This window comes from Streptomyces sp. NPDC004721 (genome assembly GCF_053601495.1).
This window is the reverse complement of the sequence record NZ_JBSGBZ010000032.1, coordinates 1-56,223: the sequence shown is the minus strand read 5'-3', so window position 1 is coordinate 56,223 and position 56,223 is coordinate 1. Positions and strand designations below refer to the sequence as shown.

The following is a 56,223-nucleotide window of genomic DNA, read 5'->3' as shown; positions in this document are numbered from 1 at the left end:
GGTCGCGCCGGCCCGCCGGGACCCCGGGCCCGGTGTCGCGCACCCGGAGCACGGCGGTACGTGTCTCCGCGCGCAGTTCGACCTCCACGCGCGCGTGGGGGGTCGCCGCGACGGCGTCGAGCGCGTTGTCGACCAGGTTGCCGACGATCGTCACCAGCCCCCTTGGGTCGACGACCCGGTCCGGCAGGTGCGTGAGGTCCGACAGCCACAGCGCGACCCCGCGCTCGGCCGCGACGGTCGCCTTACCGACCAGCAGGGCGGCGAGCAGCGGGTCCTGGATCTTCTCGGTGACCTGCTCGGCGGTGGCCCGGTGGTCGCCGACCACCTCTCCGACGAACTCCACGGCGTCGTCGTACATCTCCAGCTCCAGCAGCCCGAGCAGCGTGTGCATGCGGTTGGCGTGCTCGTGGTCCTGGGCGCGCAGGGCGTCGATCAGGCCGCGTGTCGAGTCCAGCTCCCGGCCCAGCTCCTCCAGTTCGGTGCGGTCGCGCAGGGTGGCGACGGCACCCCCGTCGTCGGTCGGCATCCGGTTGGCGACCAGGACACGCTGCCCGCGCACGGTGAGCAGGTCCGTGCCCGTCACCCGCCCGGCCAGGACGTCGGTCGTACGGCCCTCCCCGAGCGCCTCGTCGAGCGACCGGCCGACCGCCTCGTCGCCGAGGCCGAGCAGCCGCTGTGCCTCGTCGTTGAGCAGCCGGATCCGCCCGACGCGGTCCAGGGCCACGACCCCTTCCCGGATGCCGTGCAGCATGGCCTCGCGCTCGGCGAGCAGCGCCGCGATGTCCGAGAAGGCCAGGTCCCTCGTCTGCCGCTGGACCCGCCGGGAGATCAGCCACGCGGCCAGCGCGCCCGCGGCCAGGGCGCCGCCGGCGTAGGCGAACAGACCAGGGATGGCGTCGATCAGCTTGGCCCGCACGCTGTCGTAGGCGATGCCGACCGACACCGCCCCCACGATGCGGTGGTCCGCGTCGTACAGGGGCACCTTGCCGCGTGCCGAGCGCCCCAGCGTGCCGGTGTCGATCTCCATGACCTTCCGGCCGGCCAGGGCCGTCTTGGGAGACGTCGACACGTGCTGGCCGACCTCCTCCGGATCCGTGTGCGACCAGCGCGTGCCCCGCGTGTCCATCACCACGACGTACTCGGCGCCGGTCGCCTTCCGGATCCGTTCCGCCTCCCGCTGCACGGGACCGTCGACGCTCGGGGCGGTGTGCTGGAGGTCCCGTGCGATCTGCTGGTTCTCGGCGGTGGTCTCGGCGATGGCGAGCGCCCGGCGCATCGCCTGCTCGTCCAGTTGGTGGCCCAGCGGCGCGAGGAACAGGCCGGTCGCGAGCACGGCGACTCCCGCGGCGATCGCCAGCTGCATCAACAACACCTGCGAGAAGACGCGTCGTGGCAGGCCCAGCCGCCGGCGGCGCGCGGGAGGAGAGACGCTCATGACCATGACAGTACGTCGGGGCGCGGGTGCTGCTCCCGGGGTGTGGCGCGGATCTCCTGCCGTGCGCCTCAGTGGCCGGCCCCCGGACGGTCAGCCGTTCAGCCGTTCAGCCGTTCAGCCGTTCAGCCGTCAGCCGTCAGCCGTCAGCCGCGCGGTCGCCAGTTCGCGGACGGCGACCACCTCCATGCGCGTCGGCCCGCCCAGCAGCGACGCACCGCAGCTCTCCGGGTGCGGCGGCAGAGCGGCCTCCTGGCTCACGGTCACGTGCCAGCGGCGTCCGTCGGCATGGGCGACGGTGACCTCCCAGCACGGCGCCGGGCCGTCGGTGGGCACGTCGTCGGTGCGCACGACGCTCAGCGCGTCCGGCCGGTACTCTCCCGCCGTCTCCCTCACCGCCAGTTCCGCGGCCTGTCCCGGCCGTTCCCAGGCCGTGCGGCCCCGGCAGCCGTCGAGGACCACCCGGCCCTCGCCCACACCGTGCAGGACCTCCTTGACGGCGTGGGCCTCGGCCCGGCCATAGGCGTATCCGAACGGCAGCACGAGCAGCGTCGGCGAGAAGCGGTGACCGCCCAGGTGCGTGACCTCCCAGACGCCCTGAACCCCGGAGGCGGCGAGTTCGGCCGCGAGGGGGCGGCCGAGCAGGGCGCAGCACTGGTCCCGCTTGCCGTTGGTGCACACCAGTGCGAGCGGATCGCCTGTGTGGGGCCCGCCCTGGAGCGCGGCGTCGAAGGTGTGGTGGTCACCCCTGCCCAGGGCGGCGAAGTCGATGCCCAGCAGGCGCTCCGGGTCGGCGGTCATGGCGCTGCGCAGCCATACGTTTCCCGGGACAGTGTGTGCCGCGTACACATGCCGTACGGACTGGGTGCGGCGGTCGGCGTGCCGCCCCGGACGGCGGATGAGCGCGATCCGGACGCCGGTGCCCCGCGCCGCGCGCTCCAGCGCACGCCCGAGCGCGGGGTCCAGGTGGCTCGAAGTGAGTGCCTTGGCACCCCAGGGACCGGGCTGTTCAAGCAGCAGCCATGTCGTCGCCGTGGCCGCGGTGGCGGCCATCGGCTCGTCGAGCTGCCGGGAGGCGGTCGAGCACGTACTCACACAGGTGAGCCTAACCTGACTCGCGCCGGATCCACTTCAGGCCGCCGGGGTGATCTCCTCCGGAAGTCGCCGCAACGGCGGATCCGGCAGTCGTGATGCGCACGGCTCGTATCCTTGGTCGGCATTCCATCCTCGTGCGTGCGCCGGGCCGTGAGCCGGTGCACGCGTCGGCGTGAGAGAGGTCGAACGGTGAGTCAGCCGAGCCGGAACCCGAGTCCGAGTCGCAGCGCGGCGCAGATCCCGGTCGTGGTGCTCGCCGGATTCCTCGGCTCGGGGAAGACCACGCTCCTCAACCATCTGCTGCACCGCGGCGGCGGCAGCCGCATCGGCGCGATCGTCAACGACTTCGGGGCCGTCGAGATCGACGCCATGGCGGTCGCGGGAGCCCTCGGGGACTCCACCGTCTCCCTCGGCAACGGGTGCCTGTGCTGCGCGGTCGACGCCAGTGAACTCGACGTGTACCTCGACCGGTTGACGAGCCCGGCCGCCGGTATCGACGTCGTCGTCATCGAGGCCAGCGGACTCGCCGAGCCCCAGGAACTCGTCCGCATGGTGCTGGCGAGCGAGAACCCCAGGGTCGTCTACGGCGGGCTCGTCGAGGTCGTCGACGCCGCCGAGTTCGGCGACACCCGCGCGAGGCATCCCGAGATCGACCGGCATCTGGCGCTCGCCGACCTCGTCGTGGTCAACAAGACCGACCGGGCCGCGGACGGCGAGAAGGTGCTCGGAATCGTACGGTCCCTGGTCGACGGGGCCGCCGTCGTCCCGGCCTCGTACGGCAGGGTGGACCCCGAGTTCCTCTTCGACTGCCGGCCGAGCGAGGAGCGGGTCGGGCAGCTCTCCTTCGACGACCTGCACATGCCCGACGCGGAGGACGCCCACGACCACCACGCCGGGCATCTGCACGCCGGCTACGACAGCCTCTCCTTCGTCTCCGACGTGCCGCTCGCCCCCCGTCGGCTGATGCGGTTCCTGGACAGCCGCCCCGACGGGCTCTACCGGATCAAGGGATACGTCGGCTTCGGCCCGTACGATGCGCGCAACCGCTACGCCGTGCACGCCGTCGGGCGCTTCCTGCGCTTCTACCCCGAGCCCTGGCCGGACGGCGAGCCCCGCCTCACCCAGCTCGTGCTCATCGGTTCCGGCATCGACGCGGGAGCCCTCGGCAAGGAACTGGAGGCGTGCAAGCAGGACGCCCCACACGCCGACGAGCACGGCATGTGGGGCGTCCTGCGCTACGTACGGGACCCCGAGGGGCACGACCCCGAGGACCCGGACCTTCCGGACCCGGCGGACCCGAGCCTGGCGGACCCGGGACCGGACCCCGCGGAAGTGTCGGCCTAGACGGGCCCGGCGACCACCGCCACCGTCTTCGGCAGCGACACGCCCGAGCCGTCGCGGCGCGGGTCGACCTCCGGGAGTTCGGCCGGGCTGCCGTTCTTCTGGGCGGCCAGGACCGGGGTGGGACCCGCCCAGGCGAAGGCCAGGCAGTCCTCGCCCTTCAGGAACCGCTGGCAGCGCACGCCGCCGGTGGCGCGGCCCTTGCGCGGGTACTGGTCGAACGGCGTGACCTTGCCCGTCGTCTGCACGGAGTCGTCCAGCGTGCCGCGCGAGCCGGCCACGGTGAAGACGATCGCGTCAGCGGCCGGATCGACGGCCGTGAACGAGATGACCTTGGCGCCCTCGGTGAGCTTGATGCCGGCCATACCGCCGGCCGCGCGGCCCTGCGGGCGGACCTGGGAGGCCTGGTAGCGCAGGAGCTGGGCGTCGTCCGTGATGAAGACCAGGTCCTCCTCACCGGTGCGCAGCTCGACCGCGCCCACGATCCGGTCACCCTCCTTGAGCGTGACGACCTCCAACTCCTCCTTGTTGGAGGGGTAGTCGGGGACGACCCGCTTGACGACACCCTGTTCGGTGCCGAGCGCCAGGCCCGGCGACGACTCGTCCAGCGTGGTCAGGCAGACCACGGTCTCGTCGTCCTCCAGGGTGACGAACTCCGCCAGCGGCGCGCCGCCGGCGAGGTTCGGCGCCGACGTCGTCTCCGGCAACTGCGGCAGGTCGACGACGTTCACGCGGAGCAGGCGGCCCGCCGACGTCACCACGCCCACCTCGCCCCGGGCGGTCGCCGGGACCGCCGAGACGATCACGTCGTGCTTCTGCCGCTTGCCGTCCCCGCGCGCGAACGGGTCGCCGTTCGCCGTGCGGGCCATCAGGCCGGTCGAGGACAGCAGGACGCGGCACGGGTCGTCCGCCACCTGCAACGGCACCACGGCGGCCGGGGAGTCGCTCGCCTCCAGCAGCATCGTGCGCCGCGGAGTGCCGAACTTCTTGGCGACCGCGGCCAGTTCGGCCGAGACCAGCTTGCGCAGCTCCGCGTCGGACTCCAGGATCCGGGTCAGCTCCTCGATCTCCGCGACGAGCTTGTCCTTCTCCGCCTCCAGCTCGATGCGGTCGTACTTGGTCAGACGGCGCAGCGGGGTGTCCAGGATGTACTGGGTCTGGACCTCGCTCAGCGAGAAGCGCCGCATCAGGCGCTCCTTGGCCTGCGCGGAGTTCTCGCTGGAGCGGATCAGACGGATGACCTCGTCGATGTCCACCAGCGCGGTGAGCAGGCCCTCCACCAGGTGCAGCCGGTCGCGCCGCTTGCGCCGGCGGTACTCGCTGCGGCGCCGTACGACCTCGAAGCGGTGGTCGAGGTAGACCTCCAGCAGCTCCTTCAGGCCGAGCGTGAGCGGCTGGCCGTCGACCAGGGCGACGTTGTTGATGCCGAAGGACTCCTCCATCGGCGTCAGCTTGTAGAGCTGCTCCAGGACGGCCTCCGGCACGAAGCCGTTCTTGATCTCGATGACCAGGCGCAGTCCGTGCTCGCGGTCGGTGAGGTCCTTGACGTCGGCGATCCCCTGGACCTTCTTCGAACCGACCAGGTCCTTGATCTTGGCGATGACCTTCTCCGGGCCCACGGAGAAGGGCAGCTCGGTGACGACCAGCCCCTTGCGGCGCGCCGTCACGGTCTCCACCGAGACCGTCGCGCGGATCTTGAAGGTGCCGCGGCCGGTCTCGTAGGCGTCCCTGATCCCGGACAGGCCGACGATCCGGCCGCCGGTCGGCAGGTCCGGGCCCGGGACGTGCCGCATCAGGGCGTCCAGGTCGGCGTTGGGGTGGCGGATCAGGTGGCGGGCGGCCGCGATGACCTCGTTGAGGTTGTGCGGGGGCATGTTCGTGGCCATGCCGACGGCGATGCCCGAGGAGCCGTTCACCAGCAGGTTCGGGAAGGCGGCCGGCAGGGCCACCGGCTCCTGCTCCTGGCCGTCGTAGTTGGGGGCGAAGTCGACGGTGTCCTCGTCGATGGACTCCGTCATCAGACCCGTGGCCTCGGCCATCCGGCACTCGGTGTACCGCATGGCGGCCGGCGGGTCGTCGTTGCCCAGCGAGCCGAAGTTGCCGTGGCCGTCGACGAGCGGGACACGCATCGAGAAGGGCTGGGTCAGACGCACCAGGGCGTCGTAGATCGACGCGTCGCCGTGCGGGTGCAGCTTGCCCATGACCTCGCCGACGACGCGCGCGCACTTCACGTAGCCGCGGTCGGGGCGAATCCCCATCTCGTTCATCTGGTAGACGATGCGGCGGTGCACCGGCTTGAGTCCGTCCCGGGCGTCCGGCAGGGCGCGGGAGTAGATGACCGAGTACGCGTACTCGAGGAAGGAGCCCTGCATCTCGTCGACGACGTCGATGTCGAGGATCCTCTCCTCGTACGCGTCGTCGGGCGGCGGGGTCTTCGTGCTGCGGCGGGCCATCGCTGCCGGCTCCTTGCTGAAGCGTGACGGGATCTGACGCGGACCATTGTGGACCGCGCGACCGACAACGCGGACCACGCCCCGTCCCCACAGGGCCGTTCCGTGATCCCGTCCCGCCTCCGGGGCGTCTCCCGCCGTCGGCTGCCGCGCCTTTTCCATCCCGTGGCCCTTGAGGGCGGTGGTGCTTCTGTGGCGCGTGTGAAGCCCCTTCGCGTCCCTTCCCGCCCCGCCGCCGTGGCGCGTGGCTTTGTCTCGCTCTCGGCGTACGGGTCGTGGGAACTTCGCCAGGGGTCCGCACGCTTGCATACAGTGGCAGGACCGGCAGGAAAAGGGCGGTTCGCAGACCGCCACCGCGATCGAAGGGACGTACATGCCCATGGGTCACACGGCCGCAGCCGAGGCAGACTCCGGCGGCCTGACAGCGACCGAGCACCGCCTGGCCAACGGCCTGCGCGTGGTGCTCTCCGAGGACCACCTGACCCCGGTCGCGGCGGTGTGCCTCTGGTACGACGTCGGCTCGCGCCACGAGGTCAAGGGACGTACCGGCCTGGCTCACCTTTTCGAGCACCTGATGTTCCAGGGCTCCGCCCAGGTCAAGGGCAACGGCCACTTCGAGCTGGTGCAGGGCGCGGGCGGCTCGCTCAACGGCACCACCAGCTTCGAGCGCACCAACTACTTCGAGACCATGCCCGCCCACCAGCTGGAGCTCGCCCTCTGGCTGGAGGCCGACCGCATGGGCTCCCTGCTCGCGGCGCTGGACGACGAGTCCATGGAGAACCAGCGGGACGTCGTCAAGAACGAGCGCCGCCAGCGCTACGACAACGTCCCCTACGGCACCGCCTTCGAGCGGCTGACCGCCCTCGCCTACCCGGAGGGCCACCCGTACCACCACACGCCGATCGGGTCGATGGCGGACCTGGACGCGGCCACCCTGGAGGACGCGCGCTCGTTCTTCCGCACGTACTACGCGCCCAACAACGCCGTTCTGTCGGTCGTCGGTGACATCGACCCGCAGCAGACGCTCGCCTGGATCGAGAAGTACTTCGGCTCCATCACGTCCCACGACGGCAAGCCCGAGCCCCGCGACGGCTCCCTGCCGGAGGTCATGGGCGAGCAGTTGCGCGAGGTCGTCGAGGAGGAGGTCCCGGCCCGCGCCCTGATGGCCGCCTACCGGCTCCCGCACGACGGCACGCGCGCGTGCGACGCGGCCGACCTGGCGCTCACCATCCTCGGCGGCGGCGAGTCCTCCCGGCTCTACAACCGGCTGGTGCGCCGCGACCGTACGGCCGTCGCGGCCGGCTTCGGACTGCTGCGGCTGGCCGGCGCGCCCTCCTTGGGCTGGCTGGACGTGAAGACCTCCGGCGACGTCGAGGTTCCCGTCATCGAGTCGGCCATCGACGAGGAGCTCGCCCGGTTCGCCGAACAGGGCCCCACGGCCGAGGAGATGGAGCGCGCCCAGGCCCAACTGGAGCGCGAGTGGCTGGACCGCCTCGGCACGGTCGCCGGCCGCGCCGACGAACTGTGCCGCTACGCCGTCCTGTTCGGGGACCCGCAGCTCGCCCTGACCGCCGTCAAGCGGGTCCTGGAGGTGACGCCCGAGGAGGTCCAGGAGGCCGCCAAGTCCCGCCTGCGCCCCGACAACCGCGCGGTGCTCGTCTACGAGCCGACCGCCGCCGACGCGCAGGACGACGCCCAGGGCGCGGACGCCGCGGCCACCGACGAGACCGAGGAGGCGGCGAAGTGACCGAGCTCGCCACGATGGAGTTCCACCCCCAGCCCCGGGCCGGCGCGGCCAAGCCGTGGGCGTTCCCCGCGCCCGAGCGCGGGACGCTGGACAACGGCCTGACGGTGCTGCGCTGTCACCGCCCCGGCCAGCAGGTCGTCGCCGTCGAGGTGCTGCTGGACGCGCCCCTGGACGCGGAGCCGGCCGACCTGGACGGCGTCGCCACGATCATGGCGCGGGCCTTCTCCGAGGGCACCGACAAGCACTCCGCCGAGGAGTTCGCCGCCGAGCTGGAGCGCGCGGGCGCCACCCTCGACTCGCACGCCGACCACCCCGGCGTACGGCTGAGCCTGGAGGTCCCGGCCTCCCGCCTGGCCAAGGGGCTCGGCCTGCTGTCCGACGCCCTCAGGGCGCCCGCGTTCGCCGAATCCGAGGTCGAGCGCCTGGTGCGCAACCGGCTCGACGAGATCCCGCACGAGCTGGCCAACCCGGCCCGCCGCGCCGCCAAGGAGCTGTCCAAGGAGCTCTTCCCGGCCGGCTCGCGCATGTCCCGTCCGCGCCAGGGCACCGAGGACACGGTCGGCGCGATCGACTCGGCGGCCGTCCGCTCGTTCTACGACCGGCACGTGCGTCCGGCGACGGCCACCGCTGTGGTCGTCGGCGACCTCACCGGCGTCGACCTCGACGAGCTGCTGGGCCGGACCTTGGGCGCCTGGACCGGCTCGCCCGCCAAGCCGCGGCCCGTGCCGCCGGTGACCGCCGACGACACCGGCCGCGTGGTCATCGTGGACCGGCCCGGCGCCGTGCAGACACAGCTGCTCATCGGCCGGATCGGCCCGGACCGGCACGACCGCGTGTGGCCCGCCCAGGTGCTCGGCACCTACTGTCTCGGCGGCACCCTCACCTCCCGCCTGGACCGCGTCCTGCGCGAGGAGAAGGGCTACACCTACGGGGTGCGGGCGTTCGGCCAGGTGCTGCGGTCGGCCCCCGACGGGTCGGGCGCCGCGATGCTCGCCATCAGCGGCTCGGTCGACACCCCGAACACCGGCCCGGCCCTGGACGACCTGTTCACGGTGCTGCGCAAGCTCGCCGCCGAGGGCCTCACCGACGCCGAGCGGGACGTCGCCGTGCAGAACCTCGTCGGCGTGGCGCCGCTGAAGTACGAGACGGCCGCCGCCGTGGCGGGCACGCTCGCCGACCAGGTCGAGCAGCACCTGCCCGACGACTACCAGGCGACGCTCTATCAACAGCTCGCCGCGACCGGCACGGTGGAGGCGACCGCGGCCGTCGTCAACGCGTTCCCGGTGGACCGGCTGGTGACGGTCCTCGTCGGTGACGCGGCGCAGATCAAGGAGCCCGTCGAGGCCCTGGGCGTCGGCCGGGTCATCGTCGTCGCGGCCGAGTAGAGGTACCCCCCTCGCCGCCGCACGCGCGGCGAACGGCACACGCGCACGTGGGGCCCTGGTGCGAAACGCCACCAGGGCCCCACGATGTCCGAATTGAGGGGGAGGTTGCCTGTCTGCCCTGTGGTATGCGCTACAAAACATCTGATCCGTTTGGGAATTGAAAGCGGCCCCGTTTAGCGTCGGTCCGTCTGTTCGTCGGGCAGTGCGCCGCGTCCGCGGCACCGGACAGCCATCGCCGAGTCCCCGTACGGCGCGAGCCAGGGGAGCCGGGGACCCACCGTCCCTGGGGTGAATCGGACACCCGCGCGCGCCGCGAGGGGGCCGTAGGAGACCTTCCTGCTCCGAACCCGTCAGCTAACCCGGTAGGCGAGAGGGAAGGAAAGGACCCACGTCTCCATGGCGTTCACCCGCGCCGCCGGGAAGCACCGCCGGCCGAGCCGGATGCACCGCACCACCGCTCGCGCGGCGGGCGTCGCGGCCCTGGCCACCACCGGCGTCATCGGCACCCTCGCCGCCCCGGCCCTCGCCGCGGAGGATCCCGCCGCCGAGGACACCGGCCTCACTCCGGTCGTCACCATCGGCGACAGCGTCGCCGAGAAGATCGACGCCCAGGCCCTCGCCCAGCACAGGGCCGCCGCGCGCAAGCAGGCCGAGGAGGCCGCGCGCAAGAAGGCCGCGGAGCGGGCCGCGAAGGAGCGCGAGGCCAAGGCGCGCGCCGCCCGCGAGGCCGAGCGCAAGCGTCTCAACGCCTTCGTGACGCCGATCCTCGGCTCCTACATATCGACCGGCTACCGCACCGGCGGCTCCCTGTGGTCCTCCGGCACCCACACCGGCATCGACTTCCACGCCGCGAGCGGCACCACCGTCCACGCGGTCGGCATCGGCACCGTCGTCGAGACCGGCTGGGGCGGGGCGTACGGCAACCAGGTCGTGATCAGGATGGCCGACGGCATGTACACCCAGTACGGGCACCTGTCGTCCATCGGGGTCTCGGTGGGCCAGCAGGTCGTCCCGGGCCAGCAGATCGGCCTGTCCGGCGCGACCGGCAACGTGACCGGACCGCACCTGCACTTCGAGGCTCGTACGTCCCCGGACTACGGCTCCGACGTCGACCCCGTGGCCTACCTCCGCCGGCACGGCCTCAACATCTGACCTCCCGCGCCGGCACACCGCCCGGCGCGTCACGCGACACTCCCGAAGCCCCGGCTCCCGAGCCGGGGCTTCCGGTGTTCCCCGCCGTGTTCCCTTCCGGTGTTCCGGTGTTCCGGTGTTCCGGGGGCACGCCGGGCACGCCGAAGCCGTGCCACCCCGTCCGGGCGGCACGGCTTCGGCGCAGGAGCGGTCCTGCCGGTCAGACGGTCTCGGGAAGCTCCCCGAGCCCCTCGGCGACCAGCTTGGCCAGCCGGTCCAGCGCGGCGTCCGCGCCGTCGGCGTCGGAGGCCAGGACGACCTCCTCGCCGCCCTCGGCGCCGAGGCCGAGCACGGCCAGCATGGAGGCCGCGTTGACGGGCGTCCCGTCGGCCTTGGCGATCGTCACGGGGATGCCTGAGGCCGTGGCGGCCCGGACGAAGATGGAGGCGGGGCGGGCGTGGAGGCCCTCGGCCCAGCCGACGTTGACGCGGCGCTCAGCCATGTGTTGCTGCCCTTCGGGTGATCAGGGTTGTCTAGACCAGTTTTCCACACGTGAAGCGAGCCCGGAGCGGGGGTGCGCGCCGCCCCGAGTGGCGTCGGACCGCGGCCTCGGTCCGACGTGTGTCCTCCACAGACTGCCTCGCGCCGCTGTCGGACGCGAGCCGTACGCTGGGGCCCATGCAGACCTCGCCGGACCGGCACGAGTACCCCGCCCACTGGGAGGCCGACGTGGTGCTGCGCGACGGCGGCACCGCACGGATCCGCCCCATCACCGCCGATGACGCCGGCCGTCTGGTCAGCTTCTACGAACAGGTGTCGGACGAGTCCAAGTATTACCGCTTCTTCGCGCCCTACCCGCGCCTGTCCGCGAAGGACGTCCACCGCTTCACGCACCACGACTTCGTGGACCGGGTGGGACTCGCGGCCACGGTCGGCGGCGAGTTCATCGCCACCGTACGCTACGACCGCATCGGCGCGGACGGCATGCCCGCCTCGGCGCCCTCCGACGAGGCCGAGGTCGCCTTCCTGGTGCAGGACGCCCACCAGGGACGCGGGGTCGCCTCCGCGCTCCTGGAGCACATCGCGGCCGTCGCCCGCGAGCGCGGCATCCGGCGCTTCACCGCCGAGGTGCTTCCGGCCAACACCAAGATGATCAAGGTGTTCACGGACGCCGGGTACGTCCAGAAGCGCAGCTTCGAGGACGGCGTCGTACACCTGGAGTTCGACATCGAGCCGACCGACCGCTCGCTGGCCGTGCAGCGCGCACGGGAGCAGCGGGCCGAGGGGCGGTCGGTACGGCGGCTCCTGGTGCCCGGCTCGGTCGCCGTCATCGGCGTGGGCCGCACGCGCGGCGGCGTGGGCCGCAGCATCCTCGACAACATCCACGACGCCGGGTTCACGGGCCGGCTCCACGCCGTGAACCGGGCCTTCGGCGAGGACTGCCGGGAGATCGACGGGGTGCCCGCCCACCGCTCGGTGCGGGACATCGACGGGCCCGTGGACCTCGCCGTCGTCGCCGTGCCGGCCGAGCGCGTCCCGGACGCCGTCACCGAGTGCGGCGAGCACGGGGTGCAGGGGCTCGTCGTGATCTCCGCGGGCTACGCGGAGAGCGGCCCCGAGGGACGCGAGCGGCAGCGCGCCCTCGTGCGGCAGGCGCGCACGTACGGCATGCGGATCATCGGGCCCAACACCTTCGGGATCATCAACACCTCGCCGGACGTCCGGCTGAACGCCTCCCTCGCCCCCGAGCTGCCCCGGCCCGGCCGTATCGGGCTGTTCGCCCAGTCCGGGGCCATCGGGATCGCGCTGCTGTCCCGGCTGCACCGGCGCGGCGGCGGGGTCACCGGGGTCACGGGCGTGTCGACCTTCGTGTCGGCCGGCAACAGGGCGGACGTCTCCGGCAACGACGTCATGCAGTTCTGGTACGACGACCCCGACACCGACGTCGCCCTGATGTACCTGGAGTCCATCGGCAACCCGCGCAAGTTCACCCGCCTGGCCCGGCGTACGGCGGCGGTGAAGCCGCTGGTCGTGGTGCAGGGCGCGGGCTCCGCCCCGCAGGGGCACGCGGTGCGGGCGACGCGGCTGCCGCACGCGACGGTGTCCGCGCTGCTGCGGCAGGCCGGCGTGATCCGGGTGGACACCATCACCGAACTGGTCGACACCGGCCTGCTGCTCGCCCGGCAGCCGCTGCCGCCGGGCCCGCGGGTGGCGATCCTCGGCAACTCCGAGTCGCTGGGAGTGCTGACCTACGACCGCTGCCTCGCGGAGGGGCTGCGCCCCCAGCCGCCGCGGGACCTGACGACGGCGGCGTCGGCGGAGGACTTCCGGGTCGCGCTGTCCCGGGCGCTCGCCGACGAGACCGCCGACGCGGTGGTCGTCACCCTGATACCGGCGCTGGGGGAGGGGGCCGCCGAGGACTCGGCCCTGGCCGAGGCGCTGCGCTCGGCCGCGCAGGAGGTCCCCGGCAAGCCGGTCCTGGTCGTGCACGTCGAGTTCGGCGGCCTGGCGGAAGCCCTCTCCGCCGCCACCAGCACGGCCCCGCCACCCGGCCCGGGCCCCCACCCGGGAGCGACCCCCCTCCTGCCGCCTCCCACGACGCCCCGGCCTGCCTCGGCATCCGCGGCGGGTCCGGGGCACCAGGAGGGCCGGGCATCCCTGGCAGCCCCGAATCCCGAGACCGGCACAGGTCCAAAGGCATGCACGTCAGGACCTCGGCGAGGTCCGGGCCAGGCTTCCGCCACGGGCTCGCAGCTCCGCCCCGGCTCCCGGTGGCCGTCCCCTGCCGTGCCCGACAGGGCCGCGGCCGGGGACGCAGGTCCGGCGGGTGTGACAGCGGGCGGTGCCGGGCTCGGGCCGGCCCCCACCGGGCCGCGGCTGATCACCGCCTATCCCGCTGCCGAGCGTGCGGTGCGGGCCCTTGCCGAGGCGGTCCGGTACGGCCAGTGGCGACGGGAGGCCGTGGAGCCGGGGAAGGTGCCGGAGTACGAGGACATCGACGAGAAGGGTGCCGCCGCCTTCATCGGCGGACTGCTCGAGCGCGGGCAGGGCCTCACGCTCGGTACGGAGGAGACCTGCGAGCTGCTGGGCCGGTACGGCATCCACGTGCGCCGGGCCCTGCCCGCGCCCACCCCCGACGCCGCCGCGGAGGCCGCCCGCGCCCTTGGCTACCCCGTCGCCCTGAAGGCCACCGCCCCGCACCTGCGGCACCGCGCCGACCTCGGCGGCGTACGCCTCGACCTCACCGACGAGGATCAACTCCGCCGGGCCTACGCCGAGTTGACCGACCTTTTCGGCAAGCCCGAGGAGCTGCGGCCGGTGGTGCAGGCGATGGCACCCCGAGGGGTCGACACCGTCGTGCGCGCGGTCATCGACCCGGCGGCCGGCGCGGTGCTCTCCTTCGGGCTCGCCGGGGTCGCCTCCCAGCTGCTCGGCGACATGGCGCACCGGCTGATCCCGGTCACCGACCGCGAGGCCACCTCCCTGATCCGCTCCATCCGCACGGCACCCCTGCTCTTCGGCTGGCGCGGCTCGGCCCCGGTCGACGCCCCCGCGTTGCAGGAGCTGCTGCTGCGCGTGTCACGGCTGGTCCACGACCACCCGGAGGTCGTCGCCGTCACCCTGGAGCCGGTCGTCGTCGCCCCGCGCGGGCTGAGCGTCCTCGACGCCACCGTGCGCCTGGCACCCCCGCCCGCCCGCGACGACCTCGGCCCGCGCACGCTCCCGGTGTACTGAATCGGCCACCAGGGCCCCTCCGGGCTCGGAACCGGTGCGCGCCCTACCAGGGCCGTATGGGCTTCGTTCCCGTGCGTCGTCCGTCCCCGTCGAGCAGGTGCCCCATCCGCTTGACCGTCCGCAGTCCGACGATCCGGTCGACGACCGTGAGGGAGGGAAGCCGGGCGCACATCGCCGCTTCGCGGCGCTGGATGTCGCCGATGTCGCGCAGCCAGAACGTGGCGAGGATGTTCGTGGAACCGGTGACGGCGGCGACCAGACGGCACTCGGGCAGCGTGGCCAGCGTTCGGTGAAGGGTGTTCAGGTCACGGGCGGGAGCCTGGCCGCGGAAGGTGACGGACACGGGCAGTCCCGTCAGGTGCGGGGCCATGTCGCAGCGGAAGAGGATCACCCCGGAGTCGGTGAGGCGGTGCACCCTGCGGCGAACTGTCGCGGCGCTGGTGCCGGCGCGCTCGGCGAGCGCGGCGAGTCCCAGACGTCCGTCGCTGACCAGGGCATCGAGGAGAGCACGGTCGATGCGGTCTGGTTCGACGGAGGAACCCGCCTCGCGGACACCGGCACCGGGAAGGCCGAGGGCGCTCAGTTGCGCGGTGTCGAGGGAGTGCAGCCGCCAACGGCTGCCCTCCGTGTAGAGCGAGGTGGCGAAGAGGCACTCCACGGCGGTCACCTCGGGGAGCCCGGCCAGGCGCTCCGTGAGGGAGTGTGTCAGCGAGGCCAGGTCCGGGACCAGGACGTCCAGCAGGAGATCCGCGGTGCCGGGTGCGGTGAGTTCGACGGTGACGACCTCCTCGAAAGCGGACACCTGTTCGGCGAGCTGTTGCCGTGCGCCTGGACGGCAGCGCAGCAGTACGAACGCGGTGCAAAGGGTGCGGGAGAACACACGGCCCGGCGCCGCGTACACCCAGGCGAGCCCCTCCGCGGTCAGCCGCTCCCAACGCCGCGCGAGCGTGCTCGCGGTCACCCCCAACAGGGGTGCCAGTTCCGACCAGGACGCCCGGGGCTGCAACTGCAGTGCATGAACGAGAGCGAGGTCCAGCTCGCTCGGAATGCTCGTTTCCAGCATCGGGCACGTCCTCCTCGCACGATTTCCACGAAGTTCCGGGTCGGTTCGACCGGCGCCCGCACAGTAGCGCCCACGTCGGGTTCCAGCCACCAGAAGAGGTGAGACAACGGTGACCAGAGGCATCGACTCCGGCCGCGGACTGCTCGCGACCATGACGGTGATCGTGGTGTGCAGTGGCGTGGTGCAGGGGTATCTGACCCCGCTCCTGCCGAAAGTCGGCCATCACGTCGGCATCGGCAGCGTCGGTCAGAACAACCTCTACCTTCTGTCCCAGGTCGCGTTCGCGGTGATGACGCCACTGCTGTCGCGACTGGGAGACATCCACGGGCACCGCAGGCTCCTGCGCGTCTGTGTGGGCATGGTGGCCGGCGGTTCCCTGCTGATAGCGGTGTGGCCGACGACCGTGACCCTCGCCGTCGGCATGGCCCTGCAAGGAGCCGTCGTCGGCTTCTTTCCGCTGCTCGCGGGAATTCTGCGGTCCCGCGCACCGGAGCACGGACGGGTCGGAATGTCGGTCCTGGTCGGCGCGTTGCTCATCTCGATCGGCCTCGGCGGCCTCGTCGCGGGCGCGCTCAGCGAGGGACACGCCGTCGCCGGCCTGTGGACGGCCGTGCCCCTCGGCGCACTCGCGGTGACCGCCGCCCTGGTCCTGCCGGACAGCACCGCTCCGCGCGGCGGGGACTTCAACTTCCGGGCGGCGACGCTGCTCACCCTGGGCCTGGTGGCACTCGTCCTCGTGCTGGCCCAGGGCGAGACCTGGGGCTGGATGTCGTCCGAATCCCTGGTCACCGCCGTCCTCGCGGTACTCCTGCTGGTGGTCTGGGTGTTGGTCGAGCGACGGTCCACGCATCCTCTGGTCAACGTGCGGCTCCTGCGCGATCCGCGCCTGGCGGTGGTCAGCGCCCACACCTTCTGCGCCGCCTTCGGCACCATCGGGTTCCTGGGCGCGAACGCCGTGTTCCTCGGGACCGATCCGGACGGGACGGGTTACGGCATGGGCCTGGGATCCCAGGCCATCGCGTTCGTCTCCCTCGCCATGGTCGTCGCCGGATGCTTCGGGTCCACGGCGACCCCGCGACTGGCACGGCGTGTCGGCGACCGCGCGGTGCTCGGCGCGGTGGGCGTCATCGGTGCGGCGGGCTTCCTCTCCATGATCGTCTTCCACGGTTCCCTGTCCCAGTACCTCGTCGGCGCTCTTGTCGTCGGTCTGGCCACCGGCATGTTCGAGTCGATCACGCGCACCCTGGCGGCGGAGGTCGTCGCCGAGGCCGAGACCGCGCTCTCCGTCGGCCTCAATGAGCTGGCACTCTCCCTGGGCGCGGCCATCGGAGCGGCCGTGATCGGCGCGCTGTTCGCCGGCCACCAACTGGCCGGCGGCCACATCGCGCTCACGGGCTACGTGTGGTCCTGGGGGGTGTGCGCCGGTGTCGCCCTGCTGGGCGCGGTGCTGGGCCTGGCCTTCCGTGGTGTGCCCGCCACCGGGATCGGGCGAGTGGGTCAGCCCCTGGCACAGAGCGGAGAGCCGGCATGACGCGAGCGCAGCAGGGAGCGCACCGGCACGAGGTACGGGAACAGGCGCTGGCCGGGGCCGCCGAAGCTGTCCGCGGCCGGCGGGAACGCCTCGTCGCCCTGAGTCACAGCCTGCACGACGAGCCGGAGACGGCTCTGCGGGAGCACAAGTCGGCCGCCAAGGTCGCCGGCCTCCTCGCCGAAGCCGGCTTCACCGTCACCCAGGGTGCCGCCGACCTGCCCACCGCGGTGGTCGCCACCCACGGAACCGGCGACCTGGTCGTGGCCCTGTGCGCGGAGTACGACGCGCTGCCGGGCATCGGACACGCCTGCGGTCACAACGTGAACGGGGCCGCCGCGGTCGGCGCCGCGCTCGGCCTCGCGGCCGTCGCGGATCAGCTCGGCATCACGGTGAAGCTCGTCGGCACGCCGGCGGAGGAAGACATCGGCGGCAAGGTGCTGCTCCTCGAGGCCGGAGTGTTCGACGACGTGGCGGCGGCCATGATGGTGCACGCGGCGGCGCAGGACACCGTCGGTGCCTCGTCGCTGGCCGTCGGCGCCTGGGACGTCACCTACCGGGGGAGGCCCTCCCACGCGGCTCTGGCCCCCTGGGAGGGAGTCAACGCGCTCGACGCGATGACGCTCGCGCACACGGCGATCGGCCTGCTGCGCCAGCAACTCCCGCCCGGCACCCTGGTGCACGGCGTCGTCTCCGAGGCCGGGCAGGCCGTGAACGTGATTCCGGCACTCGCCCGGGCCCGCTACGAGCTGCGGGCTCCCACGTCGGAGCAGCTCGCGTACGCCCGGCGCCGGGTCGGGTCCTGCTTCGAGGCAGGCGCCCTCGCCACGGGCGCGGAACTCGAAATCGTCCCACACGGCCACGATTTCGCCGATCTGCGACAGGACGCTTTCATGACGGAGTCCTACGTGCGGGCGGTCAGGGAGCTGGGCCGCACACCGGTGCCGCGGCACGGTGAACTGATGGCCTCGACCGACATGGGGAACATCTCCCACCTGGTGCCGACGATCCACCCGACCATCGGATACGACACCGGGGGCGCGAAACAGCACACGGCCGAGTTCGCCGGGTACGGCAAGAGCCGAGGTGCCGACCGGGCCGTCATCGACGGGGCGACGGCCCTGGCACACGTGGGGGTGGAACTGGCCACCGACGTCGTGCAGCGACGCCGGCTTCTGGACGGGGTCGCTGACCGCAGCCTGCGCCCGGGAGGTTCGGCTGCCGCTCGGCCGCCCTGCTGAAAGGCGTTCGTATCACTCTCGACGCGGGCCTGCCGGCCGCGTGGCCGGCAGGCCCCCGCATGTCCCCGCCCGGTGCGGCACCTGCGTGACGGCCCTGCTGTTCGAAAGGACCGGGTTGCCCTTGACTGGCCCGGAGCGGTGCCTCGCAGTCGGCGCGCCCCCGTAGGATGGACGGCATGGCCAAGACCAGTACGACGACCCAGGGGCTGCGTTCGGCGATCGAACGCAGCGGTTACTACCCGGCTCTCGTGGCCGAGGCGGTGGAGGCCGCCGTGGGCGGTGAGCCCATCCGGTCGTACCTGGTCCACCAGGAGACCACGTTCGACCAGAACGAGGTGCGGCGGCACGTGACGGTGCTCGTCCTCACCGGCAACCGCTTCATCGTCAGCCACACCGACGAGCAGGCCGCCGACAGCACCTCCCCGACGCCGTACGCCACCACGTCCACGGAGTCGGTGAAGCTCGACCGGATCTCGTCGGTCGTGGTCAGCCGCGTGGTCGCCAACCCGGAGCAGTACACGCCGGGCACGCTGCCGCGGGAGGTCGTGCTGACCATCGGCTGGGGCGCCGTGTCCCGGATCGACCTGGAGCCCGCCGCCTGCGGCGACCCCAACTGCGAGGCCGACCACGGCTACACCGGCAACTCGACGGCGGACGACCTCAGCCTGCGCGTCAGCGAGGCCGGCGACGGCCCCGAGACGGTGCGGCAGGCCCTCGCGTTCGCGCAGTCCATCTCCGAGGCCACCGCGGACCCGACCCGCTGATGACCCGCCCCTTCTCCCCCGACGACGCCACCGCCTGGGGCCACCCGGAGCCGCTGGCCGTCGAGTCCGCACCCGTCCCCGAGTACGGAACCGGCTCGCTCGCCGACCTGCTGCCCACACTGGCCGCCGGCATGGGCGTACCCCGGATGACGGCCGCGATCGGCGAGCTGGCCCCCGCCGACCGCGCGTGCGTCTTCCTGATCGACGGCCTCGGCTGGGAGCAGCTGAAGGCGCACCCCGCGGACGCGCCCTACCTGACCTCCCTGCTCGGCAGCTCGCGCGGCGGCACCGGCCGCCCGATCACCGCCGGGTACCCGGCGACCACGGCGACCTCGCTCGCCTCCGTCGGCACCGGCCTGCCCCCGGGCGCGCACGGCCTGCCCGGCTACACCGTGCGCAACCCGGCCACCGGCGCGCTGATGAACCAGCTGCGCTGGCAGCCGTACAGCGATCCGCGCGCCTGGCAGCCCCACCCCACGGTCTTCCAGCTCGCCCAGCAGGCGGGCGTGCACGCCGCCCAGGTGTCCTCCCCGGCCTTCCAGAACACCCCGCTGACCAAGGTCGCCCTCAGCGGCGGCACGTTCGTGGGGCGGCTGACCGGCGAGGAGCGCATGGACGTCGCGGCCGAGCAGCTCGCCGCCGCCGACCGGGCCCTCGTCTACACGTACTACTCCGAACTCGACGGCGCCGGCCACCGCTACGGCGTCGACTCCGACACCTGGCGCGGACAGCTGATGCACGTCGACCGGCTCGTCCAGCGCCTGGCCGAGCAGCTCCCGCCGCACAGCGCGCTCTACGTCACCGCCGACCACGGCATGGTCGACGTCCCGTTCGACGAGCAGCACCGCATCGACTTCGACGAGGACTGGGAGCTGCGCGCCGGCGTCGCCCTGCTCGGCGGCGAGGGACGCGCGCGGCACGTGTACGCGGTGCCGGGCGCCGAGGACGACGTGCTTACCTGCTGGCGCGAGGTGCTCGGCGAGCAGTTCTGGGTCGCCTCCCGGGAGGAGGCCCTCGCGGCGGGCTGGTTCGGGCCGCGCGTCGACGACCGGGTGTACGCCCGGATCGGCGACGTGGTCGCCGCCGCCCGCGACGACGTCCTGCTCGTCGCCTCCGAGCAGGAGCCGAAGGAGTCGTTGATGGTCGGCAACCACGGTTCGATGACCCCTGCCGAGCAGCTGGTCCCCCTGCTGGAAGTACGCTCCTGAGGCCCCTTCCCGCCCTGCTCGCTGTACACCACCGTCCTCCTCACTCGCCGAAAGGTGCCCAACTGCTCATGCCCGAGCTGGTGTTCTTCTCCGGAACCATGGACTGCGGGAAGTCGACACTGGCTCTCCAGATCGAGCACAATCGCTCCGCGCGCGGACTGACGGGCATGATCTTCACCCGTGACGACCGGGCCGGGCACGGCAAGCTGTCCTCGCGCCTCGGCCTGGTGACGGACGCGGTGGAGGTCGAGGACGACGTGGACCTGTACGCCTACCTCGTCGACCACCTCTCGCAGGGCCGGCGCGCGGACTACGTGATCGCGGACGAGGCGCAGTTCCTCGCGCCCGAGCAGATCGACCAACTCGCCCGCGTGGTCGACGACCTGGAGATGGACGTCTTCGCCTTCGGCATCACGACGGACTTCCGCTCCAAGCTGTTCCCCGGCTCCCAGCGCCTGGTCGAACTGGCCGACCGCGTCGAGGTCCTCCAGGTCGAGGCCCTGTGCTGGTGCGGCGCCCGCGCCACCCACAACGCCCGCACGGTGGGCGGCGTCATGGTGGTCGAGGGCGCCCAGGTCGTCGTCGGCGACGTGACCCGGTCCGCGGACGAGATCGGCTACGAGGTGCTGTGCCGCCGGCACCACCGCCGCCGCATGACGGCCGCCTCCGCCCGCGCGGCGGCGCTGTCCCCGGACGTGCTGCCTGTGACCGCCGACTGACCGAGCACCTACACCTGCGTCAGAGCGTCAAACGCGCCGCTCCGACGAGGCCGGCCCGACAAACCCCGCCCACGCTTCACGCGAGACCGCAAGGATGGGTCCGGCGGCGGCCTTGGAGTCATGGACGTGCACAACTGTCGTCCTGGGTGCGACCTCTACACAATCGCCGCCCTCGGCTCCGCTGTAGCTGCTCTTGAACCAGGCGAGGCCGGAGACGATGGTCGAGGACTCGGCGTTGTTCATAGCTCTCCCAGCAACCCTTCGATGAACTCCAGCGACTCTCGCGGACTGAGAGCCTGAGATCGGATAATCCCATAACGGGCGGCGGTGAGAGCCTCTCGCACCCGCAGCGTCTTCATGGTCTGCCCGAACGCGACAACGACACCCCGCCCGGACGCCCTGTCGTCGTTCTCCCAGCTGCCATCGAGACTTACGACCGCCCCCGCGCTGCCGTTACCACGCTCTCCGGGAACTGCCTCGGCCCCAGCACGATTGGATCACGCAGGCCATCGCTGCCGACGAGATCTGGCAACTGACCCCTCACCAGCGCTACTGGCGCCTCTCCGACGGCCACCTCACCCACCGCGACGAAGCGTGAACCGAGTCCGGACGGAAGCGCGCATCGCGGCACCGCCGCCGTATGGCCGCTGCCGAGGCCCGCGCCGCGGCGCTGTCACCGGATGTCCTGCCGATATCACTCTTCTGAGCGACACCTGCCGTCAACACGGCTTGCCGGAATCAACGCGAACTCTGGATCAGGGCGAACCGGGCCCCCTCGGGATCCGTCACGGTGGCCACGCGGCCGTGGGCGGTGTCCCGCGCGGGGGTGAGGACCCGGCCGCCCAGGGCGACGAGGCGGTCGGCCGCCTCGCCGGTGTCGGCGACCTCGAAGTACGTCGTCCAGTGCGGACCCCGGTCGCGGGGCAGGGCCCGGCCGACCCCGTGCACTCCGGCGACCGGACGGCCGTCGAGGCGCAGGGTCACCCGGTCGACACCGGCGGAGCCGTTCGGCTTCCGCTCGTAGCCGAACAGCCTGGTGTAGAAGCCGGCGACGCCCGCGGTCTCGTAGGTCAGCAGCTCGTGCCACACCGGTGTGCCGGGCAGCCCGGCGACCTCCGCGCCCGGGTGCGCCCGGGACTGCAACAGGCCGAATACCGCGCCCGACGGATCCGAGCCGATCACCAGCCGCCCGGCGCCGCCCGTGTCCAGTGGACCCACCCCGATCGTGCCGCCGCACAGCCGTACCGTTTCCGCCGTCAGGTCCACGTCGGCGGAGGCGAGATACGGCGTCCACGCCACGGGCAGCTGCCGGCCGGGCGGCAGTTGTCCGATGCCGCCCACCTCGCGGCCGTTCAGCAGGGCCCGCACGCAGGGGCCGAGCCGGCTGGGGCCGGGCTGGAACTCCCAGCCGAAGAGCTCCGCGTAGAAGGCCTGGGCGGCGGCCATCCCGTGCACCATCAGGCTCACCCGGCACGGTGTGCCGGGCCTGTGCCGTGCGGGCGCCCGGCCGTTCGGGACGCCAGGCTCCGGTGCCTCGGTCATCGTCACCTTCCCCTCGGCCCCTGCGACGGCCGCCTCGATTCCGTTCTCCGGACCCCGAGCCGACGCTCCGCCATCCGTGCCGGGCGCGGGCGCGCCCCGAAGCGCCCGCGAGGCCGGGTCCCGTCCGGAGGGTGCCCGGTGTGCGGTGTCCCGCCCGTTTCGCCGCGCTTACCGATGGATGTCGATCGGCTGTACAGCATGTGGCCGATCCCGTACGCATCGTGATCGGACCTGTCCGGCCGAGCAGAGTAGCCCGACCTGGACGCTGTGGCCACCCCGTGCGCAAGGATGGTGGCCATGAACGCCATCATCTCCGCATCCGATCTCGCGAGCGCCCTCGCGGAGCCCCGGCCGCCGGTGCTGCTCGACGTCCGCTGGCAGCTCAGCCTGGCCACGGCGGCCGGCGCGGCGCCCTTCGACGGGCGCGCCGCCCACGCGGCCGGGCACATCCCCGGCGCCGTCTTCGCCGACCTGGACCGCGAACTGGCCTCGGCGCCGGGCGGAAACGGCCGCCATCCCCTGCCGGACATGGAGGTGTTCGGCTCCGCGATGCGCCGTGCCGGGGTGGCCGCGGACCGGCCGGTCGTCGTCTACGACGGCGGGCAGGGCTGGGCGGCGGCCCGCGCGTGGTGGCTGCTGCGCTGGACCGGGCATCCCGACGTGCGGGTCCTGGACGGCGGCCTCGCGGCCTGGGAGGGCTCCCTGGAGACCGCCGTGACCGAACCGGCCGAGGGCGACTTCGTACCGAAGCCCGGCGCGCTGCCGCTACTCGACGCCGACGGGGCCGCGGCGCTGGCGCGGTCCGGAGTGCTGTTCGACGCGCGCGCGGGGGAGCGGTACCGGGGCGAAGTGGAGCCGATCGACCCGGTGGGCGGCCACATCCCGGGCGCGGTGTCCGCGCCGACCACGGAGAACGCGGGTCCGGACGGGAGGTTCCTGCCGGCCGCGGAACTCAGGGCACGGTTCGCGGCGTTGGGCGCGGACGACGGACGCGAGGTCGGCGTCTACTGCGGCTCCGGCGTCTCCGCCGCGCATGAGGTGCTGGCGCTGGCCGTCGCCGGGATCCCGGCTGCCCTGTACGTCGGCTCGTGGTCGGAGTGGTCCTCGGACCCGTCCCGGCCGGTCGCGGTGGGGCCCGATCCTCAGTGACCGGGCGTCAGCCAGCAGTCCCGCACAGGGGGTGACGGCCGGTCAGCCGGTACGGCCACAAGGAACGTGCACGAAGAAGGGCCGCACCCGGCGGGCGCGGCCCTTCAACCTCGTACGGCCTTGCTACTCCTGCTTCTTGCGGCGCGTGCCGAACACGATCTCGTCCCAGCTCGGCACGGCGGCCCGGCGGCCGGGCCGGACCCCGTCCGCCTCGGCCTGGCGGTCGGTGGCGCCGGTGAGGCGATCGCGGTGGCTGGTGACGGAGCGCGGCATGAGGACGTCCGCGTAGGCGGACCCGGCCGAGGCCGCGGGGGCCGGGGGCTCCTCGGCCACCAGGTCCTCCTCGGGCTCCTCCACGGGTTCCGGCGCGCGCTCGGGCACCACCAGGTCGCCGCGGAAGCTCGGCACCGCCTCCAGCAGGCTGGTCAGCGTGTCGCGCTCGCCCACGCTCTCCTCGGCGGGCTCGGGCGCCTGGCCCGGCAGCGCCGGACGGTCGCGGTCCCGGTCGAAGGAACGCTCGCGCGGCAGACGCGCGATGCGCGGCACGAACGGAAAGCTGGGTTCCGGGGCGCCGAGGTCGTCGGACTCCCCGATCAGCGCGCGGGCCTCGTCGTCGACGGCCTGCACCAGGCGCCGCGGCGGGTCGTAGGTCCAGCTCGCCGAGTGCGGTTCGCCCGCGACCCGGTAGACCAGCAGGACCTCCCAGGTGCCGTCGTCGCGGCGCCAGGAGTCCCACTGGGCGGTGTCCTTCTCGGCGCCGCGCAGCAGCAGCCGCTCCTGGACGGTCTCGCCGAGCAGCGGACCGGAGTTCTCACCGGGCCGGCGGACGGGAGTCTTGCGGGCGCGCTCGGCCATGAAGGCGCGCTCGGCGAGCACGGGGCCCTCGAAGCGCCGTACCCGGTCGACGGGGATGCCGGCGAGCTGGGCGACCTCTTCCGCGGTCGCGCCCGCTCGTATCCGGGCCTGGATGTCGCGGGGGCGGAGATGGCTCTCCACCTCGATCTCGATCTGGCCGAGGCGGGGACGGTCGCCGCGCACGGCGGCGCGGAGCCGTTCGTCGATCGGAAGCGTGTACTCCGTGCTGTCCGCAGCCTTCAGCACCAGCCGTGTGCCGTCATTGGAGACGGCCACGACACGCAGTTCGGGCATGGGGACCTCCCGGGTGGTGCCTGCCGACGTCACGTGCGTCGCTGCTTCCGCTAGTCGAGTGTGGCCTGCCCGGGTGCAGCCTGCCACAACCTTGCCGAGTTGCCCGGCGTGTCGGGCGCGGGCCCTGGAACGCCGTTATGGCACGGTTACCTGTTTACAACGCTAAGTGACCAACTCCGTCACCCCGTGCAACCAGCCCCCTCCCGGCGGTCCAGCAAGGTCCGGACACCCCGAAGGGAGGCCGGGCCCAGGGATCACAACGGTACTCCATTCGGGCCACGTGCGTGGATTGGCGCGCCGCCCAACTTCTCGCCAGAGGTGGTACTCGGCCGCCCTCGACCGCTTTTTCGATCACGCCCGTGGCGAACTTCACTTATTCACCGCAAACGGAACTAACGGTTTCGTCTGTACGTCCCTTTCTCGTGCAGTCGGCCGATCTGCAGACGAAAGATGCGGCCGTGTCCGACAGAGGCAGGCAAGGTCCGGTAATGAGCGAAAGGTCCGATGGTGGTGGTGAGCCGAGTGCCGGGGAGGGGGTGAAGAGGAGGCGGATCGAGCTGAGCGTGGCTCAGGTCGCGGGCAGCGCCGTGGCGGCGGTGGTGGCCGCGAAGCTCGCCTCGTACTTCGGCGTCTACGGCACGATCCTCGGGGCCGGTGTCGTCAGCGTCCTGGCCACCTGCGGCGGCTCGGTCTTCCAGCACTTCCTCCGGCGTACCGGCGAACAGCTGCGCGGGGTGGCCGCCTCCCCGGGACCGGTACCGGGACCGTCCCCGGCGACCGCTCCCGCCGGGCGGACCGCGCCGCCGGTGGGCGAGTTCACCGAGGGGACCGTCTACCGGGCCCGGATCAAGAGCTGGAAGCGGCCCGTGCTCGCCGCCACCCTCGTCTTCGGGGTCACCATGGCCGGAATCACCGCCTACGAACTGGTGTCGGGCGACAGCTTCAGCGGCGGCAGGGGCACGACGGTCGGCTACGCCGTGACCGGCCACCGCACCCCGTCCGTGACGTCCGACGGGCCGGCCCCCACCTCCTCGCCTACGCGGACGCCCGGGACCGGGACCCGGGAAGGGGCACGGCCGGGCGATGCCGCCTCCGGCAGCCCCGACCGGGGCACCGGGGTGAGCCCGGCGCCCACACCCGAGGCCACGGGGAACGGCGGGAACAGCGGCGGCACCGGGGACACCGGGAGCGCGGGCACCGACGGCACGGGGGCGGGCAACCCGTCCGACGCCGGCACTACCGCCCCGGCACCCGGCGCGAGCGCTACGGCCCCAGCACCCTCCGCAAGTAGTCGTTCTGGAACAGCCGCTGGGGATCCAGCCGGTCCCGCAACGCCGTGAACTCCCCGAAGCGCGGGTAGGCCGCGGTGAGTTGGCCGGCGTCCCTGGTGTGGATCTTGCCCCAGTGCGGCCGGCCCTCGTGCGCGGTGAAGATGTTCTCCGCGGCCGTGAAGTACCGCTGGTAGGGGGTGCCCCGGAACATGTGGACCGCGATGTACGCGCTGTCCCGGCCCGAGGCGGTGGACAGGGTGATGTCGTCGGCGGGCGCGGTGCGCACCTCCACCGGGAAGCTCACCCGCAGTCCGGAGCGGTCGACCATCGCCTTCAGCTCGCGCAGGGCGTCGGCCAGGGCCTCGCGCGGCACCGCGTACTCCATCTCCAGGAAGCGCACCCGGCGCGGTGAGGTGAAGACCTTGTAGGGGATGTCGGTGTACGTCCGCGCGGACAGCGCGCGGCTGGAGATCCCGGCGATCGACGGGATGGTGGCGGGCACCGCGCGGCCGACCCAGTTGGCCACCTGGAAGAAGCCGTTGGAGAGGAACTCGTCCTCGAACCAGCCCGCCAGCCGCCCCACCGGCTGCTCCGGTCCGGCGCTGCGGTTGTTGCGCTTGGTGTTGGTACTGCCGGTGTGCGGGAACCAGTAGAACTCGAAGTGCTCGTTCTCCGCCCAGAGTTGGTCGAACTCCGCGAGCACCCGGTCCAGGCTCATCGGTTCCTCGCGGGCGGTGAGCAGGAAGATCGGCTCCACCGCGAAGGTGAGGGCCGTGACGATCCCCAGCGCGCCCAGGCCGATACGGGCGGCCGCGAAGACGTCCGGATTCTCCTGCGCGGAGCAGGGGAGTACCGAGCCGTCCGCCGTGACCAGCTCCAGCCCCCTGATCTGGGCGGCGATCGAGGCCGACTCGCGGCCCGTGCCATGGGTGCCGGTGCTGGTCGCCCCGGACACCGTCTGCTCCATGATGTCGCCCATGTTGGTGAGCGAGAGGCCCTCACGCGCGAGAGCGGCGTTGAGCCGCTTGAGCGGAGTGCCGGCCTCGACGGTGACCGTCATGGCCTCGCGGTCGATCTCGCGTATGCCGGTCAGCAACTGGGGGCGGATCATGACGCCGTCCGTCGCGGCGATGCTCGTGAAGGAGTGACCGGTGCCGACGGCCTTCACCCTCAGCCCGTCCTCGGCGGCCCTCCGTACGGCGGCGGCGACGTCCTCCACCGTCGCCGGCGTGACCTCCCGCCCGGGGCGCGCGCCGACATTGCCGCCCCAGTTACGCCACGTGCCGTTCTTCGCGCTCGTCGTGCTGCTCAACGAAGCCTCCCCGCCGCGTAGCCGGCCTGCTGAGCCGGCGGTACCCGAGGAAACCGACCGCGACCGCGACGGCCCCGGACACCGCCGGAACCCCGTACCCGGCCCGCGCCCCGGCCGCGTCGATCACCCAGCCGGCCACCGAGGAGCCCAGTGCCACCCCGACCGCGAGCCCGGTGCTCACCCAGGTCATGCCCTCGGTCAGGTGCGAGCGTGGTACGTGCTCTTCGACGAGGGCCATCGTCGTGATCATCGTGGGAGCGACGGACAGGCCCGCAACGAACAGCGCCACGGCCAGAAACGGCAAGTTTCCGACCAGTAGGAGGGGGATCATACTCACGGCCATCGTGCAGATGCCCAGCAGCCAGCGCCGGGCGGGCGGTCCCGCGAAGCGCAGCAGGCCGAACACGACGCCCGCCGCGCAGGAGCCCGCCGCGTACACGGCGAGCACGACGCTCGCGGCGCCCTTGTGTCCCTGCTGGTCGGCGAAGGCGACGGTGACCACGTCGATCGCCCCGAAGATCGTCCCGGTCGCCACGAACGTCAACACCAGCACCTGGAGCCCGCGCGCACGCAGGGCCGAACCGCCGCCGCCGTGCTCGCGCGGGTGCGGAGCGGGCTCGGTCGCGCGCTGCGCGGTCAGCCAGAACACGCCCGCCGCCAGGAAGCAGGCGGCCAGCAGCGGTCCCGCCTCCGGGAACCAGACGGTGGACAGCCCGATGGAGACGATCGGCCCGAAGATGAAGCAGGCCTCGTCCACCACCGACTCGAACGAGTAGGCGGTGTGCAGCTGCGGCGTCCCCCGGTACAGGGCCGCCCAGCGCGCGCGGACCATCGCGCCCAGACTGGGCACGGAGCCGATCCCGGCCGCGCAGACGAACAGCACCCAGTCCGGCCACCGGAAGTGCGCCGCGCACAGCAGGACCGCCGAGGCGGTCAGCGCGACGAGCGTCGCGGGGCGCAGCACCCGGCGCTGCCCGTGCCGGTCGACCAGCCGGGAGATCTGCGGGCCCAGGACGGCGGCGGCCAGCGCGATGGTGGCCGACAGCGCGCCCGCGAGCCCGTAGCGCCCGGTCAGCTGCGAGATCATCGTGACCACGCCGATGCCCATCATCGACAGCGGCATCCGGCCGAGGAACCCCGCGGCGGAGAAACCCTTGGAGCCTGGAGCGGCGAACAGGGCACGGTACGGGCTGGGCACAGGGTCTCCGCGGATCCGGTAAGGCGTGAAGGAAGCTGATACAGCTTACGGACCGGACGACTCCTGCGCACCACCCCCCTACGGGCTCCCGCGCACCTCGCTCACGGGCCGGGAGCCCTTACGGGCCGGGAGCCCTTACGGGTCGGGATCCCGCCCGTCGGTGCGGGGTGGCAGGATCGAGGCATGCCTGACGTGCTCGACGCCACCCCGTACGACGCCCTGCTCCTGCTCTCGTTCGGCGGCCCCGAGGGGCCGGACGACGTGATCCCGTTCCTGGAGAACGTGACGCGCGGGCGCGGCATCCCCACCGAGCGCCTGAAGGAAGTGGGCGAACACTACTTCCGGTTCGGCGGGGTCAGCCCGATCAACGACCAGAACCGCGCCCTGCTCGACGCCCTGCGCAAGGACTTCGCCGACCACGGCCTCGACCTGCCGGTCTACTGGGGCAACCGCAACTGGGCCCCGTACCTGACGGACACCCTGCGGGACATGGTCCGCGACGGTCGCCGCCGCACCCTGGTCCTGGCCACCAGCGCCTACGCCTCCTACTCCGGCTGCCGCCAGTACCGCGAGAACCTGGCGGACTCGCTCGCCGCGCTCGAGGCCGAGGGCCTGGAACTGCCGAAGGTCGACAAGCTGCGGCACTACTTCAACCACCCGGGCTTCCTCCAGCCCGTGATCGACGGGGTGCTGGAGTCGCTCGCCGACCTCCCGGAGGACGTCCGCGACGGCGCGCACATCGCCTTCTGCACCCACTCGATCCCGATCTCCGCCGCGGACACCTCCGGCCCGGTCCCCGGCCACGGGGACGGCGGGGCGTACGTCCGCCAGCACCTGGACGTGGCGCGGCTGATCGCCGACGCGGTCCGCGAGCGCACCGGCGTCGACCACCCCTGGCAGCTCGTCTACCAGTCGCGCTCCGGAGCCCCGCACATCCCGTGGCTGGAGCCCGACATCTGCGACCACCTCGAGGAGCGGCACGCCGCGGGGGCCCCGGCCGTCGTCATGGCGCCCATCGGCTTCGTCTCCGACCACATGGAGGTCCTGTACGACCTCGACACCGAGGCCACGGCCAAGGCCACGGAACTGGACCTTCCGGTGCGCCGCTCCGCCACCGTCGGCGCCGACCCGCGGTTCGCCGCCGCCATCCGCGAACTGATCGTGGAGCGTGCCGCCACCGAGCGCGGACAGCAGGTCACGCCGTGCGCCCTGGGTTCGCTCGGGGCGGACCACAACCTGTGCCCGGTGGGCTGCTGCCCGGCCCGTACGCCCCGGCCCGCCGCCGCGGGCGCCGACAGCCCCTACGCGTGAGGAGCCCCGTGACCGACACCCTGCCCGCGGAACTGCTGCAACTCGCCCGCCAGGCGGCCGCACGCGCCGGAGAACTGCTGCAGGACGGCCGCCCGGCGGACCTGGCGGTGGCCGCCACCAAGTCCAGCCCGATCGACGTCGTCACCGAGATGGACATCGCCGCCGAGAAGCTGATCACCGGCCTGATCGCCGACCGGCGGCCCGACGACGGCTTCCTCGGCGAGGAGGGCGCCTCCGTCGAGGGCACGAGCGGCGTCCGCTGGGTGATCGACCCGCTCGACGGCACCGTGAACTACCTGTACGGACTGCCGACCTGGGCCGTCTCCATCGCGGCCGAGCTGGACGGCGAGGCGGTCGTCGGGGTCGTGGCCGTCCCGATGCGCGGCGAGTCGTTCCACGCCGTGCGCGGCCGCGGGGCCTGGGCCACCGGAGCCTGGGCCGGCGAGCGCAAGCTGGCCTGCCGCGCCGCGCCGCCCCTGGACCAGGCCCTGGTCGCCACCGGCTTCAACTACGTCGCCGAGGTCCGCGCCCACCAGGCCGACGTGGCCCGCCGGCTGATCCCGCTGCTGCGCGACATCCGCCGCAGCGGCTCGGCCGCGGTGGACCTGTGCGACGTGGCGATGGGCCGCCTGGACGGCTACTACGAGCGCGGTCTGAACGCGTGGGACTTCGCCGCGGGTGACCTGATCGCCAGGGAGTCGGGCGTCGTGACGGGTGGCCGCCCGGGAGAGCGTCCGTCCCGCGAGCTGACGGTCGCGGCCACCCCGGGCGTCTTCGAGCCCCTCCAGAGCCTCCTGGAGGAGCACGGCGCCTGGCACGACTGAGGGCACGGCAGGAGCACCACGCACAGCGGGACCCCGGCGCTGGATTCGCCGGGGTCCCGCTTCGCGCGTGCAGGCTGATCAGACGCCGGACACGCCGACCTCCACACCGTGTTCGGCGGCGAGGCGGCGCAGGTCGTCGAGTTCGGCCAGCTCGACCTCGACGAGGAAGTCGTCGCCGTCGTCACGGGCCCGCGTCAGATCGGACTCGGTCGCCTTTATGCGCTGCAGAAGTCCTGCGGTGAATGCGTCCATGCTTGCGCCCCCTCGTCCTGGGTCGGTGGGTCGGTGGCACGGGGGTGTGCCGTTCGGAAGGGACGATCACGTCTCAGCAGGTGCCCGGCGCTGCCCGACCGGGCGGCGACGGCGCTGGACACCCACACCCACTCTGCGAAAGCGGATCGCGGAGTACCGCATGGTGCTGCGGCACATGCAGAGCGTGATCGCGGGGTGTAAACCCGTACTCCCCCGACTCCTCGCGGCGGAAACCTCCACCGGACAAGAAAATCCGGGATTCGCGGCCCCTTCGCCCGCCGCTCGCCTCCCGTCCACCGGCCGCTTCCACGGCTTACCGCCGACTTATGGCCCAAAAGGGCAGGATGGATGCACACACTCACGAGGACCCCTGCCGGCGTGCGCCCCGAGCGGCGCTACGCGGGTGGACACAGGAAGGACAAGACGTGCGCGTACTCGTCGTCGAGGACGAGCAGCTGCTCGCCGATGCGGTGGCCACCGGACTGCGCCGGGAGGCCATGGCCGTCGACGTCGTGTACGACGGTGCGGCCGCCCTGGAGCGCATCGGCGTCAACGACTACGACGTGGTCGTCCTCGACCGCGATCTCCCGCTGGTGCACGGCGACGACGTCTGCCGCAAGATCGTCGAACTGGGCATGCCGACGCGCGTGCTGATGCTCACCGCCTCCGGCGACGTCAGCGACCGCGTCGAGGGCCTGGAGATCGGCGCCGACGACTATCTGCCCAAGCCCTTCGCGTTCAGCGAGCTGACGGCACGCGTGCGTGCTCTTGGCAGGCGCACCAGCGTGCCCCTGCCGCCCGTCCTGGAGCGCGCCGGGATCAAGCTCGACCCCAACCGCCGCGAGGTCTTCCGCGACGGCAGGGAGGTCCAGCTGGCGCCGAAGGAGTTCGCGGTCCTGGAGGTCCTCATGCGCAGCGAGGGCGCCGTGGTCTCCGCGGAGCAGCTGCTGGAGAAGGCCTGGGACGAGAACACCGACCCGTTCACCAACGTCGTGCGTGTCACGGTGATGACGCTGCGACGCAAGCTCGGCGAGCCCCCGGTGATCGTCACCGTGCCCGGCTCCGGCTACCGGATCTGATCAGCCGTGGCCGCGACCCCGGCGCCGCCCCAGGCGCCCCCGAAACCCACCTGGGACCCCAGAAGGCCGGAGCCGACCTTCCCGTGGCTGCGTCCGACCATCCGGATACGGCTGACGCTGCTGTACGGCGGCATGTTCCTGATCGCCGGCATCCTGCTGCTGTCGATCATCTACCTGCTCGCCGCGCAAGGCCTGCGTACCGGCAACCAACCGCTGTTCAAGATCGTCGACTTCAATGCCCTGAGGGTCACCAGCACCGACTGTCCGGGCGTCGACAACGGCAACCTGTCGCTGTCGGAGTTCAACGCCGCGATCAGCGCCTGCATCGACCACCAGCGCCAGGCCGCCCTGGACAGCCTGCTCAGCCGCTCGCTCCTCGCCCTGCTCGGCCTCGCCGTGATCGCCTTCGCGTTCGGTTACGCGATGGCCGGCCGCGTGCTGTCCCCGCTCGGCCGGATCACCCGCACCGCGCGCGCCGTGGCCGGCTCCGACCTGTCCCGGCGGATCGAGCTGGACGGCCCGGACGACGAGCTGAAGGAGCTCGCGGACACCTTCGACGACATGCTGGAGCGGCTGCAGCGGGCCTTCACCGCCCAGCAGCGCTTCGTCGGCAACGCCTCGCACGAGCTGCGCACACCGCTCGCGATCAACCGCACGCTCCTGGAGGTGCAGCTCTCCGACCCGCACGCGCCGATGGAGCTCCAGCAGCTCGGCAAGACCCTGCTGGCCACCAACGAGCGCAGCGAACAGCTCGTCGAGGGCCTGCTGCTGCTCGCCCGCAGCGACAACCAGATCGTCGAGCGCAAGCCGGTGGACCTCGCCGAGGTCGCCTCGCAGGCCATCGACCAGGTGCACGGGGAGGCGGAGGCCAAGGGGGTCGAGATCCGCGGCGAGCGCAAGCCGGCGGTCGTCCAGGGCAACGGCGTGCTGCTGGAGCGGATCGCCCTGAACCTGGTGCAGAACGCGGTGCGGTACAACGTGGCCGAGGAGGGGTGGGTGGAGGTCGTCACGGACGCCCAGCACGGCCAGGCGATCCTCGTCGTCACGAACACCGGACCGGTCGTCCCGGCGTACGAGATCGACAACCTCTTCGAGCCCTTCAGGCGGCTGCGCACCGAGCGCACCGGCAGCGACAAGGGTGTCGGCCTGGGCCTGTCCATCGCCCGCTCCGTGGCGAGGGCGCACGGCGGGCACATTTCGGCCCAGCCGCGTGAGGGGGGTGGGCTCGTGATGCGAGTGGCGCTGCCGATCTGAGATCATTGCGCCGACACGCGGGGATGTTCGCTTTGCGCGGAAATTCCCGGGGCCGTTCCCGGCCTCACCGTGTGTGATCGATCACATGAGCGGTTTTCCAGCCACCTACTCTCCGTGGCCATGCGAACCCTGGAAATGCCGGAAAAATCCCGGTTTTCAGGGGGCATGATCACGGGAAGTACACGGTGAGACCGCTTTGGAGCGGGGCATCCGGACCGTGTACGGTCCCGATCGCCATCCAAGCCGATCACTCTTGAGGAGTGCGGTTGGGTGTCGATTGAGTAACAGACCTTGATGTGAGGCAAAATCTCCGCCTCAGGTCGGGCACAAGTCCGGCCTCTCACGCGTTACGTGCGCTGGAGACACCGCATACACCCAGAGGGGGAGAGCGACATGGCAACCGATTACGACACCCCACGCAAGACCGACGACGACGTCGACTCGGACAGCCTGGAAGAGCTGAAGGCCAGGCGGAACGACAAGTCGACCTCCGCTGTGGACGTCGACGAGTTCGAGGCCGCCGAAGGCCTGGAGCTGCCCGGCGCAGACCTCTCGAACGAGGAACTGGCCGTCCGGGTACTGCCCAAGCAGCAGGACGAGTTCACTTGCATGAGCTGCTTCCTGGTGCACCACCGCAGCCAGCTGGCCCGGGAGAAGAACGGTCAGCCGATCTGCCGCGACTGCGACTGAGGCAGGGTCGGCCGTGACCGGCTCGACCCCTCCTTGGAAGCGCCGCATCCCCCGCGGGGGAGCGGACTCGGGACCGTCCGACGGCTCCCACGGCGCGCGTGACGACGAGCAAGGGCCATCCCGTACATCCGACCCGAACGGATCGGCGGGATCGCCCGCGCTCGCATCGGTCTCCGGGCGCGGTGACCCCGCCGTCCCGGCGGGTGGACCCGCGCCCGTGGCCCGGCGGCAGGCCGCGGCGATCCGGCACCGGGCCCGGCAGGCCGGAAAGGCGGCCAGAGACGGCGCGCGCGTGAGCGGCGGCCATGCCAGGGCGGTCTTCTCGTACCTCACCGACCGCGTCATCGACATGGCCCCGCGGATCCCCGTACGGGACCTCACCACGCTGCGCCGGCAGTTCCCGGGCCTCGGGCCCGAACAGCTCGCGGACAAGCTGGTGGCGGGTGCGGCGGGCGCCTCCTCCACGGTCGGAGCGGGCGTCGGGGCGGCGGCGATGCTGCCGGTACCGCCCGCGATGCCGACCCAGCTGGCCGCGGAGGTCACCGGAGTCGCGGCGATCGAACTCAAGCTGATCGCGGAACTCCACGAGGTGTACGGGGCGCGGCCCCCCGGAAATCTGAAGGCCCGCAGTACCGCGTATCTGACCGTCTGGTCGCACGAGCGCCGGATCGACGTGCGGAATCCGTCGACGATCGACCTCGCCCTCGGGGGCAGGATGAGGCACCAGCTGCGCCGGCAGATCATGAAGCGGACGGCGCGGGGCCTGCCCAAGCTGACGCCCTTCATGGTGGGCGCCGCGGCCGGTGCCGTCATGAACCGGCGCGAGACCAGGAGGCTCGCCGCCCGCATCCGCGCCGACCTGCGCAAGATCCAGGTCCCGTGGGACGAACTGCCCCCGCTGCCGCCCCTGGAGACACCGGGGCGTCCACTGCCGCCCCAGGACACCGACGACGGCTCCGACGGCGTTGAAGGCCCCGACACCACCGGCGGCTCCGGGGGACCCGGGAGCTGACGAGCCCGCCCTGGATCACCTGTATAAGGATCACCTGTACGGGGCCTTGGCGCCCCCGGCTACGCGGTCCCGGGCTCCGCGGCCGCGCGCGCCGCGCTCAGCGCCTGGGCCAGCTGCTCCGGCTCCCGCGTCGACAGGTACAGGTAGGGCGTGGGGTCCTCCGGGTCGGTGACGATGACCCGCAGCGCCCCGGGAATGTAGGCGCGCAGCAGCAGGAAGGCGCGGGTGTCGGCCTTGTGGGTGCGCCAGGCGCGTGCCTCCTCCGCGTCCAGCACCTCCGCCTCGCCGAGCGCCGTGACCGGGATCTTCGCCTCGCCCGCGATCAGCAGACCGCCCACGACCCGGATGCGCGGCGAGCCGTAGGAACTCGCCACGACCGCCGCCGCAGCGGTGCCGCCGACCAGGCCGCCCAGCATCGGCAGGGTGCCGAAGGGAAGCAGGATCAGGGCGCAGGAGATGCCCAGCAGAAGGCTGATCAGCCACCAGGAACGGGGCGCGGTGAGGCGTTCTTCGTACGGTTGGGCGGAGAGCTGCATGAACCCAGCTTGGCACGGTGTCGGGCGCACGCCGACGCGCGGGTAATGTCTGCGCCTGTGAGTGGTAGTTCCGCAGCTCTTCAGCCCCCGCCCTACGCCGTTGATCCGGTCCGGCACCCCGACGCCCCCGCGCCCGGCGAACTCCTCGGCTCGCACTACGCGGCGTGTTTCGGCTGCGGCGGGGAGCAGCCGCACGGGCTGCACCTCCAGGTGCGGGCCGGCGAGGGGGTCCGCATCACCGCCGAGTTCACCGTGCAGCCGGCCCACCAGGGCGCGCCCGGCCTCGCCCACGGCGGGGTCCTCGCGACCGCCCTCGACGAGGCCCTCGGCTCACTGAGCTGGCTGCTGCGGACGATCGCCGTGACCGGTCGGCTGGAGACGGACTACGTGCGCCCGGTACCGGTCGGCACGACCCTGCATCTGGAGGCCGAGGTCACCGCGGTGGCCGGACGGAAGATCTACTCCAGGGCCACCGGACGCGTCGGCGGCCCCGACGGGCCGGTCGCCGTCCGCGCCGAGGCCCTGTTCGTCGAGGTCAAGGTCGACCACTTCGTCGATCACGGCCGCGACCGGGAGATCCAGGCCGCCATGAACGACCCGGACCAGGTCCGGCGCGTCCGCGCCTTCGAGGTGAACCCGTGAGCCGTGAGCCCCTGAACGTGCTGATCCGGCGTGTCGACGCCGACGTACCGCTTCCGGCGTACGAGCACCCCGGCGACGCGGGCGCCGATCTGCGCACCACCGTGGCGTGCGAACTGGCCCCGGGGGAGCGTGCCGTACTGCCCACGGGTGTGTCTGTCGCGCTCCCGGAGGGGTACGCGGCCTTCGTGCACCCGCGATCCGGACTCGCCGCCCGCTGTGGTGTCGCCCTCGTGAATGCCCCGGGGACGGTTGATGCCGGGTACCGTGGGGAGATCAAGGTGATCGTGGTGAATCTCGACCCGCGCGAGTCCGTGCGGTTCGAGCGCTTCGACCGGATTGCCCAACTGGTCGTCCAGCAGGTCGAGAGGGTCCGCTTCCAGGAGGTGGCGGAGCTTCCCGGCTCGGCGCGGGCCGAGGGGGGCTTCGGGTCCACCGGCGGCCACGCCGCCGTGGACGGCGCGAGCGGCACGAAGGGCCGGGCCGCCGTGGGCGGACCGGCGGGTGGGAATCGATACGCTTCGGTCGTATCCGACCGGGAAGGACAGTGACGTGTTCGGACGTCGCAAGAAGAAGGGTGCCGCCGAGGACGCGGCCGGCGAGGCCGAGCAGGTCGTCGACAGCGTCGACACCGAGGCGGACGTGGACGTGGAGGGCGAGCGCGAGCGTGTGCGGCTCGAGCCCGAACCGCGGCCCGACGGGCCCTGGGACGGCTCCGAGGTGCGCGAGCCGGCCGAGGGCCGGGTGGACCTCGGCGGCATGTTCGTGCCCGGCATCGAGGGCATGGAACTGCGGGTCGAGGTCGCGGGCGACGCGATCGTCGCGGCGACCGTCGTCCTGCAGGACAGCGCCATCCAGTTGCAGGCCTTCGCCGCGCCCAAGCGCGAGGGCATCTGGGGCGAGGTGCGCGAGGAGATCGGCAGCGGCATCACCCAGCAGGGCGGCATCGTCGACGAGGTCGAGGGGCCGCTGGGCTGGGAGCTGCGCGCGCAGGTGCCGGTGCAGCTGCCGGACGGCACGGGCGGTTACCAGGTCGTGCGGTTCGTCGGGGTGGACGGTCCCCGCTGGTTCCTGCGCGGGGTGATCTCCGGGCAGGGCGCGGTGCAGCCGCAGGCGGCCGGACTGCTCGAGCAGATCTTCCGGGACACGGTCGTGGTCCGCGGCGAGGGCCCGATGGCGCCCCGCGACCCGATCGTCCTGAAGCTGCCGAACGACGCGCAGATGGTGCCCGAGGGCGTCCAGCAGGACGAGGGCCAGTCCCGCTTCTCCGGCGGGATGGGCCAGCTCCAGCGCGGACCGGAGATCACCGAGGTCCGCTGAGAGCGGTCACCGACAGGACTCAGGGCCGTACCTCACGGGGTGCGGCCCTCCGCTGTGCGCGGCCTTCTCCGCGGTCCCGGCCGGAAACCTTCGCGAACGTCCGTCCGTTCGGTTGGTGATCGCATGTTGAAGGGACGGGCGCGGCTGGTGATACTGGCGCCCGGTCCACGGGGGACGGAAAACGGGGAGGGCACATGAGCCAGGTGATCACCGAGACCATGGTGCGCGTCGAGGACGTCCACAAGTCCTACGGACAGGCGGCGGCCGCCGTGCACGCCCTGCGCGGAGTCTCCTTCGAGGTGCCGCAGGGCGAACTGGTCGCCCTCAAGGGCCGCTCCGGCTCCGGCAAGACGACGCTGCTCAACATCGTCGGCGGGCTCGACGAGCCGGACCGGGGACGGGTCCACGTCGACGGCCGCGACCTGTCCGAACTCGGCGAGGACGGCCTCCTCGCCCTGCGCCGGGACCGCATCGGGTTCGTCTTCCAGTCCTTCGGGCTCATCCCGATCCTCACCGCCGCGGAGAACGTCGGCGTGCCGATGCGGCTGCGCCGCGCCGATCCGCGCGCCCGGGAGGAGCGCGTCGAGCTGCTGCTGTCCCTGGTCGGCCTCGCCGACCACGCCCGGCAGCGGCCCGGTGAGCTCTCCGGCGGCCAGCAGCAGCGCGTGGCCATCGCCCGCGCCCTCGCCAACGAGCCGGCGCTCCTGATAGCCGACGAGCCGACCGGCCAGCTCGACGCGGAGACCGGTCACGCCGTGATGGAGCTGCTGCGCGCGGTCGTCCGCAGCGAGCAGGTCACCGCACTGGTCGCGACCCACGACGCGACCCTCCTGGACCTCGCCGACCGGGTTCTGGAACTGCGCGACGGCAAGATCGTCGAGTCGTGACGCCCTGACGCTGTCTCGCTGCCGCGCCGTGACGCCGTGACGTCGTGACGTCGTGGCGCCGCGACGCTGTAACGCTGTGGCGTCCACACGTCGTGAGCCGTGACGCCGTGCACGTCAGGGTTGCGTCAAAGACGGCCATCCGCCCCCGCACGACCCCTTATGTCGCGAATATCGGCCGTAGGGTCGACGCGGCATACACACGGCATCCACAGCCGTGAGGGGAAGACAATGGGGCCATGGGACGTGGCAAGCTTCGGATCTACCTCGGTGCGGCACCGGGCGTCGGCAAGACGTACGCGATGCTGTCCGAGGCACACCGCCGGGTGGAGCGGGGCACCGACTGCGTCGTGGCGTTCGTCGAGCACCATGACCGGCTGCGCACCGAGGTGATGCTGCACGGCCTGGAGCAGGTCCCCCGCAAGGCACTGGAGTACCGCGGGACCACCTTCACCGAGATGGACGTCGACGCCGTGCTGCGCCGCGCCCCGGCCGTCGCCCTGGTGGACGAACTCGCCCACACCAACATCCCCGGCTCCCGCAACGCCAAGCGCTGGCAGGACGTGGAGGAACTGCTCGCGGCCGGCGTCGACGTCATCTCCACGGTCAACATCCAGCACCTGGAGTCCCTCGGCGACGTCGTCGAGTCGATCACGGGTATCCGGCAGCGCGAGACCGTCCCGGACGAGGTGGTGCGGCGGGCCGACCAGATCGAACTGGTCGACATGTCGCCGGAGGCCCTGCGCCGCCGGATGGCGCACGGCAACATCTACAAATCGGACAAGGTCGACGCCGCCCTGTCCAACTACTTCCGGCCCGGCAACCTCACCGCGCTGCGCGAACTGGCCCTGCTGTGGGTGGCCGACCGGGTCGACGAATACCTCCAGCGCTACCGCAGCGAGCACCAGGTCTCCAAGATCTGGGGCTCGCGCGAGCGGATCGTGGTCGGCCTGACCGGCGGCCCCGAGGGGCGCACGCTGATCCGCCGGGCGGCCCGGTTGGCCGAGAAGGGCGCCGGAGGGGAGGTCATGGCCGTCTACATCGCCCGCAGCGACGGACTGTCCTCCGCCTCCCCGAAGGAACTGACCGTCCAGCGCACCCTCGTGGAGGACCTGGGCGGCACCTTCCACCATGTCGTCGGCGACGACATACCCGCCGCGCTGCTCGACTTCGCCCGCGGGGTCAACGCCACCCAGATCGTCCTGGGCTCCTCGCGCCGCAAGACCTGGCAGTACGTCTTCGGACCGGGCGTGGGCGCCACGGTGGCCCGTGAGTCGGGCCCCGACCTCGACGTGCACATCGTCACCCACGGACAGGTCGCCAAGGGGCGGGGACTGCCGGTGGCCCGCGGCGCCCGGCTCGGCCGCGCCCGGATCGTCTGGGGCTGGACGGTCGCGGTCGCCGGACCGGTGGCCCTCGCGCTGCTGCTGAACACCGGGGACATCGGCCTGGCCAACGACATGCTGCTGTTCCTCGCCCTGACGGTGGCCGCGGCCCTGCTGGGCGGGCTGCTGCCGGCGCTCGCCTCGGCAGCCGTCGGATCGTTTCTGCTGAACTACTACTACACCCCGCCCCTGCACCGGCTGACCATCGCCGACCCCAAGAACATCGTCGCCATCGCGATCTTCGTCGGCGTCGCCGTGTCCGTGGCCTCGGTGGTGGACCTCGCGGCCCGCCGCACCCACCAGGCCGCCCGGCTGCGCGCCGAGGCGGAGATACTGTCCTTCCTCGCGGGCAGCGTGCTGCGCGGCGAGACCAGCCTGGAGGCGCTCCTGGAGCGGGTCCGCGAGACCTTCGGCATGGAGTCGGTGGCGCTGCTCGAACGGCAGAGCGACGTGGACCCCTGGACCTGCGCCGGCCGCGTGGGCACGGGCGGACCGCTCCAGCGCCCGGAGGACGCCGACGTGGACATGCCCGTCGGCGACCACATGGCGCTGGCGCTGACCGGACGGGTGCTGCCCGCCTCCGACCGCCGGGTGCTGGCCGCCTTCGCCGCCCAGGCCGCCGTCGTCCTGGAGCGCCGGCGCCTCCAGGAGGAGGCCGACCGGTCCCGCGCCCTCGCAGAGGGCAACCGCATCCGCACCGCGCTGCTCGCCGCCGTCAGCCACGATCTGCGCACACCGCTCGCCGGGATCAAGGCGGCCGTCTCCTCGCTCAGGTCCGAGGACGTCGAGTGGTCCGAGGAGGACCGCGCCGAACTGCTCCAGGGCATCGAGGAGGGCGCCGACCGGCTCGACCACCTCGTGGGCAACCTGCTGGACATGTCCCGCCTCCAGACCGGCACCGTCACCCCGCTGATCCGCGAGATCGACCTCGACGAGGTGGTGCCGATGGCGCTGGGCGGGGTGCCCGAGGACAGCGTGCACCTGGACATCCCGGAGTCTCTGCCGATGGTCGCCGTCGACCCCGGGCTGCTGGAGCGCGCGGTCGCCAACCTGGTGGAGAACGCCGTGAAGTACAGTCCGCCGGACGAGCCGGTGCTGGTGTCCGCCAGCGCCATGGCCGACCGGGTCGAGGTCCGGGTCGTCGACCGCGGACCGGGCGTCCCGGACGAGGCCAAGGACCGCATCTTCGAGCCGTTCCAGCGGCACGGCGACGCCCCGCGCGGAGCAGGCGTCGGCCTCGGCCTCGCCGTGGCGCGCGGCTTCGCCGAGGCCATGAGCGGCACGCTCGAGGCCGAGGACACGCCCGGCGGCGGTCTGACGATGGTCCTCACCCTGCGGGCCGCGGAGAGCCTTCGCGTCTCCGCACGACTCGCCGAACCAGAAAGGCAAACCACATGACGCGGGTGCTGGTGGTCGACGACGAGCCGCAGATCGTGCGTGCGCTCGTGATCAACCTCAAGGCACGCAAGTACGAGGTCGACGCCGCCTCCGACGGCCGGACCGCCCTCGACCTCGCCGCCTCCCGCCACCCCGACGTGGTCGTCCTCGACCTCGGCCTGCCCGACATGGACGGCGTCGAGGTGATCAGGGGCCTGCGCGGCTGGACCCGGGTGCCGATCCTGGTGCTGTCCGCCCGCCACTCCTCCGACGAGAAGGTCCAGGCGCTGGACGCGGGCGCCGACGACTACGTCACCAAGCCCTTCGGCATGGACGAGCTGCTGGCCCGGCTGCGGGCTGCCGTCCGCCGCGCCGAGCCCGTCGGGAGCGGCGAGGACGGCGTGCTGGTGGAGACCGAGGACTTCACCGTCGACCTGGCCGCGAAGAAGGTCAACCGGTCCGGCAAGGACGTACGGCTCACCCCGACCGAATGGCATCTGCTGGAGGTGCTGGTGCGCAACACCGGCCGGCTGGTCAGCCAGAAGCAGCTCCTGCAGGAGGTGTGGGGGCCGTCGTACGGCACGGAGACGAACTATCTGCGCGTGTACATGGCACAGCTGCGCAGGAAGCTGGAGGCCGACCCCTCGCACCCCAAGCACTTCGTCACCGAGCCGGGGATGGGCTACCGCTTCGAGAAGTGAGCGGTTACGTCGCCCTCCAGGCACCCCGGTACGCTTCAGACATGAGTGCTGTTCCTCGTTCCGAAAAGCCGGCGGGCAGGTTCCGGCGCATGCTCGACCGGCTTTCCTCGTCGCAGGAGGACCTGGAGTCCGAGGAACTGCGGGAGGACGCCGAGACCGCGGGCTGTACGCGGATCGGCGACTGCACCGACCGGCAGATCGTCACGGTTACTGGTACCTTGCGCACGGTCACCCTGCGTCCACGGGCCGGAGTGCCGGCCCTGGAGGCCGAGTTGTTCGACGGCACGGCCGCGCTGGACGTGGTGTGGCTCGGCAGGCGCTCCATCGTCGGGATAGAACCGGGGCGCAAGCTGATCGCATCGGGCCGGATCTCGATGAGCCGGGGCCGCCGGGTGCTGTTCAACCCCAAGTACGAACTGCGACCCCTCGGACGGGAGTAGCCGGTGACGTCACTCGACAAGCCGACCCAAGACACGACTGCCGACGACGATGCCCGGGCGGCGACGGAGGCCGCGCTGTTCGAGGCGTTCGGCGGGGTGCGGGGCATGGTCGAGACGGTGCTGCCCGGCCTCCTCTTCGTCACCATCTTCACGATCAACAAGGACCTGCACTGGTCGGCGATCGCCGCACTGGCCGTGTCGCTGCTGCTGGTCGTGGTCCGGCTGGCGAGGCGGGACACCGTCAAGCACGCCTTCAGCGGTGTCTTCGGCGTCGCCTTCGGTGTCGTCTTCGCGATGATGACCGGCAACGCCAAGGACTTCTACCTGCCCGGCATGCTCTACACGCTGGGCCTGGCCGTGGCGTACATCGTGACCACGCTGGCCGGGGTCCCGCTGATCGGCCTGATGCTCGGCCCGGTCTTCAAGGAGAACCTCTCCTGGCGCACCCGGAACCCGGGCCGCAAGAAGGCCTACGCCAAGGCGAGCTGGGCCTGGGGCCTGATCCTGCTCGCCAAGTGCGCGATCCTCTTCCCGCTGTACTGGTGGGCCGACACCACCCAGCTCGGCTGGGTCCTGGTCACGCTGAAGATCCCGCCGTTCCTGCTGGCGGTCTGGCTGACCTGGGTCTTCCTCGCGAAGGCGCCCGCGCCCATCGACGTGTTCGCGGAGATGGAGGCGGAGGAGAAGGCCGAGGAGGAGCGCAAGGCGGCCCTGGCGCAGGAGGACGGCGAGGCACCGGCCGCCGGCCGTCACCGCCGCCAGACCTGAGCACCGCCCGTACGAACGGCGAGGGGCGCCCGGATCTCCGGGCGCCCCTCGCCGTATGCGTGCGTCGGTACTCGTACCGGGCGCCCCGCCCCGTTCGGGCCGTTCGTACCGGGCGTCAGCGGTCCCGGCGCACCGACAGCAGGTCCTCCAGCTGCTCCTCACGGGCCTGCGCGGCCACGAACAGCAGCTCGTCACCCGCCTCCAGGGAGTCCTCCCGGGACGGGGTGAGCACCCGGGTGCCGCGGATGATGGTGACCAGCGAGGTGTCCTCGGGCCACTCGACGTCCCCGACCTGGGTGCCGGCCAGTGCCGACTCCTCCGGCAGGGTCAGTTCCACGAGGTTGGCGTCGCCGTGGCTGAAGCGCAGCAGCCGGACCAGGTCGCCGACGCTCACCGCCTCCTCGACCAGCGCGGACATCAGACGCGGAGTGGACACGGCCACATCCACGCCCCAGGCCTCGTTGAACAGCCACTCGTTCTTCGGGTTGTTCACGCGGGCCACCACCCGCGGCACGCCGTACTCCGTCCTCGCCAGCAGGGAGACGACCAGGTTCACCTTGTCGTCGCCCGTCGCGGCGATCACCACGTTGCAGCGCTGAAGCGCCGCCTCGTCCAGCGAGGTGATCTCGCAGGCGTCGGCCAGCAGCCACTCGGCCTGCGGCACGCGCTCGACCGAGATGGCGGTCGGCGCCTTGTCGATGAGAAGGACCTCGTGGCCGTTCTCCAGCAGCTCGCCCGCGATCGAGCGACCGACCGCCCCGGCACCGGCAATGGCGACCCTCATCAGTGACCGCTCTCCTCTTCCGGGCCCTCGGCGAACGCCGCCTCGACCTTCTCCACGTCGTCCGTCCGCATCATCACGTGCACGAGGTCGCCCTCCTGGAGCACCGTCTGCGAACTCGGCAGGATCGACTCGCCGAGGCGGGTCAGGAACGCCACCCGGACGCCCGTCTCCTCCTGGAGTCTGCTGATCTTGTGGCCCACCCACTTCGGGGAGGCGTGCACCTCGGCGAGCTGGACGCCGCCGGTGGGGTCGCGCCACAGCGGCTCGGCGCCCGAGGGCAGCAGTCGGCGGAGCATCTGGTCGGCCGTCCAGCGGACCGTGGCCACGGTCGGGATGCCCAGGCGCTGGTACACCTCGGCGCGGCGGGGGTCGTAGATACGGGCCGCGACGTTCTGCACGCCGAACATCTCGCGGGCCACCCGCGCGGAGATGATGTTCGAGTTGTCGCCGCTGGAGACGGCCGCGAAGGCACCGGCCTCCTCGATGCCCGCCTCGCGCAGGGTGTCCTGGTCGAAGCCGATTCCGGTCACCCGGCGGCCACCGAACCCGGGGCCCAGCCGGCGGAAGGCGGTGGGGTCCTGGTCGATCACGGCGACCGTGTGCCCCTGTTGCTCCAGGGTCTGGGCGAGAGCGGAGCCCACTCTCCCGCAGCCCATGATGACGATGTGCACGACCGTCCTTCCGATGTCAATAGCGACTGCTCAGTCCCATCAGGGTCTCAGACAGAGGGACAAGCTACACATGCCCGGTTCGGGGCGGGCACCCCCCTACCGCATCCTTAACGCCTCCGCCGTGGACGGCGTCCCACTCGGCCTCGAAGGGCCGGCGCCGAGTGACGCTGCGCACGCTGGGCAGGGTCAGGAATCCGAGGCCGGACAACGCGGCGGCGGCGCCGATCAGCTCCGCGGTCGTGGGCATGGGGCCTCCGGGGGTCGGCGGGGAGCGGGGTCCAGACATCCAGGCAGGGCGCACATCCCGCCTGCGGAATCCGCAGGATCTTCGTGTCCGGAATTCACTCGGGAGGCAGATCCGGGACGGCAGGTGCACGACCCGGGGGGTAAAGGCCTACGATCCTCTGTTGTGTCCAAACTGACCGACGTGCCCAAACGTATTCTGATCGGGCGCGCACTGCGCAGTGACCGGCTGGGCGAGACGCTCCTGCCGAAGCGCATCGCCCTCCCCGTCTTCGCCTCCGACTCGCTGTCCTCCGTGGCGTACGCGCCCGGCGAGGTCCTGCTGGTCCTGTCCGTCGCGGGCGTGTCGGCGTACCACTTCAGCCCCTGGATAGCGGTCGCGGTGGCCGTGCTGATGCTGACCGTGGTCGCCTCCTACCGGCAGAACGTGCACGCCTACCCGAGCGGCGGCGGCGACTACGAGGTGGCGACCACCAACCTCGGCCCCAAGGCGGGCCTGACCGTCGCCAGCGCGCTGCTGGTCGACTACGTGCTGACCGTCGCCGTCTCCATCTCCTCCGGCATCGAGAACCTCGGCTCCGCCGTCCCCTTCGTCGTCCAGCACAAGGTGCTGTGCGCGGTCGCCGTGATCGTGCTGCTGACGCTGATGAACCTGCGCGGGGTGAAGGAGTCGGGCACGCTCTTCGCCATCCCCACGTACGTGTTCGTCTCCGGCGTCTTCATCATGATCGTGTGGGGTGCCGTCCGCGGACTCGTCCTCGGCGACACCATGCGGGCGCCGACCGCCGACTTCCACATCAAGGCCGAACACCAGGGACTCGCCGGATTCGCCCTCGTCTTCCTGCTGCTGCGCGCCTTCTCCTCCGGCTGCGCCGCGCTCACCGGTGTCGAGGCGATCTCCAACGGCGTCCCCGCCTTCCGCAAGCCGAAGTCCAGGAACGCGGCGAGCACGCTGGCGATGATCGGCCTGCTGGCCGTGACGATGTTCTGCGGCATCATCACGCTGGCCATGACGACCGGTGTCCGCATGTCCGACAACCCGGCCGCCAACCTCCTGCGGGGCGGCGTCCCGGTCGGCCCGGACTATGTGCAGAACCCGGTGATCTCCCAGGTCGCCGAGGCCGTCTTCGGCAAGGGCAGCTTCCTGTTCCTCATCCTGGCCGCGGCGACGGCGCTGGTCCTCTTCCTGGCCGCCAACACCGCCTACAACGGCTTCCCGGTGCTCGGCTCGATCCTCGCCCAGGACCGCTTCCTGCCCCGCCAGCTGCACACCCGCGGCGACCGGCTCGCCTTCTCCAACGGCATCGTGCTGCTCGCGGGCGCCGCCGCCCTGCTGACCGTCCTCTACGGCGCCGACTCCACCCGGCTGATCCAGCTCTACATCGTCGGCGTGTTCGTGTCCTTCACCCTCAGCCAGGTCGGCATGGTCAAGCACTGGAACCGCCACCTGGCCACCGAGCGGGACCCGGCGAAGCGGAGCCACATGATCCGCTCCCGCGCCATCAACACCTTCGGGGCCTTCCTCACCAGCACGGTGCTGGTCGTCGTCCTCGTCACCAAGTTCACGCACGGTGCCTGGGTGGCCCTGCTCGGCATGTGCATCTTCTTCGCGACGATGACCGCGATCCGCAAGCACTACGACCGGGTCTCCGAGGAGCTCACGGCCCCCGACGACCCGGGCGACGACACCGTCCGGCCCTCCCGCGTCCACTCCGTGGTCCTCATCTCCAAGATCCACCGTCCCACCCTGCGCGCCCTGGCGTACGCCAAGCTGATGCGCTCGGACACCCTGGAGGGGCTCACCGTCAACGTGGACCCGGCCGAGACCCGGGCGCTGCGCGAGGAGTGGGAGCGGCGCGGCATCGACGTACCCCTGAAGGTGCTCGACTCGCCCTACCGCGAGGTCACCCGCCCGGTCATCGAGTACGTGAAGAGCCTGCGCAAGGAGTCCCCGCGCGACGCCGTCTCGGTGATCATCCCCGAGTACGTCGTCGGTCACTGGTACGAGCACCTGCTGCACAACCAGAGCGCGCTGCGCCTGAAGGGCCGGCTGCTGTTCACGCCGGGCGTGATGGTCACCTCGGTGCCCTACCAGCTGGCTTCCTCCGAGGCGGCCAAGCAGCGCGCCCGCAGGCGCCAGGAGTGGAACGCGCCCGGTGCGGTGCGGCGTGGCCCGGCCCAGGAGCGCCCGAAGGAGCCGAAGGAGTCGGCCGCGAAGGGCTGACCGGCTTCTGCTCGGCGCCGCACCTGATGGTGAACGGCCGGACGGCACCCACGTAGACTGGTGGGCTGTTGTCCGGCCGTACGCCTTTCCCGATCTGGAGTCACCCCACCATGCAGGCAGAACCGAAGAACTCGCAGGTGGGACCGGAGCCGGGCGGCTCGGGGGCGGGCCGGGAGCAGGGCGGCTCGCTGGTGGGGCAGGAGTACGAGGTCGAGATCGGCCCCGTCGCCCACGGCGGCCACTGCATCGCCCGTACCGCCGAGGGCCAGGTGCTGTTCGTACGGCACGCGCTGCCCGGCGAGCGGGTCGTGGCCCGGGTGACCGAGGGCGAGGAGGGCGCACGCTTCCTGCGCGCGGACGCGGTACGGATCATCGACGCCTCCAAGGACCGCGTCGAGGCCCCCTGCCCCTACGCCGGACCCGGCCGCTGCGGCGGCTGCGACTGGCAGCACGCCAAGCCGGGGGCCCAGCGCCGGCTCAAGGGCGAGGTGATCGCCGAGCAGCTGAAGCGGCTCGCGGGCCTCACGCCCGAGGAGGCCGGCTGGGACGGCACGGTCATGCCCGCCGAGGGCGACAAGCTGCCCGCGGGCGAGGTCCCGCAGTGGCGCACCCGCGTGCAGTACGCGGTCGACCCGGCCACGGGGAAGGCCGGCCTGCGCCGCCACCGCTCGCACGAGGTCGAGCCGATCGACCACTGCATGATCGCGGCTCCCGGAGTGAGCGAACTGGGCGTCGAGCGGCGCGACTGGATCGGCATGGAGTCCGTCGAGGCCATCGCGGCCACGGGCTCCCAGGACCGCCAGGTGATCCTGACCCCGCGCCCGGGCGCCCGCCTGCCGCTGGTGGAACTGGACAAGCCGGTCTCCGTCCTCCGGGTCGACGAGAAGACCGGCGGCGTCCACCGCGTGCACGGCCGCCCCTTCGTCCGGGAACGCGCCGACGGCCGCACCCACCGCGTGGGCGGAGGCGGCTTCTGGCAGGTCCACCCGAAGGCGGCGGACACCCTGGTCACGGCGGTCATGCAGGGCCTCCTGCCCCGCAAGGGCGACATGGCCCTCGACCTGTACTGCGGCGTCGGCCTCTTCGCCGGAGCCCTGGCCGACCGCGTCGGCGACAAGGGCGCGGTGCTCGGCATCGAGTCCGGCAAGCGCGCGGTGGAGGACGCCCGGCACAACCTCGCCGACTTCCCCCGCGTCCGCATCGAACAGGGCAAGGTCGAGTCCGTCCTCCCGCGCACCGGCATCACCGAGGTCGACCTGATCGTCCTCGACCCGCCCCGCGCCGGCGCCGGCCGTACCACGGTCACCCACCTCACCTCCCTCGCCGCCCGCCGCATCGCCTACGTGGCCTGCGACCCGGCCGCCCTGGCCCGGGACCTGGCGTACTTCCGCGAGGGCGGCTACCGGGTGCGGACGCTGCGGGCGTTCGACCTGTTCCCGATGACGCATCATGTGGAGTGCGTGGCGATCCTCGAACCGGCCGCAAAGGGCGTTTGACCTGCGGGTTCGGGTGGTGTGCGTGTTGCGCGGTGTGGGCGTTGCGGGCGACATCCTGACGCGCAGAATGGCGCTCTCCGAGGCATCTTGACGCAGATGCGCCTACTGAGGTGCGAATGCCGAAGGCACTTCTACTCCGTCAGCCAACCGCGTCGCAGTGCCTGCACTCCCGCCTGGAACCGGGTCTCCGCGTTCAGGGTCTGCAGCAGGCGGCTTATGCGGCGGCGGGCCGTGTGGACGTGGACGCCCTGCCGGCGGGCGATCGCCTCGTCCTTCAGGCCGGCTGCCAGCAGGGTCAGCAACTCGCGGTCCTCGTCCGTCGGTTCGCCAGGACGGGACGGGGCGATCGGCATGGCGCGGTCCCAGACCGGCTCGAACAGGGGGATCAGCGCGTTGCGCAGCAGCGTGTCGCCGACGACCAGCGCGGATGACGCGCGAGCGTCCGGCGGGCAAGTGCTGACCTGAAGCCTGTGACCGGCCGGGCCCGCCAGGGCCGGGCCGGTCACAGGGTCACCTTCTGCCTGGTCAGCTCGCCGTGTGACGGCCCGCCAGGGTGAGGGCCACGTCGACGATCATGTCCTCCTGGCCGCCCACCAGGCCCCGTCGGCCGCACTCCAGCAGAATGGCGCGGACGTCGACACCGTAGCGGTCGGAGGCGATCTCCGCGTGGCGCAGGAAGGAGGAATAGACGCCGGCGTAGCCCAGGGTGAGGGTTTCGCGGTCCACGCGGACCGGGCGGTCCTGGAGCGGGCGGACCAGGTCGTCGGCGGCGTCCTGCAACTGGAACAGGTCGCAACCATGCCGGAGGCCGGAGAGGTTCGCCACCGCGATGAACGCCTCCAGGGGGCAGTTGCCGGCGCCCGCGCCGTGGCCCGCCAGTGAGGCGTCGACGCGGCGCACCCCGTGCTCCACGGCGACGATGCTGTTGGCCACCGACAGCGAGAGGTTCTCGTGGGCGTGGATGCCGATCTCGGTGACGTCGTCCAGGACGTCGCGATAGGCCCGGACCCGGTCGGCGACGTCCTTCATGGTGAGTCGGCCGCCGGAGTCGGTGACGTAGACGCAGTGGGCGCCGTAGGACTCCATCAGCCGGGCCTGCTCCGCGAGTTGGGCCGGTTCGGCGCGGTGGGAGAGCATCAGGAAGCCGGACACGTCCATGCCCAGTTCGCGGGCCGCTGCGATGTGCTGCGCGGAGATGTCCGCCTCGGTGCAGTGGGTGGCCACCCGGACCGAGCGCACCCCCAGGTCGTAGGCGGTCTTCAGGTCGTGGATGGTGCCCACGCCGGGCAGCAACAGGGTGGTCAGCCGTGCCCGCTCCAGCACCGAGGCCGCGGCCTCGATCCACGCCCAATCGGTGTGGGAGCCGGGGCCGTAGTTGAGCGAGCCGCCCGCCAGCCCGTCGCCGTGGGCGACCTCGATGGCGTCGACGCCGGCGGCGTCCAGCGCCCGTACGATCCGTTGCACGTCCGCCGGTGTGATGCGGTGCCGGACGGCGTGCATCCCGTCCCGCAGGGTCACGTCCTGGACGAAGACGCTGCTGCTCATGCCGTCACCTCGCCGGCCCCGGCCGTACGGGCCGCGATCCGCTCGGCCACCCTGAGGGCGGCCGAGGTCATGATGTCGAGGTTGCCCGCGTAGGCCGGGAGGTAGTGGGCCGCGCCCTCGACCTCCAGGAACACGGACACCTGGTGGGTCGGTACGCCGGCCGCGCCCTCGGCCAGCAGGGTTCGCACCGGCTGGTCCCCGGGGACCGGGGTGATCTGCACCTGTTGCTTCAGCCGGTAGCCGGGGACGTAGGCCGCTACCTCGGCCACCATCGCGGCGACGCTCTCCTGGATCGCGGCGTGCCGGGTGGTGTCGGGCGCCTCCACCAGGCAGAGCACGGTGTCCCGCATGATCAGCGGCGGCTCGGCCGGGTTGAGGATGATGATCGCCTTGCCGCGGTCCGCGCCGCCCACCTCGACCAGCGCCCGGGACGTGGTCTCGGTGAACTCGTCGATGTTGGCGCGGGTGCCCGGACCAGCCGACTTGGAGGCGATCGAGGCGACGATCTCCGCGTAGCGGACCGGGGCCACCCGGGAGATCGCGGCAACCACTGGGATGGTGGCCTGGCCGCCGCAGGTGACCATGTTCACGTTCGGAGCGTCCAGGTGCTCCTCCATGTTGACCGCCGGGACGAGGTACGGCCCGATCGCCGCCGGAGTCAGGTCGATCAGCCGCTTGCCCAGCGGTGCCAGCTTCGCCGCGTTGGCCTGGTGGGCCCCCGCTGAGGTGGCGTCGAAGACGATGCCGATCTCGTCGAAGCCAGGCAGTGCGATCAGCCCGTCCACGCCCTCGTGCGTGGTGGCCACGTCCAGGCGCCGGGCGCGCGCCAGGCCGTCGGACGCCGCGTCGATGCCGACCAGGGCGCCCATCTCCAGGTGCCGCGCGGTACGCAGCACCTTGATCATGAGATCGGTACCGATGTTGCCCGAGCCGATGATCGCGACCTTGGTGCGTGGCGCACCGTCTGCACGCGCTGTCATACCGTTCCCTCTCCGATGGCGGTAGTGACCGTGCCCAGCCCGCCGATCACCGCGGTCACCTGTGCGCCCGGTGCGAGCGGGCTCATCGGGCCGAGCGCGCCGGAGAGCACCACATGGCCGGCCCGCAGCGGATCGCCCAGGTCACGTGCGGTGCGGGCCAGCCAGAGCACCGCGGCGAGCGGGTCGCCCAGACAGTCCGCGCCGGTGCCGTCGGACACGGTCCGGCCATCGACGGACATCTCCATCACGGCCGTCCGCGGTTCGAATTCAGCGAGGCTGCGGCGCTCCCGGCCCAGCACGAAGGCGCCCGCGGAGGCGTTGTCGGCGACCGTGTCGGACAGGGTGATGTCCCAGCCCGCGATACGGCTGCCGCAGATCTCCAGGGCGGCCACGGCATGGTCGACTGCGGCCCGCACCCGGGCGAGATCCAGCGGGCCCTCGGCCAGGTCGGCGCCCAGCACGAACGCGATCTCGGCCTCGACCCGGGGCTGGAGCACGGACGCGTACGGCACGGTGTTGCCGTCCGCGTATCCCATGTCGTCCAGCAGCACTCCGAAGTCCGGCTGGTCCACGCCGAGTTGGTGTTGCACGGCGGGCGAGGTCAGCCCGATCTTATGGCCCACGACGCGTGCGCCGCGCGCCAAGCGCGCCGCCGTGACCCGCTGCTGCACGGCGTACGCGGCACCGGTGTCGGAGGTGCCGATCAGATCCCGCACCGGCACGCACGGAACGCCAGTGGCGGTGGCCTTCAGCAGTCGAGCGGCCGCCTCCGCGACCCCCCGCGACACCTGCTGGGCCCCAGCCTCCCGCGGCACATCCTGGGCCGCGGCCGCCCGCGGCACCTTCCTGGTGTCAGTCATCGCCGGGATTCCCCCCGGACGAAGTCGATGACCAGCCGGTTGAACTCCTCGGCGTGCTCGATCATCGCCCAGTGCCCGCAGCGGTTGAGCAGGACCAGCCGGGAGTCGGGGATGTTCGCCAGCAGGAACAGGGAGCTCTCGAAGGAGACCACCCGGTCGTCGCGGCCGTGGATGAGCAGGGTGGGCACCGCGATGTCGCGCAGCCGGGCAGGGTCCACCCAGCGCGGCAGCGGCGCCCCGTGCGGCAGCCCCGCCACATAGTTGGCCAGGTGCTCGGGCTGGGCGAGGGCCGCCTGCGAACGGGCCTCGCACAGCTCCGGCGTCGCAAAGCGCGCCTTGTCGTAGCACATGATCTCGACCAGCCGGCGCATGTTCTCCGGGCTCGGGTCCTGGTAGGCCTCGATGAGGACCTTCAGCCCCTCGGACGGCCCGTCACCGGCCCCGAAAAGGCTCGGCATTCGCCCCACCGGCGGTCCCATGGTCACCAGGTGGCTGATCCGCCCGGGGTGCTCGGTGGCCAGCCGCAGCGAGGTCTGGCCGCCCATCGAGTTCCCCACGAACGCCGCCCGGGAGATGCCCAGCGCGTCGAGGAACTGGATCGCGGCGTCGACGTGGTCCAGCTCGTCGACCGTGGCCGGGTCCGACTCACCCCAGCCGGGCATGTCGACGGCGTACACATGGAAGTGCTCGGCGAGCGACTCGATGTTGCCGCTGAAGTTGCTCCAGCCGGTCGCCCCCGGGCCGCTGCCGTGCAGCAGCACCAGCGGATGGCCGGAGCCGGCCTCGTAGTAGCGCAGCGACCAGTCGCGAGTCCTGACCGTACGCGCGGTCTGTTCCTTGTCGATCGCCATCAGCCCTCTTCTCCTTCGGTTCCTTGGGTTTCCAGCGGGGACGGCGCCGCGGCCAGCAGCTCGGCCACCACGCCGGGCGGGCGGTGGCCCCAGCTGTGCAGCCGGTCGAGGGTGCGCACCTGCCAGGTGGCGTCGTCGATGACGAGGCCGCCCCAGCCGTACTCGACGGAGAAGCCGGAGGGGGTGAAGACGTAGAAGCTGAACATGCGGTCGTTGGGGTGCATCCCCAGCGTCATCTCGAACGGCTGCTTGGCGTCCATACAGCGGTCGTAGGCCAGGCCCACGTCCCGGATGTCGGTGACCTCGACCATGAAGTGGTGCGTGCGCTTGGGGGAAGGCAGGTCGCCGAACGCGACCGTGTGGTGGCGGCCGTTGCAGTGCAGGAAGATCAGGTCCGCGACGATGCCGGGGGCCAGCTCCTCGACGATGATGTCGCTGATCCTGAAGCCGAGCAGATCGCGGTAGAAGCCGAGGTACTCCTCACGGCTCACCCCGTGGGCCAGCAGAACCTGGTGTCCGGCGCCTCCGGCCCCGGTGACGAACTCGCCGAGCAACGTCTTGGAGGCGAACGCGGTGCCGGCGTCGGCCAGGCCGGTGACCAGTTCGACGCGGTTGCCCATGGGGTCGGTGGTGGCGAAGATGCGCTCCACCCGGCGGTCCGCGGCGAGCGCCGCGTCCCCCTCGTCGACCTGGAGGCCGGCGGCCCGCAACCGCTCGACCAGCGCGTCGAGTTCGGCGTCGCTCTCGACCTCGTACCCGCTGGCGACCAGGTCGTCGGCTGGTCCCCGGGTGACGATCCAGCGGTGCGCCTTCTCGTCCAGGCGCAGGGTGAATCGGTCCTCGCCGCGCTCACCGAGTTGCATACCGAGCAACTCGACACCGAAGCGCTCCCAGTCGGCGAGATCGCCAACCTCGTAGACGACGTACGCGAGTTCCTTGACTCCGCTCATGGCAGATCTCTCCTTCAAGGTGGGTGGACGGACGGTCAGGCGGGGACGCCGAGCCCGCTGGTATCGGCGGCGGCCACGAACCGGTCGGGGCGCAGCGCCACCGCGCGCACCCCGTACCGGCGCAGCCAGGAGCCGAGCACGCCGTCCAGGTCGACGAGTTCGTCGGGCCCCTGGGTGTAGGCGTTCTGTGGGCGGACCGCGCGGTAGCCGGCGCCGAGTGCGTCCCACTGCCGGCGCTCTTCCTCGGTCAGCAGCGTCGAGGGGTCCACGCCATCGCCCAGCAGCACGAAGGTGTCGCCGAGCAGTTCGTCCAGCCGCGCCATCCGGCCGACGGTGTCGCCGACCACCGGCTGCGGCACCATCCGGCCGATGATGCTGGCGTCGCCGAGCGGGCCGCGCAGCCAGCCGGCCTCCAGCACCGGCGGCGCGATCAGGGGCGGCTCGAAGGGGGTGACGAGTCCCTCGGGCGGCGGCGCGGACAGGGCGGCCTGCTCCTCGTCGGAGAGCTCCTGCTTGATCACCCGACCGAGCTGCACCGCCAGCCCGGTGTAGAAGGCGGCGTTCGGACGGCGCTCGGCCTCATAGGTGTCGAGCCAGGACTCGGGCAGCCGCCCGGCCAGCACCCGGCCGAGCTTCCAGCCCAGGTTGTGCGCGTCGCGCATGCCGGTCTGCATTCCGGCGCCCGCCCACGGCGGCATCAGATGCGCGGCGTCGCCGGCGAGGAAGACCCGGCCGGAGCGCCAGGTCCGCGCCATCCGTACGTGGTGCCGGTAGAAGGCGTGCTGGTGGATCTCGACGTCGTCCTCGCTCACCCCCAGCGCCTTGAGCAGGGCCCACACCTCGGTGCTGGTGGGGAAGTCGGCCTCGGTCTCGTGCGGCTTGAGCGGGATCTCCCAGCGGTGGTTGCCGGCCGACAGTGCGATGTCGACGACCGGCCGCTCCTTGTCCGTCCAGAAGGTGAGGAAGTCGCGGTCGGGCCACCAGCGCTTGACCCGGCAGTCGATGACCACCCAGGTGACCTCGTTGGTGTCGCCGAGCAGCTGGATGCCCAGCCGCTGCCGGGTCCTGCTGCTGCCGCCGTCCGCGGCGATCGCGTACCGGGTCCGGTACCGGCGGACCTCGCCCGTGGCCGTGTCGGTGGTGGTGACCGTGACCCCGGAGCCGTCCTGTTCGATCTCGGTCACCTCGGCGCCGTAGCGCACCGAGATCAGGTCCCGCCGGTCCTGCGCGCAGGCCCGCAGCTCGGACTCCATGACCGGCTGGTAGATGTTGTAGAAGCGCGCCCTCGCCCCGAGCGCCGACGGCGGATGCTCGATGCGCATCACCTCGTGCCCGTCGTACGTCACCCAGCGCAGCGCACGCTGCGGGTCGATCACCTTCTCGATGCGTTCGCCGATGCCCAGGCCCTGGAAGATCCGCATGGTCCAGTCGTTGACCGTGACCGCCCGGGCCCGGGGATAGATCTCTTCGTCCCGTTCGAAGGCGATCACTCGCGCCCCCTGCTGAGCGAGGGTCAGAGCACCGACGATGCCCGTGGGGCCGTAGCCGATGACGGCGACGTCCGCGTCGAAGTTTTGGGGCATGGCGGCCTCCCTGCCGGTCGTCCCAAAGTTTTGGACCGGTCGTTCAGTCCAATGGTGGGGACTGTCACACGGCCGAAAAAGCCGGTCAAGGGGATGAATCACGGATTCCGCACAGCAGAATCAGCGCCGGTATCGCCGCGGGCCGCCTAAGCTCCGGCCGAATGAGCGCAGGTATGCTTCAGCGCGTGGAACCCAGGCGCGACAACACCGGCAACCGCAGGGGGCGGCGCTCCCGGGAGGAGATACTCGAGGTCGCGTCACGCCTGATGGCCGAACGCGGATACGCGGCGACCACGCTGTCGGAGCTCAGCCGGGAGTCGGGGTTGCCCAAGAGCGCGGTCTACCACCACTTCCGCTCCAAGGGCGGGCTGCTCTCCGCGGTGATGGAGCACGGTGCCTACGCGTTCTTCCAGCACATGGCCCGGGCGCAGGCACATCCGCCGCGGCAGGGGGGCGTACGGGAGCGACTGGGCTGGTACCTCCAGCGCACCGGGGAGGTCTTCCTCGCCAACCCGGACTTCCTGCGGCTGCACCTGATCCTGGTGATGAACGCCGAGGCGGCGGAGTCCGCGGAGGCCGCGGAGGTCGACCGGATCATCGAACGGGTGCGGCGGGACGGCCGCGTGCACATGAATCACATGATCGCCGACTCGTTCGCCGAGTACGGCCCGGAGGTCGCGCAGGCCGTGGCCGACCGGCTGGACTACTTCGCCATAGCGGGCTTCGACGGGGCCTTCGTCGCCTGGCAGGCCGACCCTTCCCGTTCGATGGCCGAGGCTATGGACCTGCTCACCGACGCGGTCGCGGCCCTCGGCGAGTCCATCGCCGCGCGCCTGCGCTCCTGACGGTGGGCGCCCAGCCCGGCTTCGGGGGTGCATGGGTGCGGACACGGGTTCCGCCGAATCGCTCCCGTGGGGGACTTCCATGGGTCCTGCTGTTGTGCGGGGCGGATCAGCGATGCCCGGCCAGATCGTCCTCCAGAGCGAGCGCCGCGGCGCTCAGGGTCGTGACCAGGGATCGGAGGCGGTGCGGGTCGTAGCGCACGCTGGGCATCGACACCGACAGGCCGGCCAGCGCGGTGCCGTCCCGATCACGCACCGGTAC

The 56,223-nt window shown here is 72.0% G+C and carries 50 protein-coding genes, 1 pseudogene and 1 riboswitch (1 of these 52 only partly in view); of the genes and pseudogenes, 29 read left to right on the top strand and 22 right to left on the bottom strand.

Annotated features, from left to right (window positions below; genetic code table 11):
- Both ACWEK3_RS26845 and ACWEK3_RS26840 read right to left on the bottom strand, forming a co-directional pair.
- A protein-coding gene (locus ACWEK3_RS26845; protein WP_450542324.1) for an ATP-binding protein crosses the window boundary here: on the bottom strand, positions 1–1,435 show its 5' portion. 266 nt of this gene lie to the left of the window's left edge; 1,435 of the gene's 1,701 nt are visible here — the first part of the coding sequence; the start codon lies at positions 1,433–1,435; the stop codon falls past the left edge of the window.
- Between the two features lie 129 nt (positions 1,436–1,564).
- The gene (locus tag ACWEK3_RS26840; RefSeq protein ID WP_453250763.1) at positions 1,565–2,527 is read right to left on the bottom strand and encodes a sucrase ferredoxin; all 963 of its coding nucleotides are present in this window, start codon (positions 2,525–2,527) and stop codon (positions 1,565–1,567) included.
- Positions 2,528–2,716: 189 nt separating this feature from the next.
- Here ACWEK3_RS26840 and ACWEK3_RS26835 point away from each other — a divergent pair, with 189 nt between their 5' ends.
- Positions 2,717–3,871: a CobW family GTP-binding protein gene (locus tag ACWEK3_RS26835; protein WP_453250762.1), complete on the top strand. Its 1,155-nt coding sequence runs from the start codon at positions 2,717–2,719 to the stop codon at positions 3,869–3,871.
- Here the strand turns inward: ACWEK3_RS26835 and ACWEK3_RS26830 are convergent.
- A complete protein-coding gene (locus ACWEK3_RS26830) occupies positions 3,868–6,321 on the bottom strand; it encodes a DNA gyrase/topoisomerase IV subunit A (RefSeq protein WP_450542330.1) in 2,454 nt (817 codons plus the stop codon). The two genes, ACWEK3_RS26835 and ACWEK3_RS26830, sit on opposite strands and share 4 nt — an antisense overlap.
- Before the next feature lie 370 nt (positions 6,322–6,691).
- Here ACWEK3_RS26830 and ACWEK3_RS26825 point away from each other — a divergent pair, with 370 nt between their 5' ends.
- The 3 genes from ACWEK3_RS26825 to ACWEK3_RS26815 all read left to right on the top strand — a co-directional run bounded on the left by ACWEK3_RS26825 (position 6,692) and on the right by ACWEK3_RS26815 (position 10,602).
- Positions 6,692–8,065 (top strand): M16 family metallopeptidase, encoded by a 1,374-nt coding sequence (locus tag ACWEK3_RS26825; RefSeq protein WP_450542332.1) that lies wholly within the window; start codon positions 6,692–6,694, stop codon positions 8,063–8,065.
- Positions 8,062–9,450 carry a M16 family metallopeptidase gene (locus ACWEK3_RS26820; RefSeq protein WP_450542334.1) on the top strand — a complete coding sequence of 463 codons (1,389 nt, stop codon included), beginning with the start codon at positions 8,062–8,064 and terminating at the stop codon, positions 9,448–9,450. Before ACWEK3_RS26825 ends, ACWEK3_RS26820 begins: the two co-directional genes overlap by 4 nt.
- A 223-nt stretch (positions 9,451–9,673) precedes the next feature.
- Positions 9,674–9,834, top strand: a riboswitch (cyclic di-AMP (ydaO/yuaA leader).
- Positions 9,835–9,846: 12 nt separating this feature from the next.
- A complete protein-coding gene (locus ACWEK3_RS26815) occupies positions 9,847–10,602 on the top strand; it encodes a M23 family metallopeptidase (protein ID WP_450542336.1) in 756 nt (251 codons plus the stop codon).
- A gap of 199 nt (positions 10,603–10,801) precedes the next feature.
- Here ACWEK3_RS26815 and ACWEK3_RS26810 read toward each other — a convergent pair whose 3' ends face one another.
- Positions 10,802–11,083: an HPr family phosphocarrier protein gene (locus tag ACWEK3_RS26810; protein ID WP_361415292.1), complete on the bottom strand. Its 282-nt coding sequence runs from the start codon at positions 11,081–11,083 to the stop codon at positions 10,802–10,804.
- A gap of 176 nt (positions 11,084–11,259) precedes the next feature.
- On the opposite strand from ACWEK3_RS26810, the gene ACWEK3_RS26805 reads away from it, so the two are divergent.
- Positions 11,260–14,316: a bifunctional acetate--CoA ligase family protein/GNAT family N-acetyltransferase gene (locus ACWEK3_RS26805; protein WP_453250761.1), complete on the top strand. Its 3,057-nt coding sequence runs from the start codon at positions 11,260–11,262 to the stop codon at positions 14,314–14,316.
- A 43-nt stretch (positions 14,317–14,359) separates the two neighbouring features.
- Here ACWEK3_RS26805 and ACWEK3_RS26800 read toward each other — a convergent pair whose 3' ends face one another.
- Positions 14,360–15,379: an Lrp/AsnC family transcriptional regulator gene (locus tag ACWEK3_RS26800; RefSeq protein WP_453250760.1), complete on the bottom strand. Its 1,020-nt coding sequence runs from the start codon at positions 15,377–15,379 to the stop codon at positions 14,360–14,362.
- A gap of 109 nt (positions 15,380–15,488) precedes the next feature.
- Here ACWEK3_RS26800 and ACWEK3_RS26795 point away from each other — a divergent pair, with 109 nt between their 5' ends.
- The 5 genes from ACWEK3_RS26795 (at position 15,489) to ACWEK3_RS26775 (ending at position 20,839) form a co-directional block, all read left to right on the top strand.
- On the top strand, positions 15,489–16,910 hold the full coding sequence (locus ACWEK3_RS26795) for an MFS transporter (protein ID WP_453250759.1): 1,422 nt from the start codon (positions 15,489–15,491) through the stop codon (positions 16,908–16,910).
- Positions 16,907–18,148 carry an amidohydrolase gene (locus ACWEK3_RS26790; protein WP_450542342.1) on the top strand — a complete coding sequence of 414 codons (1,242 nt, stop codon included), beginning with the start codon at positions 16,907–16,909 and terminating at the stop codon, positions 18,146–18,148. The genes ACWEK3_RS26795 and ACWEK3_RS26790 overlap by 4 nt, the downstream gene beginning before the upstream one ends.
- 167 nt (positions 18,149–18,315) lie before the next feature.
- Positions 18,316–18,912: a DUF5998 family protein gene (locus tag ACWEK3_RS26785; protein WP_141357577.1), complete on the top strand. Its 597-nt coding sequence runs from the start codon at positions 18,316–18,318 to the stop codon at positions 18,910–18,912.
- A complete protein-coding gene (locus tag ACWEK3_RS26780; protein WP_453250758.1) occupies positions 18,912–20,120 on the top strand; it encodes an alkaline phosphatase family protein in 1,209 nt (402 codons plus the stop codon). Before ACWEK3_RS26785 ends, ACWEK3_RS26780 begins: the two co-directional genes overlap by 1 nt.
- A gap of 68 nt (positions 20,121–20,188) precedes the next feature.
- Positions 20,189–20,839 carry a thymidine kinase gene (locus tag ACWEK3_RS26775; RefSeq protein ID WP_388727804.1) on the top strand — a complete coding sequence of 217 codons (651 nt, stop codon included), beginning with the start codon at positions 20,189–20,191 and terminating at the stop codon, positions 20,837–20,839.
- A 27-nt stretch (positions 20,840–20,866) separates the two neighbouring features.
- Here ACWEK3_RS26775 and ACWEK3_RS26770 read toward each other — a convergent pair whose 3' ends face one another.
- From ACWEK3_RS26770 to ACWEK3_RS26760, 3 genes and pseudogenes are all read right to left on the bottom strand, one after another.
- On the bottom strand, positions 20,867–21,082 hold the full coding sequence (locus ACWEK3_RS26770) for a DUF397 domain-containing protein (RefSeq protein ID WP_453250757.1): 216 nt from the start codon (positions 21,080–21,082) through the stop codon (positions 20,867–20,869).
- A pseudogene (locus ACWEK3_RS26765) lies at positions 21,079–21,171 on the bottom strand (transcriptional regulator); the annotation flags it as partial. The pseudogene ACWEK3_RS26765 and the gene ACWEK3_RS26770, both read right to left, overlap by 4 nt.
- 406 nt (positions 21,172–21,577) lie before the next feature.
- Positions 21,578–22,381, bottom strand: coding sequence for a VOC family protein (locus ACWEK3_RS26760; RefSeq protein WP_450542348.1), 804 nt, complete (start codon positions 22,379–22,381; stop codon positions 21,578–21,580).
- Between the two features lie 297 nt (positions 22,382–22,678).
- Here ACWEK3_RS26760 and ACWEK3_RS26755 point away from each other — a divergent pair, with 297 nt between their 5' ends.
- Entirely contained in the window at positions 22,679–23,530 is an 852-nt protein-coding gene (locus ACWEK3_RS26755; RefSeq protein WP_450542350.1) for a sulfurtransferase, read from the top strand.
- Between the two features lie 123 nt (positions 23,531–23,653).
- On the opposite strand, the gene sepH is transcribed toward ACWEK3_RS26755, so the two are convergent.
- The gene (gene sepH / locus ACWEK3_RS26750) at positions 23,654–24,679 is read right to left on the bottom strand and encodes a septation protein SepH (protein WP_361415305.1); all 1,026 of its coding nucleotides are present in this window, start codon (positions 24,677–24,679) and stop codon (positions 23,654–23,656) included.
- A 488-nt stretch (positions 24,680–25,167) separates the two neighbouring features.
- Between sepH and ACWEK3_RS26745 the strand changes: the two genes are divergently transcribed.
- Positions 25,168–26,019 (top strand): hypothetical protein, encoded by an 852-nt coding sequence (locus ACWEK3_RS26745; protein WP_453250756.1) that lies wholly within the window; start codon positions 25,168–25,170, stop codon positions 26,017–26,019.
- On the opposite strand, the gene ACWEK3_RS26740 is transcribed toward ACWEK3_RS26745, so the two are convergent.
- Both ACWEK3_RS26740 and ACWEK3_RS26735 read right to left on the bottom strand, forming a co-directional pair.
- Positions 25,943–27,262, bottom strand: coding sequence for a D-arabinono-1,4-lactone oxidase (locus ACWEK3_RS26740; protein WP_453250755.1), 1,320 nt, complete (start codon positions 27,260–27,262; stop codon positions 25,943–25,945). The two genes, ACWEK3_RS26745 and ACWEK3_RS26740, sit on opposite strands and share 77 nt — an antisense overlap.
- Positions 27,222–28,460: an MFS transporter gene (locus tag ACWEK3_RS26735; RefSeq protein ID WP_450542356.1), complete on the bottom strand. Its 1,239-nt coding sequence runs from the start codon at positions 28,458–28,460 to the stop codon at positions 27,222–27,224. The genes ACWEK3_RS26740 and ACWEK3_RS26735 overlap by 41 nt, the downstream gene beginning before the upstream one ends.
- Positions 28,461–28,643: 183 nt before the next feature.
- Here ACWEK3_RS26735 and ACWEK3_RS26730 point away from each other — a divergent pair, with 183 nt between their 5' ends.
- Together ACWEK3_RS26730 and ACWEK3_RS26725 are read left to right on the top strand one after the other, a co-directional pair.
- The gene (locus ACWEK3_RS26730; RefSeq protein WP_453250754.1) at positions 28,644–29,771 is read left to right on the top strand and encodes a ferrochelatase; all 1,128 of its coding nucleotides are present in this window, start codon (positions 28,644–28,646) and stop codon (positions 29,769–29,771) included.
- Positions 29,772–29,779: 8 nt separating this feature from the next.
- Positions 29,780–30,595, top strand: coding sequence for an inositol monophosphatase family protein (locus tag ACWEK3_RS26725; protein WP_453250753.1), 816 nt, complete (start codon positions 29,780–29,782; stop codon positions 30,593–30,595).
- Between the two features lie 78 nt (positions 30,596–30,673).
- Here the strand turns inward: ACWEK3_RS26725 and ACWEK3_RS26720 are convergent, their stop codons facing one another.
- Positions 30,674–30,847: a hypothetical protein gene (locus tag ACWEK3_RS26720; RefSeq protein WP_361415317.1), complete on the bottom strand. Its 174-nt coding sequence runs from the start codon at positions 30,845–30,847 to the stop codon at positions 30,674–30,676.
- Positions 30,848–31,272: 425 nt separating this feature from the next.
- Here ACWEK3_RS26720 and ACWEK3_RS26715 point away from each other — a divergent pair, with 425 nt between their 5' ends.
- From ACWEK3_RS26715 to ACWEK3_RS26700, 4 genes are all read left to right on the top strand, one after another.
- Positions 31,273–31,926 (top strand): response regulator transcription factor, encoded by a 654-nt coding sequence (locus ACWEK3_RS26715; protein ID WP_028424348.1) that lies wholly within the window; start codon positions 31,273–31,275, stop codon positions 31,924–31,926.
- Positions 31,927–31,932: 6 nt separating this feature from the next.
- A complete protein-coding gene (locus ACWEK3_RS26710) occupies positions 31,933–33,180 on the top strand; it encodes a sensor histidine kinase (RefSeq protein WP_361415319.1) in 1,248 nt (415 codons plus the stop codon).
- A gap of 393 nt (positions 33,181–33,573) precedes the next feature.
- Entirely contained in the window at positions 33,574–33,870 is a 297-nt protein-coding gene (locus tag ACWEK3_RS26705) for a DUF4193 domain-containing protein (RefSeq protein WP_005481602.1), read from the top strand.
- Between the two features lie 13 nt (positions 33,871–33,883).
- The gene (locus tag ACWEK3_RS26700) at positions 33,884–34,882 is read left to right on the top strand and encodes a hypothetical protein (RefSeq protein ID WP_450542363.1); all 999 of its coding nucleotides are present in this window, start codon (positions 33,884–33,886) and stop codon (positions 34,880–34,882) included.
- A 59-nt stretch (positions 34,883–34,941) separates the two neighbouring features.
- Here ACWEK3_RS26700 and ACWEK3_RS26695 read toward each other — a convergent pair whose 3' ends face one another.
- Positions 34,942–35,418, bottom strand: coding sequence for a DUF3093 domain-containing protein (locus ACWEK3_RS26695; protein ID WP_453250752.1), 477 nt, complete (start codon positions 35,416–35,418; stop codon positions 34,942–34,944).
- Between the two features lie 57 nt (positions 35,419–35,475).
- On the opposite strand from ACWEK3_RS26695, the gene ACWEK3_RS26690 reads away from it, so the two are divergent.
- From ACWEK3_RS26690 to ACWEK3_RS26655, 8 genes are all read left to right on the top strand, one after another.
- The gene (locus tag ACWEK3_RS26690) at positions 35,476–36,060 is read left to right on the top strand and encodes a PaaI family thioesterase (protein ID WP_376400411.1); all 585 of its coding nucleotides are present in this window, start codon (positions 35,476–35,478) and stop codon (positions 36,058–36,060) included.
- On the top strand, positions 36,057–36,608 hold the full coding sequence (dut, locus tag ACWEK3_RS26685; protein ID WP_450542368.1) for a dUTP diphosphatase: 552 nt from the start codon (positions 36,057–36,059) through the stop codon (positions 36,606–36,608). Before ACWEK3_RS26690 ends, dut begins: the two co-directional genes overlap by 4 nt.
- A gap of 1 nt (position 36,609) precedes the next feature.
- A complete protein-coding gene (locus ACWEK3_RS26680) occupies positions 36,610–37,377 on the top strand; it encodes a DUF3710 domain-containing protein (RefSeq protein WP_365774140.1) in 768 nt (255 codons plus the stop codon).
- A 194-nt stretch (positions 37,378–37,571) separates the two neighbouring features.
- Complete coding sequence (locus tag ACWEK3_RS26675) at positions 37,572–38,264, top strand: ABC transporter ATP-binding protein (RefSeq protein WP_453250751.1); 693 nt, start codon at positions 37,572–37,574, stop codon at positions 38,262–38,264.
- A 236-nt stretch (positions 38,265–38,500) separates the two neighbouring features.
- Entirely contained in the window at positions 38,501–41,044 is a 2,544-nt protein-coding gene (locus ACWEK3_RS26670) for an ATP-binding protein (RefSeq protein ID WP_450542372.1), read from the top strand.
- Positions 41,041–41,724 carry a response regulator gene (locus tag ACWEK3_RS26665; protein ID WP_450542374.1) on the top strand — a complete coding sequence of 228 codons (684 nt, stop codon included), beginning with the start codon at positions 41,041–41,043 and terminating at the stop codon, positions 41,722–41,724. Before ACWEK3_RS26670 ends, ACWEK3_RS26665 begins: the two co-directional genes overlap by 4 nt.
- Before the next feature lie 41 nt (positions 41,725–41,765).
- Positions 41,766–42,164, top strand: a complete 399-nt coding sequence (locus ACWEK3_RS26660; protein ID WP_361415336.1) for an OB-fold nucleic acid binding domain-containing protein — start codon at positions 41,766–41,768, stop codon at positions 42,162–42,164.
- 3 nt (positions 42,165–42,167) lie between these two features.
- Positions 42,168–42,932: a DUF3159 domain-containing protein gene (locus ACWEK3_RS26655; protein ID WP_450542376.1), complete on the top strand. Its 765-nt coding sequence runs from the start codon at positions 42,168–42,170 to the stop codon at positions 42,930–42,932.
- Positions 42,933–43,047: 115 nt separating this feature from the next.
- Here the strand turns inward: ACWEK3_RS26655 and ACWEK3_RS26650 are convergent, their stop codons facing one another.
- Both ACWEK3_RS26650 and ACWEK3_RS26645 read right to left on the bottom strand, forming a co-directional pair.
- Complete coding sequence (locus tag ACWEK3_RS26650) at positions 43,048–43,716, bottom strand: potassium channel family protein (protein WP_365417550.1); 669 nt, start codon at positions 43,714–43,716, stop codon at positions 43,048–43,050.
- A complete protein-coding gene (locus tag ACWEK3_RS26645) occupies positions 43,716–44,387 on the bottom strand; it encodes a potassium channel family protein (protein WP_365417553.1) in 672 nt (223 codons plus the stop codon). The genes ACWEK3_RS26650 and ACWEK3_RS26645 overlap by 1 nt, the downstream gene beginning before the upstream one ends.
- 409 nt (positions 44,388–44,796) lie before the next feature.
- Between ACWEK3_RS26645 and ACWEK3_RS26640 the strand changes: the two genes are divergently transcribed.
- Both ACWEK3_RS26640 and ACWEK3_RS26635 read left to right on the top strand, forming a co-directional pair.
- Positions 44,797–46,854, top strand: coding sequence for an APC family permease (locus tag ACWEK3_RS26640; RefSeq protein WP_453250750.1), 2,058 nt, complete (start codon positions 44,797–44,799; stop codon positions 46,852–46,854).
- 110 nt (positions 46,855–46,964) lie between these two features.
- On the top strand, positions 46,965–48,350 hold the full coding sequence (locus ACWEK3_RS26635) for a class I SAM-dependent RNA methyltransferase (protein ID WP_453250749.1): 1,386 nt from the start codon (positions 46,965–46,967) through the stop codon (positions 48,348–48,350).
- 131 nt (positions 48,351–48,481) lie between these two features.
- Here ACWEK3_RS26635 and ACWEK3_RS26630 read toward each other — a convergent pair whose 3' ends face one another.
- The 7 genes from ACWEK3_RS26630 to ACWEK3_RS26600 are packed head-to-tail and all read right to left on the bottom strand — an operon-like array spanning position 48,482 to position 55,119.
- Positions 48,482–48,856, bottom strand: coding sequence for a response regulator transcription factor (locus ACWEK3_RS26630; protein ID WP_450542381.1), 375 nt, complete (start codon positions 48,854–48,856; stop codon positions 48,482–48,484).
- Between the two features lie 19 nt (positions 48,857–48,875).
- On the bottom strand, positions 48,876–49,895 hold the full coding sequence (gene dmpG / locus ACWEK3_RS26625; RefSeq protein ID WP_450542383.1) for a 4-hydroxy-2-oxovalerate aldolase: 1,020 nt from the start codon (positions 49,893–49,895) through the stop codon (positions 48,876–48,878).
- Complete coding sequence (locus ACWEK3_RS26620; RefSeq protein WP_450542385.1) at positions 49,892–50,875, bottom strand: acetaldehyde dehydrogenase (acetylating); 984 nt, start codon at positions 50,873–50,875, stop codon at positions 49,892–49,894. Before ACWEK3_RS26620 ends, dmpG begins: the two co-directional genes overlap by 4 nt.
- Positions 50,872–51,735 carry a 2-keto-4-pentenoate hydratase gene (locus ACWEK3_RS26615; protein ID WP_450542386.1) on the bottom strand — a complete coding sequence of 288 codons (864 nt, stop codon included), beginning with the start codon at positions 51,733–51,735 and terminating at the stop codon, positions 50,872–50,874. The genes ACWEK3_RS26620 and ACWEK3_RS26615 overlap by 4 nt, the downstream gene beginning before the upstream one ends.
- Positions 51,732–52,586 carry an alpha/beta fold hydrolase gene (locus ACWEK3_RS26610; protein WP_453250748.1) on the bottom strand — a complete coding sequence of 285 codons (855 nt, stop codon included), beginning with the start codon at positions 52,584–52,586 and terminating at the stop codon, positions 51,732–51,734. Before ACWEK3_RS26610 ends, ACWEK3_RS26615 begins: the two co-directional genes overlap by 4 nt.
- Complete coding sequence (locus tag ACWEK3_RS26605) at positions 52,586–53,536, bottom strand: VOC family protein (protein ID WP_453250747.1); 951 nt, start codon at positions 53,534–53,536, stop codon at positions 52,586–52,588. The genes ACWEK3_RS26610 and ACWEK3_RS26605 overlap by 1 nt, the downstream gene beginning before the upstream one ends.
- Positions 53,537–53,571: 35 nt before the next feature.
- Positions 53,572–55,119, bottom strand: coding sequence for an FAD-dependent monooxygenase (locus tag ACWEK3_RS26600; RefSeq protein ID WP_450542392.1), 1,548 nt, complete (start codon positions 55,117–55,119; stop codon positions 53,572–53,574).
- A gap of 185 nt (positions 55,120–55,304) precedes the next feature.
- On the opposite strand from ACWEK3_RS26600, the gene ACWEK3_RS26595 reads away from it, so the two are divergent.
- The gene (locus tag ACWEK3_RS26595) at positions 55,305–55,964 is read left to right on the top strand and encodes a TetR/AcrR family transcriptional regulator (RefSeq protein WP_450542393.1); all 660 of its coding nucleotides are present in this window, start codon (positions 55,305–55,307) and stop codon (positions 55,962–55,964) included.
- Positions 55,965–56,223: the final 259 nt, after the last annotated feature.

Coding starts and splice junctions, on each gene's coding strand:
- ACWEK3_RS26670 (WP_450542372.1), top strand. CDS start 38,501: ATGGGACGTGGCAAGCTTCGGATCTACCTCGGTGCGGCACCGGGCGTC.
- ACWEK3_RS26755 (WP_450542350.1), top strand. CDS start 22,679: ATGAACGCCATCATCTCCGCATCCGATCTCGCGAGCGCCCTCGCGGAG.
- ACWEK3_RS26825 (WP_450542332.1), top strand. CDS start 6,692: ATGCCCATGGGTCACACGGCCGCAGCCGAGGCAGACTCCGGCGGCCTG.
- ACWEK3_RS26650 (WP_365417550.1), bottom strand. CDS start 43,716: ATGAGGGTCGCCATTGCCGGTGCCGGGGCGGTCGGTCGCTCGATCGCG.
- ACWEK3_RS26675 (WP_453250751.1), top strand. CDS start 37,572: ATGAGCCAGGTGATCACCGAGACCATGGTGCGCGTCGAGGACGTCCAC.
- ACWEK3_RS26745 (WP_453250756.1), top strand. CDS start 25,168: ATGAGCGAAAGGTCCGATGGTGGTGGTGAGCCGAGTGCCGGGGAGGGG.
- ACWEK3_RS26805 (WP_453250761.1), top strand. CDS start 11,260: ATGCAGACCTCGCCGGACCGGCACGAGTACCCCGCCCACTGGGAGGCC.
- ACWEK3_RS26705 (WP_005481602.1), top strand. CDS start 33,574: ATGGCAACCGATTACGACACCCCACGCAAGACCGACGACGACGTCGAC.
- dmpG (WP_450542383.1), bottom strand. CDS start 49,895: ATGAGCAGCAGCGTCTTCGTCCAGGACGTGACCCTGCGGGACGGGATG.
- ACWEK3_RS26760 (WP_450542348.1), bottom strand. CDS start 22,381: ATGACCGAGGCACCGGAGCCTGGCGTCCCGAACGGCCGGGCGCCCGCA.
- ACWEK3_RS26810 (WP_361415292.1), bottom strand. CDS start 11,083: ATGGCTGAGCGCCGCGTCAACGTCGGCTGGGCCGAGGGCCTCCACGCC.
- ACWEK3_RS26770 (WP_453250757.1), bottom strand. CDS start 21,082: ATGAACAACGCCGAGTCCTCGACCATCGTCTCCGGCCTCGCCTGGTTC.
- ACWEK3_RS26610 (WP_453250748.1), bottom strand. CDS start 52,586: ATGGCGATCGACAAGGAACAGACCGCGCGTACGGTCAGGACTCGCGAC.
- ACWEK3_RS26665 (WP_450542374.1), top strand. CDS start 41,041: ATGACGCGGGTGCTGGTGGTCGACGACGAGCCGCAGATCGTGCGTGCG.
- ACWEK3_RS26800 (WP_453250760.1), bottom strand. CDS start 15,379: ATGCTGGAAACGAGCATTCCGAGCGAGCTGGACCTCGCTCTCGTTCAT.
- ACWEK3_RS26605 (WP_453250747.1), bottom strand. CDS start 53,536: ATGAGCGGAGTCAAGGAACTCGCGTACGTCGTCTACGAGGTTGGCGAT.
- ACWEK3_RS26780 (WP_453250758.1), top strand. CDS start 18,912: ATGACCCGCCCCTTCTCCCCCGACGACGCCACCGCCTGGGGCCACCCG.
- ACWEK3_RS26790 (WP_450542342.1), top strand. CDS start 16,907: ATGACGCGAGCGCAGCAGGGAGCGCACCGGCACGAGGTACGGGAACAG.
- ACWEK3_RS26615 (WP_450542386.1), bottom strand. CDS start 51,735: ATGACTGACACCAGGAAGGTGCCGCGGGCGGCCGCGGCCCAGGATGTG.
- ACWEK3_RS26785 (WP_141357577.1), top strand. CDS start 18,316: ATGGACGGCATGGCCAAGACCAGTACGACGACCCAGGGGCTGCGTTCG.
- ACWEK3_RS26695 (WP_453250752.1), bottom strand. CDS start 35,418: ATGCAGCTCTCCGCCCAACCGTACGAAGAACGCCTCACCGCGCCCCGT.
- ACWEK3_RS26660 (WP_361415336.1), top strand. CDS start 41,766: ATGAGTGCTGTTCCTCGTTCCGAAAAGCCGGCGGGCAGGTTCCGGCGC.
- ACWEK3_RS26635 (WP_453250749.1), top strand. CDS start 46,965: ATGCAGGCAGAACCGAAGAACTCGCAGGTGGGACCGGAGCCGGGCGGC.
- ACWEK3_RS26775 (WP_388727804.1), top strand. CDS start 20,189: ATGCCCGAGCTGGTGTTCTTCTCCGGAACCATGGACTGCGGGAAGTCG.
- ACWEK3_RS26730 (WP_453250754.1), top strand. CDS start 28,644: ATGCCTGACGTGCTCGACGCCACCCCGTACGACGCCCTGCTCCTGCTC.
- ACWEK3_RS26830 (WP_450542330.1), bottom strand. CDS start 6,321: ATGGCCCGCCGCAGCACGAAGACCCCGCCGCCCGACGACGCGTACGAG.
- ACWEK3_RS26620 (WP_450542385.1), bottom strand. CDS start 50,875: ATGACAGCGCGTGCAGACGGTGCGCCACGCACCAAGGTCGCGATCATC.
- ACWEK3_RS26815 (WP_450542336.1), top strand. CDS start 9,847: ATGGCGTTCACCCGCGCCGCCGGGAAGCACCGCCGGCCGAGCCGGATG.
- sepH (WP_361415305.1), bottom strand. CDS start 24,679: ATGCCCGAACTGCGTGTCGTGGCCGTCTCCAATGACGGCACACGGCTG.
- ACWEK3_RS26720 (WP_361415317.1), bottom strand. CDS start 30,847: ATGGACGCATTCACCGCAGGACTTCTGCAGCGCATAAAGGCGACCGAG.
- ACWEK3_RS26600 (WP_450542392.1), bottom strand. CDS start 55,119: ATGCCCCAAAACTTCGACGCGGACGTCGCCGTCATCGGCTACGGCCCC.